This window comes from Teichococcus wenyumeiae (genome assembly GCF_003696345.1).
In the GTDB taxonomy this organism is placed as follows: Bacteria; Pseudomonadota; Alphaproteobacteria; order Acetobacterales; family Acetobacteraceae; genus Pseudoroseomonas; species Pseudoroseomonas wenyumeiae.
The window spans coordinates 164,909-219,784 of the sequence record NZ_RFLX01000001.1 but is presented as its reverse complement, the minus strand read 5'-3'; the positions used below and the strand labels follow the sequence as shown (position 1 = coordinate 219,784).

The 54,876-nt window shown below is 70.0% G+C and carries 51 protein-coding genes (1 of these 51 running past the window's edge); 28 read left to right on the top strand and 23 right to left on the bottom strand.

From position 1 onward, the window contains the following. On the bottom strand, window positions 1-463 hold the 5' portion of the coding sequence (locus tag EBE87_RS01045) for a LysR family transcriptional regulator (RefSeq protein WP_120638612.1). It extends 425 nt beyond the left edge of the window; only the first 463 of its 888 coding nucleotides appear in the window; it begins with the start codon at window positions 461-463; the stop codon falls past the left edge of the window. An 87-nt stretch (window positions 464-550) separates the two neighbouring features. On the opposite strand from EBE87_RS01045, the gene EBE87_RS01040 reads away from it, so the two are divergent. The 9 genes from EBE87_RS01040 to hemW all read left to right on the top strand — a co-directional run bounded on the left by EBE87_RS01040 (window position 551) and on the right by hemW (window position 9,834). Beyond that, a complete protein-coding gene (locus EBE87_RS01040) occupies window positions 551-1,126 on the top strand; it encodes an NAD(P)H-dependent oxidoreductase (protein WP_120638621.1) in 576 nt (191 codons plus the stop codon). Window positions 1,127-1,178: 52 nt separating this feature from the next. Further along, the gene (locus tag EBE87_RS01035) at window positions 1,179-2,078 is read left to right on the top strand and encodes a lysophospholipid acyltransferase family protein (protein ID WP_120638611.1); all 900 of its coding nucleotides are present in this window, start codon (window positions 1,179-1,181) and stop codon (window positions 2,076-2,078) included. 230 nt (window positions 2,079-2,308) lie between these two features. After that, window positions 2,309-3,685: a tRNA (N6-isopentenyl adenosine(37)-C2)-methylthiotransferase MiaB gene (gene miaB, locus EBE87_RS01030; RefSeq protein WP_120638620.1), complete on the top strand. Its 1,377-nt coding sequence runs from the start codon at window positions 2,309-2,311 to the stop codon at window positions 3,683-3,685. A gap of 62 nt (window positions 3,686-3,747) precedes the next feature. Beyond that, the gene (locus tag EBE87_RS01025; protein WP_233553238.1) at window positions 3,748-4,812 is read left to right on the top strand and encodes a PhoH family protein; all 1,065 of its coding nucleotides are present in this window, start codon (window positions 3,748-3,750) and stop codon (window positions 4,810-4,812) included. Continuing rightward, window positions 4,809-5,345, top strand: a complete 537-nt coding sequence (gene ybeY, locus EBE87_RS01020) for an rRNA maturation RNase YbeY (protein ID WP_233553237.1) — start codon at window positions 4,809-4,811, stop codon at window positions 5,343-5,345. The genes EBE87_RS01025 and ybeY overlap by 4 nt, the downstream gene beginning before the upstream one ends. Next, window positions 5,342-6,238 (top strand): hemolysin family protein, encoded by an 897-nt coding sequence (locus EBE87_RS01015; protein WP_120638610.1) that lies wholly within the window; start codon window positions 5,342-5,344, stop codon window positions 6,236-6,238. The genes ybeY and EBE87_RS01015 overlap by 4 nt, the downstream gene beginning before the upstream one ends. Window positions 6,239-6,486: 248 nt before the next feature. Continuing rightward, entirely contained in the window at window positions 6,487-8,019 is a 1,533-nt protein-coding gene (lnt, locus tag EBE87_RS01010) for an apolipoprotein N-acyltransferase (protein ID WP_233553236.1), read from the top strand. 131 nt (window positions 8,020-8,150) lie between these two features. Next, entirely contained in the window at window positions 8,151-8,615 is a 465-nt protein-coding gene (locus EBE87_RS01005) for a helix-turn-helix domain-containing protein (protein ID WP_120638608.1), read from the top strand. A gap of 46 nt (window positions 8,616-8,661) precedes the next feature. Continuing rightward, window positions 8,662-9,834, top strand: a complete 1,173-nt coding sequence (gene hemW / locus EBE87_RS01000; RefSeq protein ID WP_120638607.1) for a radical SAM family heme chaperone HemW — start codon at window positions 8,662-8,664, stop codon at window positions 9,832-9,834. 64 nt (window positions 9,835-9,898) lie between these two features. On the opposite strand, the gene EBE87_RS00995 is transcribed toward hemW, so the two are convergent. The 3 genes from EBE87_RS00995 to EBE87_RS00985 all read right to left on the bottom strand — a co-directional run bounded on the left by EBE87_RS00995 (window position 9,899) and on the right by EBE87_RS00985 (window position 13,446). Continuing rightward, window positions 9,899-11,014: a glycosyltransferase family protein gene (locus tag EBE87_RS00995; protein WP_120638606.1), complete on the bottom strand. Its 1,116-nt coding sequence runs from the start codon at window positions 11,012-11,014 to the stop codon at window positions 9,899-9,901. Window positions 11,015-11,209: 195 nt separating this feature from the next. After that, the gene (locus tag EBE87_RS00990) at window positions 11,210-12,346 is read right to left on the bottom strand and encodes a DUF4336 domain-containing protein (RefSeq protein ID WP_199707407.1); all 1,137 of its coding nucleotides are present in this window, start codon (window positions 12,344-12,346) and stop codon (window positions 11,210-11,212) included. Window positions 12,347-12,435: 89 nt separating this feature from the next. Next, window positions 12,436-13,446, bottom strand: coding sequence for an alpha/beta fold hydrolase (locus EBE87_RS00985; protein WP_120638605.1), 1,011 nt, complete (start codon window positions 13,444-13,446; stop codon window positions 12,436-12,438). Window positions 13,447-13,628: 182 nt separating this feature from the next. Here EBE87_RS00985 and EBE87_RS00980 point away from each other — a divergent pair, with 182 nt between their 5' ends. Next, window positions 13,629-15,173, top strand: a complete 1,545-nt coding sequence (locus EBE87_RS00980) for a cation:proton antiporter (protein ID WP_120638604.1) — start codon at window positions 13,629-13,631, stop codon at window positions 15,171-15,173. 138 nt (window positions 15,174-15,311) lie between these two features. Next, window positions 15,312-16,145: an aspartate dehydrogenase gene (locus EBE87_RS00975; RefSeq protein WP_233553235.1), complete on the top strand. Its 834-nt coding sequence runs from the start codon at window positions 15,312-15,314 to the stop codon at window positions 16,143-16,145. Between the two features lie 3 nt (window positions 16,146-16,148). On the opposite strand, the gene EBE87_RS00970 is transcribed toward EBE87_RS00975, so the two are convergent. Beyond that, a complete protein-coding gene (locus EBE87_RS00970) occupies window positions 16,149-16,634 on the bottom strand; it encodes a hypothetical protein (RefSeq protein WP_120638603.1) in 486 nt (161 codons plus the stop codon). A 232-nt stretch (window positions 16,635-16,866) separates the two neighbouring features. Between EBE87_RS00970 and EBE87_RS00965 the strand changes: the two genes are divergently transcribed. Further along, window positions 16,867-17,388, top strand: a complete 522-nt coding sequence (locus EBE87_RS00965) for a Mut7-C RNAse domain-containing protein (RefSeq protein ID WP_120638602.1) — start codon at window positions 16,867-16,869, stop codon at window positions 17,386-17,388. An 82-nt stretch (window positions 17,389-17,470) separates the two neighbouring features. Here EBE87_RS00965 and EBE87_RS00960 read toward each other — a convergent pair whose 3' ends face one another. Next, window positions 17,471-19,045, bottom strand: a complete 1,575-nt coding sequence (locus tag EBE87_RS00960) for an alpha-amylase family glycosyl hydrolase (protein ID WP_120638601.1) — start codon at window positions 19,043-19,045, stop codon at window positions 17,471-17,473. 79 nt (window positions 19,046-19,124) lie between these two features. On the opposite strand from EBE87_RS00960, the gene EBE87_RS00955 reads away from it, so the two are divergent. After that, window positions 19,125-20,789 carry an alpha-amylase family protein gene (locus EBE87_RS00955; protein WP_120638600.1) on the top strand — a complete coding sequence of 555 codons (1,665 nt, stop codon included), beginning with the start codon at window positions 19,125-19,127 and terminating at the stop codon, window positions 20,787-20,789. 36 nt (window positions 20,790-20,825) lie between these two features. Here the strand turns inward: EBE87_RS00955 and EBE87_RS00950 are convergent, their stop codons facing one another. After that, window positions 20,826-21,239: a DoxX family protein gene (locus EBE87_RS00950; RefSeq protein WP_120638599.1), complete on the bottom strand. Its 414-nt coding sequence runs from the start codon at window positions 21,237-21,239 to the stop codon at window positions 20,826-20,828. Window positions 21,240-21,407: 168 nt separating this feature from the next. Between EBE87_RS00950 and EBE87_RS00945 the strand changes: the two genes are divergently transcribed. From EBE87_RS00945 to EBE87_RS00935, 3 genes are read left to right on the top strand one after another with little or no spacing between them, the layout of a single operon-like run. Beyond that, window positions 21,408-22,514: an acyl-CoA dehydrogenase family protein gene (locus EBE87_RS00945; RefSeq protein ID WP_122139825.1), complete on the top strand. Its 1,107-nt coding sequence runs from the start codon at window positions 21,408-21,410 to the stop codon at window positions 22,512-22,514. Then, complete coding sequence (locus EBE87_RS00940; RefSeq protein ID WP_233560005.1) at window positions 22,508-23,254, top strand: PIG-L deacetylase family protein; 747 nt, start codon at window positions 22,508-22,510, stop codon at window positions 23,252-23,254. Before EBE87_RS00945 ends, EBE87_RS00940 begins: the two co-directional genes overlap by 7 nt. Next, a complete protein-coding gene (locus tag EBE87_RS00935) occupies window positions 23,251-23,835 on the top strand; it encodes a class I SAM-dependent DNA methyltransferase (protein ID WP_120641294.1) in 585 nt (194 codons plus the stop codon). The genes EBE87_RS00940 and EBE87_RS00935 overlap by 4 nt, the downstream gene beginning before the upstream one ends. Here the strand turns inward: EBE87_RS00935 and EBE87_RS00930 are convergent. Next, complete coding sequence (locus tag EBE87_RS00930) at window positions 23,750-24,928, bottom strand: glycosyltransferase (RefSeq protein ID WP_122139824.1); 1,179 nt, start codon at window positions 24,926-24,928, stop codon at window positions 23,750-23,752. The genes EBE87_RS00935 and EBE87_RS00930 overlap by 86 nt on opposite strands. A gap of 189 nt (window positions 24,929-25,117) precedes the next feature. Between EBE87_RS00930 and EBE87_RS00925 the strand changes: the two genes are divergently transcribed. Beyond that, complete coding sequence (locus tag EBE87_RS00925; RefSeq protein WP_120640975.1) at window positions 25,118-26,410, top strand: Gfo/Idh/MocA family protein; 1,293 nt, start codon at window positions 25,118-25,120, stop codon at window positions 26,408-26,410. 595 nt (window positions 26,411-27,005) lie between these two features. Here EBE87_RS00925 and EBE87_RS28580 read toward each other — a convergent pair. From EBE87_RS28580 to EBE87_RS00915, 3 genes are all read right to left on the bottom strand, one after another. Next, window positions 27,006-27,404: a hypothetical protein gene (locus EBE87_RS28580; RefSeq protein ID WP_147426241.1), complete on the bottom strand. Its 399-nt coding sequence runs from the start codon at window positions 27,402-27,404 to the stop codon at window positions 27,006-27,008. 170 nt (window positions 27,405-27,574) lie between these two features. Continuing rightward, entirely contained in the window at window positions 27,575-28,573 is a 999-nt protein-coding gene (locus EBE87_RS00920) for a TAXI family TRAP transporter solute-binding subunit (RefSeq protein ID WP_120640976.1), read from the bottom strand. Between the two features lie 10 nt (window positions 28,574-28,583). Further along, window positions 28,584-31,136: a hypothetical protein gene (locus EBE87_RS00915; RefSeq protein ID WP_122139823.1), complete on the bottom strand. Its 2,553-nt coding sequence runs from the start codon at window positions 31,134-31,136 to the stop codon at window positions 28,584-28,586. Between the two features lie 434 nt (window positions 31,137-31,570). Between EBE87_RS00915 and EBE87_RS00910 the strand changes: the two genes are divergently transcribed. Both EBE87_RS00910 and EBE87_RS00905 read left to right on the top strand, forming a co-directional pair. Beyond that, window positions 31,571-33,157, top strand: a complete 1,587-nt coding sequence (locus EBE87_RS00910; protein ID WP_120637760.1) for an ABC transporter substrate-binding protein — start codon at window positions 31,571-31,573, stop codon at window positions 33,155-33,157. A 5-nt stretch (window positions 33,158-33,162) separates the two neighbouring features. Further along, window positions 33,163-34,062 carry an NAD(P)-dependent oxidoreductase gene (locus tag EBE87_RS00905; protein ID WP_233553141.1) on the top strand — a complete coding sequence of 300 codons (900 nt, stop codon included), beginning with the start codon at window positions 33,163-33,165 and terminating at the stop codon, window positions 34,060-34,062. A gap of 211 nt (window positions 34,063-34,273) precedes the next feature. Here EBE87_RS00905 and EBE87_RS00900 read toward each other — a convergent pair whose 3' ends face one another. Then, window positions 34,274-35,041, bottom strand: a complete 768-nt coding sequence (locus EBE87_RS00900; RefSeq protein ID WP_120637761.1) for an IclR family transcriptional regulator — start codon at window positions 35,039-35,041, stop codon at window positions 34,274-34,276. Between the two features lie 120 nt (window positions 35,042-35,161). Here EBE87_RS00900 and EBE87_RS00895 point away from each other — a divergent pair, with 120 nt between their 5' ends. Continuing rightward, complete coding sequence (locus EBE87_RS00895) at window positions 35,162-35,839, top strand: RraA family protein (protein ID WP_120637762.1); 678 nt, start codon at window positions 35,162-35,164, stop codon at window positions 35,837-35,839. A 3-nt stretch (window positions 35,840-35,842) separates the two neighbouring features. Here the strand turns inward: EBE87_RS00895 and EBE87_RS00890 are convergent, their stop codons facing one another. The 3 genes from EBE87_RS00890 to EBE87_RS00880 are packed head-to-tail and all read right to left on the bottom strand — an operon-like array spanning window position 35,843 to window position 38,136. After that, window positions 35,843-36,790, bottom strand: coding sequence for an aliphatic sulfonate ABC transporter substrate-binding protein (locus EBE87_RS00890; RefSeq protein ID WP_120637763.1), 948 nt, complete (start codon window positions 36,788-36,790; stop codon window positions 35,843-35,845). Between the two features lie 18 nt (window positions 36,791-36,808). Next, window positions 36,809-37,516, bottom strand: a complete 708-nt coding sequence (locus EBE87_RS00885; RefSeq protein WP_120637764.1) for an ABC transporter ATP-binding protein — start codon at window positions 37,514-37,516, stop codon at window positions 36,809-36,811. Continuing rightward, the gene (locus EBE87_RS00880; RefSeq protein ID WP_233560003.1) at window positions 37,513-38,136 is read right to left on the bottom strand and encodes an ABC transporter permease; all 624 of its coding nucleotides are present in this window, start codon (window positions 38,134-38,136) and stop codon (window positions 37,513-37,515) included. Before EBE87_RS00880 ends, EBE87_RS00885 begins: the two co-directional genes overlap by 4 nt. Before the next feature lie 43 nt (window positions 38,137-38,179). Between EBE87_RS00880 and EBE87_RS29600 the strand changes: the two genes are divergently transcribed. Continuing rightward, window positions 38,180-38,353 carry a hypothetical protein gene (locus tag EBE87_RS29600; protein WP_233553143.1) on the top strand — a complete coding sequence of 58 codons (174 nt, stop codon included), beginning with the start codon at window positions 38,180-38,182 and terminating at the stop codon, window positions 38,351-38,353. Between the two features lie 51 nt (window positions 38,354-38,404). Here EBE87_RS29600 and EBE87_RS00875 read toward each other — a convergent pair whose 3' ends face one another. The 3 genes from EBE87_RS00875 to EBE87_RS00865 form a co-directional block, all read right to left on the bottom strand. Next, entirely contained in the window at window positions 38,405-39,730 is a 1,326-nt protein-coding gene (locus EBE87_RS00875) for an LLM class flavin-dependent oxidoreductase (RefSeq protein WP_120637766.1), read from the bottom strand. Window positions 39,731-39,940: 210 nt separating this feature from the next. Beyond that, the gene (locus EBE87_RS00870; protein WP_120637767.1) at window positions 39,941-41,557 is read right to left on the bottom strand and encodes an AMP-binding protein; all 1,617 of its coding nucleotides are present in this window, start codon (window positions 41,555-41,557) and stop codon (window positions 39,941-39,943) included. A 191-nt stretch (window positions 41,558-41,748) separates the two neighbouring features. Next, entirely contained in the window at window positions 41,749-42,675 is a 927-nt protein-coding gene (locus tag EBE87_RS00865) for a lipid kinase (protein ID WP_120637768.1), read from the bottom strand. A gap of 104 nt (window positions 42,676-42,779) precedes the next feature. On the opposite strand from EBE87_RS00865, the gene EBE87_RS00860 reads away from it, so the two are divergent. From EBE87_RS00860 to EBE87_RS00840, 5 genes are all read left to right on the top strand, one after another. Further along, complete coding sequence (locus tag EBE87_RS00860) at window positions 42,780-43,532, top strand: phosphatase PAP2 family protein (protein ID WP_120637769.1); 753 nt, start codon at window positions 42,780-42,782, stop codon at window positions 43,530-43,532. A gap of 102 nt (window positions 43,533-43,634) precedes the next feature. Beyond that, window positions 43,635-44,351 (top strand): GntR family transcriptional regulator, encoded by a 717-nt coding sequence (locus tag EBE87_RS00855; protein ID WP_233560001.1) that lies wholly within the window; start codon window positions 43,635-43,637, stop codon window positions 44,349-44,351. Beyond that, window positions 44,348-45,835, top strand: coding sequence for a mannitol dehydrogenase family protein (locus EBE87_RS00850; RefSeq protein WP_122139822.1), 1,488 nt, complete (start codon window positions 44,348-44,350; stop codon window positions 45,833-45,835). Before EBE87_RS00855 ends, EBE87_RS00850 begins: the two co-directional genes overlap by 4 nt. Before the next feature lie 23 nt (window positions 45,836-45,858). Then, the gene (gene uxuA / locus EBE87_RS00845) at window positions 45,859-47,064 is read left to right on the top strand and encodes a mannonate dehydratase (protein ID WP_120637772.1); all 1,206 of its coding nucleotides are present in this window, start codon (window positions 45,859-45,861) and stop codon (window positions 47,062-47,064) included. A 35-nt stretch (window positions 47,065-47,099) separates the two neighbouring features. Then, window positions 47,100-47,825, top strand: a complete 726-nt coding sequence (locus tag EBE87_RS00840) for a DUF72 domain-containing protein (RefSeq protein WP_120637773.1) — start codon at window positions 47,100-47,102, stop codon at window positions 47,823-47,825. Here the strand turns inward: EBE87_RS00840 and EBE87_RS00835 are convergent. Beyond that, on the bottom strand, window positions 47,815-48,720 hold the full coding sequence (locus tag EBE87_RS00835; RefSeq protein ID WP_233559999.1) for a LysR family transcriptional regulator: 906 nt from the start codon (window positions 48,718-48,720) through the stop codon (window positions 47,815-47,817). The genes EBE87_RS00840 and EBE87_RS00835 overlap by 11 nt on opposite strands. A gap of 79 nt (window positions 48,721-48,799) precedes the next feature. On the opposite strand from EBE87_RS00835, the gene EBE87_RS00830 reads away from it, so the two are divergent. Together EBE87_RS00830 and EBE87_RS00825 are read left to right on the top strand one after the other, a co-directional pair. Next, a complete protein-coding gene (locus EBE87_RS00830) occupies window positions 48,800-49,888 on the top strand; it encodes a 4-oxalomesaconate tautomerase (protein WP_120637775.1) in 1,089 nt (362 codons plus the stop codon). A 37-nt stretch (window positions 49,889-49,925) separates the two neighbouring features. Further along, on the top strand, window positions 49,926-50,903 hold the full coding sequence (locus tag EBE87_RS00825; protein WP_233553144.1) for a Bug family tripartite tricarboxylate transporter substrate binding protein: 978 nt from the start codon (window positions 49,926-49,928) through the stop codon (window positions 50,901-50,903). A 290-nt stretch (window positions 50,904-51,193) separates the two neighbouring features. Here EBE87_RS00825 and EBE87_RS00820 read toward each other — a convergent pair whose 3' ends face one another. The 4 genes from EBE87_RS00820 to EBE87_RS00805 are packed head-to-tail and all read right to left on the bottom strand — an operon-like array spanning window position 51,194 to window position 54,745. Then, the gene (locus EBE87_RS00820; RefSeq protein ID WP_120637777.1) at window positions 51,194-52,036 is read right to left on the bottom strand and encodes a metal ABC transporter permease; all 843 of its coding nucleotides are present in this window, start codon (window positions 52,034-52,036) and stop codon (window positions 51,194-51,196) included. Further along, window positions 52,033-52,881, bottom strand: a complete 849-nt coding sequence (locus tag EBE87_RS00815; RefSeq protein ID WP_302466797.1) for a metal ABC transporter permease — start codon at window positions 52,879-52,881, stop codon at window positions 52,033-52,035. The genes EBE87_RS00820 and EBE87_RS00815 overlap by 4 nt, the downstream gene beginning before the upstream one ends. A gap of 3 nt (window positions 52,882-52,884) precedes the next feature. Beyond that, window positions 52,885-53,808: a metal ABC transporter ATP-binding protein gene (locus tag EBE87_RS00810; RefSeq protein WP_120637778.1), complete on the bottom strand. Its 924-nt coding sequence runs from the start codon at window positions 53,806-53,808 to the stop codon at window positions 52,885-52,887. 1 nt (window position 53,809) lies between these two features. Continuing rightward, entirely contained in the window at window positions 53,810-54,745 is a 936-nt protein-coding gene (locus EBE87_RS00805; protein WP_120637779.1) for a metal ABC transporter substrate-binding protein, read from the bottom strand. Window positions 54,746-54,876: the final 131 nt, after the last annotated feature.

Here is a 54,876-nt window from a genome sequence, read left to right as displayed (position 1 = left end):
GAAAGACCGAGACGGCAAGGTCGGCACTGCCGCGCTCCAGCGCCTCCAGCGCCGCCGCCGCGCTCAGCCAGGGCAGCAGCACCAGGGTGAGGCCCGGCGCGCTGCGGGCCAGGGCGGCATGCAGCGCCGGGGCGGCGAGGGTGGCGGGGTGGTCGGCCATCACCAGCCGCACCGTCTGTTGCAGGGCGGAGAGGGGCGGGGTGGGCGCCTCCAGCACCGCCGCCATGTCTTCCAGCACCTGCCGCAGCGGCTGGCGCAGGGCCTCGGCCTTCGGGGTCAGGCGCATGCGGCTGCCGGCGCGTTCCAGCAAGGGGTCCTGGAACAGGTGGCGGCAGCGGTCGAGCGCGCTGGAGGTGGCGGGCTGCGACAGGTTCAACCGCGCGGCGGCACGGGAGACATGCGCCTCCTGCAGCAATGCATCCAGTATCACCAGCAGGTTCAGGTCGACGCCACGTAAATTCATGGCATGGATAAAAGGCTATACGGAGCATCCATTGGAAGGATGATCTGGCGCTCACCACCCTCAGGCCATCGCATCGCGGAGGCCACCATGCCCGAGACCCTGATCCTGCTCTTCCATCCGGAGCCCGCCCGCTCCCGCGCCAATGCCGCGCTGGCCCGTGCCGCCGCGGTCCTGCCGGGGGTGGAGGTGGTGCAGATGCAGCCGCTCTATCCCGGCGGCGCCATCGACGTGCCGGCGGAGGTGGCGCGGCTGCTGCGCGCCCGGCGGCTGGTGCTGCAATTCCCCGTGCAGTGGTACGCGCCGCCGCCGCTGTTGCAGCAGTGGCAGGATACCGTGCTGACCCGGATGTTCTACGAGGCCCCGGACACCGAGGGCCGGCGGATGCAGGGCAGGCCGCTGCTGGTGGCCGCCACCGCCGGCAATGTGCCGGAAGCCTATGGGCCCGGCGGCATCAACCTCTTCCCGCTGGAGGAATTGCTGCGGCCCTTGCAGGCCACCGCCAGCCGCTGCGCCCTGGCGTGGTCCCCGCCCTTCCTGCTCCACGCCGCCAACCGGCTGGATGAGGCGGGGCTGGCCGAGGCTGGCGGGCGCTATGCCGCGCGCCTGCGCCGCTGGCAGGCGGAGACGGCCGCCGGAGACGGGCGGCCGGCGCTGGCCGGCTGAGGTCGCGCGGATATCGTTTGTCCCTTCGCAAAGCCTCCGGTATCGCTGAGGCATGACGGCCAACCAGACCGCCCTCGACCCTTTGACCGGCCGCCGCCCGCTGCTGGTCGGCCCGCCCGATGCCTCGCCGCTCTCGCGCGGCAGCCGGCTGCGGGCAGCCGGGCGGCTGCTGCTGGTGGCGCTCTGGACGCTGCTCTGCATTCCCGTCCAGACGGTGCTGGTGCTGCTGCCGGGGCGCGGCAAGGTCTGGTTCGGCGGGCTCTACCACCGCGTGCTCTGCCGCATCATCGGCCTGAAGGTGCGGGTGGTGGGGCAGCGGGCGGACCAGGGCCCGGCCGGGCGGGGGCGCACGGTGCTGTTCCTGTCCAACCATTCCTCCTGGCTCGACATCCCGGTGCTGGGCGGCGTGTTGCAGGCGCCCTTCGTGTCCAAGGCCGAGGTGGGCCAGTGGCCCGGCATCAGCATCGTCGCCAGGCTGGGCCGCACCGTCTATGTCAGCCGCGCCCGTGGCCGCACCGGCGAGGAAGCCGGGGAGATGCGCCAGCGCCTCGCCGCCGGCGACAGCCTCGTGCTCTTCCCCGAGGGCACCAGCAGCGACGGCACCCGCGTGCTGCCCTTCCGCTCCTCCTTCCTGGCGGTGGCCGAGGCGGCGGCGGCGGTGCAGCCGGTCAGCATCGTCTATGACCGCATCGGCGGGCTGCCGACAACACGGCGGGACCGGCCGATCTTCGCCTGGTACGGCGACATGGAGATCGGCAGCCATTTCTGGCGGCTGGCGCGCGGCCCCGGCGGGCAGGTGACGGTGGTGCTGCATGAGCCGCTGGACCCCCGCGCCTATCCCAACCGCAAGATGCTGACGGCGGCGGTGGAGCGGGTGGTGGTGGAAGGTGCGGCGGCGCTGCGCCAGGGCCGCCCCGCCAAGCCGCTGCCGGCCCTGATGAAAGGCCGGTGAAGCCGGTTTAAACCGCCGGTTTACCTTGACCAGCGGCAGCCTCATCCACAACTCTGATGCTTGATGGACCGGCCCGATTCGACGCTCGGGCGGCGGTCTCCGGGGGCAGGCTTCGCTTGACCTCGGCCACCGCGCGCCGCACATCGGCCCTCGCCGCCGCCCGGATGACGGGTGGCGCCGGCGCAGGGACCGTGCCGGGTGTTGCTGCCGCGCCAGGGTTTTCCGAGAACATGACCGATACTGCCGTGCCGCCCCGTAAGCGGCTCTTTATCCGTACCTGGGGTTGCCAGATGAACGTCTATGACAGCGGCCGCATGGCCGATGTCCTGGCGCCGCTTGGCTATGGCCCCGCCGAAACGCCGGAGGAGGCCGACATGGTCATCCTCAACACCTGCCATATCCGCGAGAAGGCGGCCGAGAAGGTCTTCTCCGACCTCGGCCGGCTGCGGGTGATGAAGGAGGCCAAAGCCGAGGCCGGGCAGAAGATGGTGCTCGCCGTCGCCGGCTGCGTGGCGCAGGCGGAGGGCAAGGAGATCACCGCCCGCGCCCCCTGGGTCGATATCGTGCTGGGGCCGCAGACCTATCACCGCCTGCCGGAGATGGTGGCGCGCGCCTCCCGTGCCGCCGGCGCGCAGATCGACACCGACTTCCCGGTGGAACAGAAGTTCGACCACCTGCCGGAGCCCGCGGCCAGCCAGGGGCCGGTCGCCTTCCTCACCATCCAGGAGGGCTGCGACAAGTTCTGTTCCTTCTGCGTGGTGCCCTATACGCGCGGCGCCGAGTTCAGCCGCCCCGTGGCCGCCATCCTGGCGGAAGCGAAGGCGCTGGTGGCCGGCGGCGCGCGGGAGATCGCGCTGCTGGGCCAGAACGTGAATGCCTGGCATGGCGAGGCGCCGGACGGTTCCACGTGGAACCTGACGCGGCTGCTCTATGCCCTGGCCGAGCTCGCGGACCTGCCGCGCATCCGCTACACCACCAGCCATCCGCGCGACATGGACGAGGGGCTAATCCGCGCCCATGGCGCCATTCCGCAGCTGATGCCCTTCCTGCACCTGCCGGTGCAGAGCGGCTCCGACCGCGTGCTGGCTGCCATGAACCGGGGCCACAAGGCCGACCTGTTCCTGCGCATCTGCGACGAGCTGCGGGAAGCGCGGCCGGACATGGCGCTCTCCTCCGACTTCATCGTGGGCCATCCCGGCGAGACGGCCGAGGACCATGCCGCCACCATGAAGCTGGTGGAGCGGGTGGGCTTTGCTCTGGCCTATTCCTTTAAGTATTCGCAGCGCCCCGGCACCCCCGCCGCCGGCCAGCCCTTCCAGGTGGCCGAGGATGTGAAGGATGCCCGGCTGCAGGAACTCCAGGCCCTGCTGCGCCAGCAGCAGGACGGCTTCAACGAGGATTGCGTGGGCCGGGAATGCGAGGTGCTCTTCACCAATCCCGGCCGCCATCCGGGGCAGGTGATGGGGCGCACGCCCTGGCTGCAACCCCTGCATGCGGAGGCGCCTTTGTCCCTGATCGGGACCACGGCGCGGGTCCGCGTCACGGTGCGGCATCCCAATTCCCTCCGCGCCACCCTGCTGGATCAGAAGGAGCTTGCCCTCGCTTGAGCCTCTCCCGCACCGCCCCGATCGCGCTTCGCGCAAACCCCCGCAGCATGGACCGGCCATTGATGGGTGATACTGTTTCCGCCGCTCGCACCGTCACGCTGCAGTTCGATGACAACGCGCTCCTGCCGCTGCTCTACGGAGAGCACGACCGGCATCTCGCGCAGATCGAGCAGCGCGCCGGCGTGCGCCTGGCCAGCCGGGGCAACCGGCTGACCATCACCGGCTCCAACGAAGCATCCGGGGTGGCGGAGGCGGCGTTGCGCGCATTGTGGAAGCGGCTGGAGCGCGGCGACCCCATCGGCATCGCCGAGGTCGAGGCGGCGCTGCGCCTTTCCGAAGGCGCCGCCCGCGCGGCCCAGCCCGAGAGCGCCGAGCCCCGGCTGCCGCTCTCCGACCTGCCGGCCATCCGCACCCGCAAGGGCGCCATCGCGCCGCGCAGCCCGGCTCAGGCCGGCTACATGGACATGCTGCACCGGCATGACATGGTCTTCGGCATCGGCCCCGCCGGCACCGGCAAGACCTATCTCGCCGTGGCGCAGGGCGTGGCACTGCTGATGGCGGGGCGGGTGGACCGCATCGTGCTCTCCCGCCCCGCCGTCGAGGCCGGCGAGCGCCTGGGCTTCCTGCCCGGCGACATGAAGGAGAAGGTGGACCCCTATCTCCGCCCCCTTTACGACGCGCTGCACGACATGATGCCGGCCGATCAGGTGCAGCGGCGCATCGTCTCCGGCGAGATCGAGATCGCGCCGCTGGCCTTCATGCGCGGCCGCACGCTGGCCCATTGCTTCGCCATCCTGGACGAGGCGCAGAACACCACGCCCGCTCAAATAAAAATGTTCCTGACCCGGATGGGCGAGGGGACGCGGATGGTGGTGACCGGCGACCCCTCCCAGGTCGACCTGCCCGCCGGGCAGAAATCCGGGCTGGTGGAGGCGCTGGGCGTGCTGGGCGGGGTGCAGGGCATCGGCGTCACCCGCTTCGCCGAGCAGGACGTGGTGCGGCATCCGCTGGTGGCGCGCATCGTTGCCGCTTATAACAGGGCCGATGAGCAGGGCGGGACCAGCCAGAGGGCCGGCCGCGTGGTGCGCCGTGGTGGGGATGGCCCCTCGCGGCAGGAAGGAGAATGATGGAACCGGGAAGTAGATCGCCCGGCCGCACTGTCGCGGTCGGGCCTACCGAGGACGAGGCTTCGGAGCATTACCCTGGGCCGGAGGTCGAGGTGATCGTCGCGGCGCCGGGCTGGCGCGCGGCGGTGCCTCGGGTCGAGGATCTGGCGCGCCGCGCGGCCCAGGCCGCCTGGGCCGAGGCCGGGTTGGAGGCCGAGGGCGCCTTTACCGTCCTGCTGGCCGATGATGCCGCCGTGAAACGGCTCAACACCGACCACCGCGGCAAGGTGAAGCCCACCAACGTGCTGTCCTTTCCCGGTGAGATGCCCGGGCACCTCGGCGATATCGCGCTGGCACTCGGCGTGGTGCGGCGGGAAGCGCGTGCCAACAAGCGCCGCGTGGCCGCGCATCTGGCGCATCTGGTGGCGCATGGCACGCTGCACCTGGCGGGGCATGACCATTTGCAGGCCGGCGAGGCCCGGCGCATGGAGCAGGCGGAGGCGCGCATCATGCGCCGCCTGAACATGCCCAATCCCTGGCGGGGAATGACATGAGCGGCACCGAACCCCGCGACGGCTTGCTGGCGCGGCTGCAAAGCCTGCTGCGCAAGAAGAGCAACGACAGCGTGCGCGGCCAGGTGGAAGCCCTGGTCGAGGGCCGCGAATACCATGGCGGGGAGAATGGCGCCGCCCTGATCCCCGAGCTGGACGCGCAGGAACGCGCCCTGCTGACCAATGTGCTGAAGCTGCGCGGCAAGACCGCCGCCGATGTCATGGTGCCCCGCGCCGATATCGTGGCCATGCCCGAGGACCTGACGCTGGAACAGGCCATCCGCCTGATCCAGCGCGAGGGCCACAGCCGCTTCCCGGTCTACCGGGAGCAGCTGGATGAGGTCGTGGGCATGGTCCACATCAAGGACGTCTTCGCCAGCGTTGGCCGGGAGGCGCCCTTCTCCATGGCCGCCGTGCTGCGCCGGCCGCTCTTTGTCGTGCCGTCCATCCCGGTGCTGGACCTGCTGCTGCAGATGCGGCAGGCGCGCATGCACCTGGCCCTGGTGGTGGACGAATACGGCGGCATCGACGGCCTCGTGACCATCGAGGACCTGGTCGAGACCATTGTCGGCGATATCTCGGACGAGCATGACGAGGACCGCCCGCCGCAGATCGTCGAGCGGCCGGACGGGCTCATCGACCTCGATGCCCGCACGCCCATCGAGCTCTTCGAGGAACGCCTGGGCACGGTGCTGACCGAGGACGAGCGGGACCAGGATATCGACACCGTGGGCGGGCTGGTCTTCACCCTGGCGGGCCGTGTGCCGGCCAAGGGGGAACTGGTCTCGCATTCCTCCGGCCTGGAATTCCGGGTGCTGGAGGCGGACCCGCGCCGTATCCGCAGGCTGCGGGTGCGGCGGCCTGGGGTGACGGCGGCGAAAGCCGCGGCGGAGTAAAGGCTGGGGCGCGCTGCCCCAGGCCCCGCCGGGGTGGAAAGTCCACCCCGGACCCCGCTTCGAGTATTTTTCGGGCCTAAGGCCGGATGCGGCGCCTGTCGCCATGCTGTTTGATTCTGAAGATGCGCGGGCTGTAACCGGCCGCGCGGCCGCCATGGAACAGGTGGCGGCGCCCCTCAGCCCCGGCTTGCCGTCCCGAACGCCAGACCCCATCAAGACAGCCGACATTAGGATTGGCGCCTGATCTCGTGATCCGTTCTCCTTTGCCGGCGCTGCGGCGCCTGACGGGCCGCCGTGCCCTCCTGGCTGCCTTCGGGCTGGGCCTGTTGTCCGCATTGGCCTTGCCGCCGCTGTACTTGGTGCCGGTCCTGCTGCTGGCGGTGCCGGGGCTGCTGGCCCTGCTGGATGGGGCGGGAAGCTGGAAGCGCGCGGGCGTGCTCGGCTTCGCCTGGGGCATGGGCCACCACATGGCTGGTTTGTACTGGATCAGCCATGCCCTGCTGACCGACCCCTGGCGCTGGGGCTGGCTGGTGCCGGTCGCGGTGCCGGGGCTGGCGGTGCCGCTGGCGCTGTATGTCGCGCTGGCCGCCATCCTGGCCTGGCTGGCGCCGCCCGGCTGGCGGCGCTGGCTGGCCCTGGCGGGCGCCTGGACGCTGGCGGAGATGCTGCGCGGCCTGCTCTTCACCGGCTTTCCCTGGAACCTCATGGGCACCGTCTGGGCCTTCGATGCCCTGCCCTTGCAGGGGGCGGCACTGGTGGGGGTGCATGGGCTTTCGCTGGCCACCATGCTGCTGGCCGGTCTGCCGGTGCTGGGGTGGCGGCGGGCGGTGGCGGGGGGCACTGCGGCACTGCTGGCGCTGGGCGGCCTCGGCGCCTGGCGGCTGGCGCAGCCGGAGCCCGTGGTGCCGGGCGTGAACCTGCTGCTGGTGCAGGGCAATGTGCAGCAGGAGGCCAAGTGGCGGGAGGACCAGCGCTGGCCGATCTTCCGCCGCTACCTGGACCTGACGCGGGAGGGTGCCGCCAAGGCACCGGCCGGGGTGCCCCTGGTGGTGATCTGGCCGGAGACCGCCAGCCCCTTCCTGCTGCCCAACGACCCCGAGGCGCGGCGCTACGCCGCCGAGACCCTGCCCCCGGGAGGGGTGCTGCTGGCGGGTTCGGTGCGGGCGGAATGGAGCCCCGAAGGGCGGGCCAGCACGGTGTTCAACAGCCTCTCGGCCGTGGGGCAGGATGCGGCGTTGCTGGGCGTCTACGACAAGACGCACTTGGTGCCCTTTGGGGAATATATGCCGTTGCGCGGGCTGATCCCGATCCGGGTGGTGCAGGGGGGACTCGACTTCTCCTCCGGCCCCGGGCCGGTGGCGATGACGGTGCCGGGCCTGCCGCCCTTCAGCCCGCTGATCTGCTACGAGGTCATCTTCCCCGGCGCGGTGGCGCCGAGCACGCGGCCGCAATGGCTGCTGAACGTCACCAACGATGCCTGGTTCGGCTATTCCGCCGGCCCCTTCCAGCATCTGGCGGCGGCGCGGCTGCGCGCGGTGGAGGAGGGGCTGCCCATGGCCCGCGCGGCGCAGACCGGCGTGTCGGTGGTTCTCGACGCACACGGCAGAGTTGCGGCCAAGCTGGGGCTCGGCCATATGGGCAGCATCCTGGCGCCGCTGCCCGCCGCGCTGCCGCCCACGCTCTATTCCCGCCTCGGTGCCTGGGTACCAGGGCTTCTGGCCATGGCGGCTTTTGTGGCGCCCTTCCTTCTGGTGCGGCAGAAGGCAAAGGTGACGGCCTAGCTTGTCTCATTAAGTGGAAATTCTTGAAAGAGTTGACGCAACCCTTATTCAACCTTAAGAGGTAACAGGGTATGGGGTTGCCGACTCGTTGCTGGTCTGTGCAACCGGTCGATGTTGAAGGTGCACGAAACATGGCCAATGCCGAGGCTGCCGAGCGTACCGAAAAGGAACATCGGCCCAGCCCTATCGATACCCATGTCGGCAGCCGCGTGCGGCTGCGCCGGACCCTGCTGGGCCTCAGCCAGGAAAAGCTGGGCGAGGCTCTGGGCCTGACCTTCCAGCAGGTGCAGAAATACGAGCGCGGCGTGAACCGCATCGGCGCCAGCCGGCTGTTCGACCTGTCCCGCGTGCTGGATGTGCCGATCGGCTTCTTCTTCGACGACATGCCCGGCACCAACAACGGCAGCAGCGGTGGCAACAGCATGATGCGCCCGCGCCTGGCCGGCGGCTTCGCCGAGCAGCAGGAAGGCTTCGAGGACGACACGCTGCACAAGCGTGAGACGCTGGAGCTGGTGCGCGCCTATTACCGCATCAACGAGCCCGCCGTGCGCAAGCGCGTCTTCGACCTGATCAAGAGCCTGGCGCCGGTCGAGTAAGGCCAAGCTCGACTCCGTGGCCTGGCGGTCCTAGATCGCCGGTTCCATGACCGAACCTCTCGCCCTTTACGTGCATTGGCCCTTCTGCGCGGCCAAGTGCCCGTATTGCGACTTCAACAGCCATGTGCGCGAGAGCGTCGACACCGCCCGCTTCGGCGCCGCCCTGCGGCGGGAGCTGGCGCGGGAGGCCGCGCGGCTGGAAGCCGATGCCCCCGGGGTGCGGCGGAAGCTGGCCTCGATCTTCTTCGGTGGCGGCACGCCCAGCCTGATGCCGCCGCAGGTGGTGGCCGATGTCATCGCCGATGCCACGCGGCTCTTCGACCCCACGCCCGATATCGAGATCACGCTGGAAGCCAACCCCACCAGTGTGGAGGCGGCGAAACTGGCGGAATTCCGTGCCGCCGGCGTCAACCGCGCCAGCCTGGGCGTGCAGGCGCTGGATGACAGCCAGCTTGCCTTCCTGGGCCGCAAGCATGATGCCGCCCAGGCCATCGTGGCGCTGGAAGCGGCGCGCGAGCTGTTCCCGCGCCTGTCCTTCGACCTGATCTATGCCCGCCCCGGGCAGCAGGAAGCCGAATGGCGGGCGGAACTGCGGCGGGCCCTGGCGCTGGCCGCCGACCATCTCTCGCTCTACCAGCTCACCATCGAGCCCGGCACGCGCTTCGCCACCGAGCACGCGCGCGGCGCCTTCGCGCTGCCGGAGGATGACGACGCCGCCACGCTGTATTTCGCCACGGGCGAGGAGGCCGCGCGCTTCGGGCTGGAGCCCTACGAGGTCTCCAACTACGCCAAGCCGGGCGCGGAGAGCCGCCACAACCTCGCCTACTGGCGCTATGGCGATTACATCGGCATAGGCGCCGGGGCGCATCAGCGGCTGATGCTGGGCGGCGCCTTGCATGCCGCCCGCCGCCACCGTGGCCCCGAGGCCTGGCTGGCGCGTGTCGAGGCCGATGGCCATGCGGTGACGCATGAGGAAACGCTCTCCACCCAGGACCGCGCGCGGGAAGCCCTGCTGATGGGCCTGCGCCTGTCCGAGGGCATCGACCCCGAGCGCCTGCTTGCCCGCACGGGCCTGTCGCTGGAACAGGCGGTGGACCCCGCCATGCTGACCGCCTGCCTGGAGGAGGATTACCTGCGCTGGCTGCCCAACGGGCGCCTCGCCGCCACCTGGGAAGGCCGGCTGCGGCTGGACCTGATGCTGCCCGCCCTGCTGCGCTGACCGCGTCCGCGCCAACTCGAAGAAAAAGAAGTGGGTCCGGGAGAATTTCTTCTCCCGGCCTTTCTTATTCCGGGTTCCGCCCGCGATATTCCTGGCTGTTGAGAATATCCCGCCGCAGTTCCCGCAGCGTCCGGCGCCCCACATTGCCGGCATAGGCATCCTCGCCTTCCGGCACGCGGTCCAGCAGCAGGCGGTAGAGATCCGTGACATCCTCCCGGCTCACCAGCCGGTCGGCTTCCGCATGGCGCTCGGCATAGCGGCGCAGGAAGGCGTCGAAGTCGTGGCGGCGGATGTGGCGGTAATGGCCTTGCTGTGCATGCAGCAGGGACTTCGCCTGCGCCTCGGTCAGTTCCGGGATGGCGATGTCGGTGCGGGTGATCAGCGGAATGCGGTCAAAGCCCATCTCGCGAAAGCGCCCCGGATTGAAGGAGGCGCCCTTCTCGCCGATGTAGCGGCCGAAGCAGAGGTCCGGCATCACCCGGATCATCCCCAGCGCCGCCGCCGCCACCGATTTCAGCGCGTCCTGGGAGGAATGCGGCACCGCCATCTCCTGCCGCTCCAGGAAGCGGAAGATCGCGAAATGGTCGCGGTGCTGGTAGTCGTGCCGGGACAGGATGGCGAAATAGGGCTTCAGCCAGGCCTCGATGCGCTGCCAGGCCTCCCGCCGCAGCCCGAAGCCCCAGTGGTGGTCCAGCCAGACCATCTCCGGCGCCTCCGGGTTGGAGGGGCGGCGGTGCTCGCCATAGGCGGCGAAATAGGCGACTTCCGGGCGGTGAGCGACCGCTTCCTTCACCCGCTCCAGCGTCAGCAGATAGGCGGGGCCGAGTTCCAGGTCGTCCTCGAAGAAATAGCCGAGATCGGCTTCCAGCGTCTCGAAGACCAGGGTCTCGCCTCGGCGGATGTTCATGGCGATGCCGAGGTTCCGCGGGCTGGCCAGCACCTGCCCGCGCGGAAAGATATCGCGGAAGACGGCGATGCTTTCCGCCAGCATGGCATCGCTGGCGTAGCGCAGCCCGGAGCGGGGAGAGACGGCGCCGTCCTGCACCAGATAGATCCGCCGCTCGTTCAGCAACACGCCCTGCTGCGCCCGCAGGGATTCGCAGAAGCGGCGCAGGTAATGCGGGCGGTCGAAGGCGAAGATGACGATGGGCGTCGTGATGGCGCGTGGCGTCTCGTCCATGCGGGTCCTCGTGGTGCCTGCGCCCGGGGTAAGGCCTGGGGCGTGCACTGACAAGGCGGCGCCGGAAAAGGCGGAGGGAATGAATTCCCCCGGACCCCATCTTCCTTTTGGCTTTATCCAGCGCCCGCTGGTGGCAGGAGCGCCCTTAACTCAAAGAAAAAAGAAGGGGTTTAGGGGAATTCATCCCCCTAACCTTTATCCTCGCAATAGCCAGCGCAGAGAACGTCGCAGCGCCGATGTGCCATTGCGCTCGAACCACCGGCCATGCGCGAAGATCACGCGCTCCGGCTGCAAGGTCAGCAGATGTTCGGCGGCGCGCAGGGCGTCCTGCTGCCGCATCCGCACCACGGCGCGCAGGTAGGGTGGCGGCATGCCGTCCGGCGCCGTCATGCCAAACAACCGCAGCAGGGGGCGCAGCAGCGGCGGCACTTTGGGCTCCTCCAGGTTCATGACGATGTCAGTCAGCAGCAGGCTGCGGCTGGGCTGGTGGAACAGGGCTGTCTCGTGGAAGCCGAGGCCGCCGGGTACCACCACCAGCTCGATGGCGCCGCCCCATTCGGCGGGGGCGGTGCCGGTCAGGTCGTGGTCCAGCCGCAGCCCGGCGCGGCGCACCTGCCGGCGCTGGCGCAGGCCGGGGGCGGCCCAGGTGGTGGCCTCGGGGCAGGCAGCCTGCCAGTCCCGCAGGAAGAGCCAATGGGCGATGTTTGGCGCCACGAGGTGGCGGATGGGGCCGATGTCCTCCAGTTGCCGCTTCAGAGCATGGCTGAAGCGGGTGGGGGAATGCAGCAGCAGCCCGCCATCGGGCAGGCGGAGCACGGTCATGCGCGCCCCGATCACCATGCCCACCGTGCCGGGCAACTGGCTGTCCACGATGAAGACGCCCTCGGCCACGGGCTTCGGCGTGTCCAGCGGCGGGTAGCTGGTGTTCTCGGCCCAGCGGGAATCGGGGTCCAGCAGCCGGCCCAGCGGGCCGAAGCCCTGGCCGGGGCCGCGGCGCGGGTGGGCGCTGCTGGCCGAGACCACCGCCAGTTCCGCCAGCCCGATACCAAGCAGCGCGGCGCGGACCTTCGGTGGCTGGTCGCGCATCATCAGCCCGGCGGCGCAGATGGCGGCGCCGCCCAGCGCGTCCAGCATCAGGTGCTGCTGCATGCTGATGCCGGGGCGGGCGCCGCCTTCGTAATCCGTCAGCACCGAATAGCTGGCATGAAAGGCGCTGGCGGTGCCGAGCACCTTGCGCACCGGCGGCGGCACGGCGCGGGAGGAAGCCGCCCCGGCCAGGGCCAGCGATACCGCGTAGTCGATGATGCCATGCAGCCGGGTGGAGATTCGCATCGCGGGCCCTCGTAGCTGGAACGGTCAGCAGGCAACGTGGCAGCGGCGCGATGGATGCCGGGCGCCGGGCGACGTGAAGGGGCGGCGGGCTATTCCAGCCAGCGGCGGACCTGCTGCTTCAGGAAGGCGGCGTCCTCCGGATTGGCGGCGGGATTGCCGGCGCGGTGGCCCCAGATGCTGGGGATGGGCCGTAGCTCGGCATGGCGCAGGTGGGGCAGCTCGGCCTCGTTGTCGGCCACGCGGAAATACAGGTCGGTGCCGCCGGGCAGCAGCAGCACGCGGGCCTCGATGGCACCCAGGGCCTTGGCTAGGTCGCCGCCGTAGCGCGGGTCGCGGCTGATGTCGCCGGCATCCCAGGTGCGGAGCTGCCAGTAGAGATCGGCGGCGGCGCGGCGGGCGTAGCGTTCCTCCCAGTTGGTGCGGAGATAGGTGTCGAGGTCCGGCGCGCCCTCGGCGAGGTGCAGGCCGGCGCGGTACCAGTCCTGCGTCATGGCCCAGCCGGCATAGATGCGGCCGAAGGCGCGCAGCGCGGCGGCGGGCTGCGCGCTGAAGCGGCCTTCGCCCAGATGCTCGGGCGCGGCTTCCAGGATGGCCATCAGGCCGCGCAGGAAGACCTGGTTATGCACGGCAGTGCGGGCGCTGCCGCAGTTCACCACGATGCGGGAAACGGCCTGGGGAAACAGTGCCGCCCAGTGATAGGCCTGCTGCGCGCCCATGGACCAGCCATAGACGGCATGCAGGTGCTCGATGCCCCAGAGCTCGCGCAGCAGGCGGCGCTGGGCATGCACATTGTCCCAGGCGGTGACCAGCCCCGGCCATTCCGGCGTGTTGGAGGGGGAGGAGGAAAGACCGTTGGTGAACATGTCGATCTGCACGACGAACCAGCGGCCGGGGTCCAGCACGCCCTCGGGCCCGATCAGCCATTCCAGGTCCGGGTGCTGCGCGCCGTAGCTGGTGGGGTAGAGCACGGCGTTGTCCCGCGCGGCGGAAAGGGTGCCGTGGGTCTTCCAGCCCAGCACGGCCCCTGGCAGCACGGCGCCGGATTGCAGTGGCAGGTCGCCCAGGGCGAAGCGGCCGCTTTCGGTGGGCCAGCCGGTCATGTCCGCGCCCCTTTCGGCTGAAGGTGGGATGGGGCGGGGGGCTCGGTCTGCGGGCTCATGCCCGCATCACCGGACGGAAGGGCGCCGCCGTCAAGCAGGCCAGCCACAAAGCCGCTGTTTCCCTGGGGCCCCAGCCGCGTTCTCCGCACCGGGGCCGGAAGCCACCAGAGGAATCGCGCGCCATGCTGCTCTTCGAAAGCCTGCTGGGCCTGCTGCTGGTGGCGGTGGTGCTGCTCTGGGTCTCCCGCCACCTGCCCGTGCCTTACCCGACGCTGCTGGCGCTGGCGGGGGTGCTGGTGGCGTTGCTGCCCTTTGCCCCGGCGGTGGAGATCGAGCCACATCTGGCCCTGGTGCTCTTCATCGCGCCCGCGCTGCTGGATGCGGGCTACGACACCTCGCCGCGCGACCTGCGGCGGCACTGGGTCTCGCTGCTCTCCCTCGCCGTGCTGGCGGTGCTGGCGACGGCGCTGGCGGTGGCGCTGGCGGGCTGGGCCTGGGCGGGGCTGCCCTTCGCGGCGGCGCTGACGCTGGGCGCCATCGTGGCGCCGCCGGATGCCGCCGCCTCCACGGCCGTGCTCAACCGCATCGGCCTGCCGCGCCGCTCCATGCTGGTGCTGCAGGGCGAGAGCCTGCTGAACGACGCCACGGCGTTGCTGATCTTCGGTGCGGCCTCGGCCTGGGCCAGTGCCGGCGGCACCTCTGGCCTGGGGCTGCTGGAACTGGCGCTGGCGGCGCCGGGCGGGGTGCTGCTGGGGCTGGCCATCGCCTGGCCCTATCTGCGCCTGCGGCCGAATTTCGCCGGCACGCTCAGCGCCACGGTGCTGGAATTCACCACCACCTTCGGTGCCTGGCTGCTGGCGGACCGGCTGCATGTCTCCCCGGTGCTGACGGTGGTGACCTTCGCCATGGCCATCGCGCGCGGCATCTCGGAGCAGCAGCCGGCGCGCGACCGCGTGCAGTCCTTGGCGGTCTGGAGCCTGGCGGTCTTCGTACTCAACGTGCTGGCCTTCCTGCTGATGGGGCTGCAGGCGCGCTCCATCCTGGGCAAGCTGGAGCCGGGCGAATTCTGGCCGGCTTTGAGCGTCGCGGCGCTGGTGCTGGTGGTGGTGATCCTGGTGCGCATCGCCTGGGTGATGCTCTCCCGCTTGGCGGCGGGGGTGAGCATGGCGGAGACGCATGGAATGCCGGCGGTGCCGCCCTGGCGGGTTTCCTTCCTGGTCTCCTGGTGCGGCATGCGCGGGCTGCTGACGCTGGCCACCGCCTTCGCCCTGCCGCAGGACTTTCCCGCCCGCGACGTGATCGTGCTTTCCGCCTTCAGCGTGGTGCTGGGCACGCTGGTGCTGCAGGGGGCGACCATCACGCCGCTGATGCGGCTGCTGGGCATCAATTCCGACCGCACGCTGAACGAGGAACTGGCCGAGGCACGCCAGGCGCTGGATTCCGTCGCCATAGAGGCGGCGGGGCGGGAGGAGCCCGAGCTGGCCCGGGCGCTGCGGCTGCGCTACGCGCATGCGAAGAAGGCGGCGGCCTCACCGGAGGACCCGCTGGGTTCCAGCGACTATGACCAGGCCACCCTGCGGGTGGTGCAGGCGCAGCGGCATTGCCTGCACGCGATGCGCCAGTCCGGCCGCGTCGCCGACGATGTCTACCGCCGGCTGGAGGAAGAGCTGGACTGGGCCGAGCTGGATGCCCGCCCGCACCAGGACAACGAGCTGCGCGAAGCCTGAGCCGGGCGGCCAATGGCTTGGCCGGGCGGCGAGGGGTGCCTAAGCTCCCTGCCACTTCCGCGGACGGGATATGCACATGGTTTCACCGGGCGCCCTGACGGCTTCCACCGGCCTGCCGGCCATTGCGGCGGAGAGGGCATGCTGATGCGTCGCCTCGGCATCATCGGTGCCGGCGGCATGGCGGAAACGCTGCTGCAAGCATTGGCGGAGGGCCTGCCGGCACCGCTGGAGGCCGTGGTGATCCTGGCCTCCGCCCGTTCGGCGGAAAAGGCGCGGCGCCTGCTGGAGCGCTTCGGGGAAAAGCTGGCCCGGCAAAGGCTGGTGGACACGGAACGGGCCGCCTTTCTCGCCACCCGGCCCGATGTGGTGGCCGAATGCGCCGGCCATGGCGCGGTGCGCGAGCATGGCGCGGCGGTGCTGGAGGCCGGTGCGGAACTGATCGTGATCTCGACCGGCGCCCTGGCGGATGATGCCCTGCGGGTGGCGCTGGAGGAGGCCGCCGCGCGCGGCGGCACGCGGCTGGTGCTGCCGCCGGGGGCGGTGGGCGGCATCGATGTGCTGGGCGCGGCCAGGCTCTCGGGCCTGGAAGAGGTGACCTATACCGGCCGCAAGCCGCCGCTGGCCTGGAAGGGCACCCCGGCCGAGGCGCTGCTGGACCTTGGCGCCCTGACCGAGGCCACCGTGTTCTTCGACGGCACGGCGCGGGAAGCGGCGCTGCGATACCCGCAGAATGCCAATGTGGCCGCCACCGTGGCCCTGGCCGGCGCCGGCTTCGACGCGACGCGCGTGCGGCTGGTGGCGGACCCCGGCATCACGCGCAACCTGCATGAGGTCAGCGTGCGCTCGGCGGCGGCGGAATTCTCCATCCGGCTGGAAGGGCGGCCTTCCGCCGCCAATCCCAAGACCTCGCTGACCGCTGGCTACAGCCTGGCGCGCGAGGTGCTGAACCGCGCGCGCCCTCTGGTGGTCTAGGCCTTACTGGCCCACCGCCTTGGCATAGGTGGCACGGGCGGCCAGGGTGTTGCGCGTCGGGCTGCGCGGCTTGCGCTTGGCCGGGCGGCCCTGCGCCGTCAGCTTCACCGCCGGGCCCTCCCGCAGCAGGCGCAGCAACTGCTCCGCCGCCCCGGTGAGCGCGGCCTGTCCCGCCTCGGTCAGCGTGGCGGTGCCGGGGGCGAAATCCACCCGGGTTTCCTGGAAGCTGGGCTTGCCAGGGCCGAAGCCGTTCACGCGCATCACCCGCTGCAACAGCAGCAGCGTATTGGAGGTGCTGAAGGGCATGCCGGTGGAGACATCCACCGTCCAGGAACCCAGCTTGGCCCAGAGCGCCCAGCCCTGGGTTTCGCGCATCTCCAGCCCCGCCGGCTGTAACGTCACCGCCGCGTCCCGCAAGGCCTGCAGCACCACCGCCCGGCGCTCGTACCAGAGGGCGCGCAGATCCTCAGAAGGAAAATATTCCGACATCTGACACCTTGTGGGGGCGACCGCGCCGGCAGCTCGGCAGTTCAGGAATATCCAGTTTTCTGCTGAAGGCTTCGCTGCCGCTTGGTGTCGGAGCCACGCCTCTGTTCCCGCCTCGCCCTGTGGCGGGTACAGGATGTATATAGGAATCGTTCCCTCGAACTCAAGGCAAAAAGAGAACAGAGGGTGAACTTATGGGGCTGCGTTATCAGCGGCACTGGAAGGAGCCCACCGCATGACAGGCAGCGCCCAGGCGCTTCAGCAAGCCACCGGCACCGCCCGACTGCTCTGCGACGAGATGCTGGCCGGATTGGCCGCCATGCTGCGGGCGGCGGGGCATGACACCGCCCTGGCCGCGCCCGGAACACCCGATGCGGAGCTGGCGACCTTATGCCGCGCCGAAGGCCGTGTGCTGCTGTCCCGCGACAAGCGGCTGGTGGCCGCCGTGCCCGGTGCCCTTCTGCTGCTCGAGGAAGCGATGGATGCCCAGGCCCGGCAACTGGCCGTGCAACTGGGGCTGGACTGGGGCCATGCGCCCTTCACCCGCTGCATGCGCGACAACACGCCGCTGCGCCCGGCAGAGGGGACAGATATGGCGCGCATCCCGCCCCGTGCCCGTCTGCTCCCGGGGCCTTTCCGGGCCTGCCCCTGCTGCGGGAGGGTCTATTGGCCGGGCAGCCATGTCCGGCGCATGGACGAACGCCTGCGCCGCTGGCGGATGGCGACGGAGAAGGCCGCTGGGACGAAGTCTCCCTAGGCTCGGCCTTCCCCTCGGCACACGCCCATAAACGCGAAGAAAAAAGAAGGGGGCCCGGGGGAATTCATTCCCCCGGCCTTTCTCAGGGCAGTTCCAGCACCACCCCTTCATCCCCCGCCAGGGACAGCATGCCCCCCGCCGGCTCCGCCGCCACCGGCCTGGTGGAGAGCAGTACCCGACCCCCTTCCGGTACCGGCACGGCGCAGGGCGTGTGGCCCATGTTGAGCAGCACCTGCAGCCGCTGCCCTGCGTGGCTGCGGGTGAAGGAGAGCAGGGTGCCCCGTGCCGTCACCTTGCCGACGGCGCCAACCACCAGGGCCGGGTTGCTCCGCCGCAGCGCGATCAATTGCCGGTAGAGCGCCAGCATGGAACCCGGCTGCCCCGCCTGCGCCGCGACATTCACCTCCGTGCTGCCGGTGGGCAGCCAGGGCGTGCCGGTGGTGAAGCCGCCGTTCGGCGAGGCGTCCCAGAGCATCGGCGTGCGTTCCGGGTCGCGGCCGACGCCGATGCCGGGCTGGTTCTTCTCCGCCGGGTCCTGCACCAGATGCGGCGGGATGGGCACATCGGTCATGCCGATCTCGTCGCCGTAATAGACCGTGGGGGTGCCGCGCAGCGTCAGCAGCAGCATGGCGGCCACGCGGGCCTGGGCCGGGCCCACCCGCGTCGCGATGCGGGACTGGTCGTGGTTGCCCAGCACCCAGTTGGGCCAGGCATCGGGCGGCAGCGCGGCCTCGTAGTCCTGGATGATGCGGGCGACCTCGGCGGCGTTCCAGGGTGCGCGGATCAGCAGGAAGTTGAAGGGCAGGTGGGCGCCGCTGTTCTCGTGGCCGTAGTAGGTGACCAGCCGTTCCACCGGCAGGTAGATCTCGCCGATCAGCAGGCGCTGCTCGTAGGCTTCCAGCACCTGGCGCATCTCGGCAATGATGCCGTGCACCTCCGGCTGGTCGGCGGTGTAGCGGTCCAGCAGCCGGTCGTGCTCGGACTGGCCAGGGGTCCAGCCGGGGTTGGGCGGGTTGTCGCGGAACTGGTCGTCCTTGATCAGCAGCCAGATGACATCGACGCGGAAGCCGTCGACGCCACGGTCCAGCCAGAAGCGCAGCACGTCCAGCATGGCGGCGCGCACGGCCGGGTTGCGCCAGTTGAGGTCCGGCTGCTCCTTCAGGAAGGAATGCAGGTAGTACTGGCCGGTGGCCTCGTCCCATTCCCAGGCGCTGCCGCCGAAATGGCTGATCCAGTTGGTGGGCGGGCCGCCATCGGGCGCCGCGTCGCGCCAGATGTACCAGTCGCGCCTGGCGCTGGTGCGGCTGCTGCGGCTTTCCTGGAACCAGGGGTGCCGGTCGGAACTGTGGTTCGGCACGAAGTCCAGGATGACGCGCAGGCCCCGTTCATGCGCCGCCGCCACCAGGGCATCGAAATCCTCCAGATTGCCGAAGATCGGGTCTACGCCGCAGTAATCGGCCACGTCATAGCCGAAATCCGCCATGGGAGAGGGCTGGATGGGGGAGAGCCACAGCGCATCGACGCCCAGTTCCACCAGATGGTCCAGCCGGGCGGCGATGCCGCGCAGGTCGCCCACCCCGTCGCCGTTGCTGTCCTGGAAGGAGCGGGGATAGACCTGATACACCACGCCCCGCTGCCACCATGCCAGCTCATCCATGCCGAAACCCTTTTGCCTGTGTGCCGCTTATTGAACGCGGCCGTGGCAGTCCGGTTCCGGCCCCCCTGGGAAGGCGGCGATGATCAAGGACCTCTGGTACAAGAACGCCATCGTCTACTGCCTTTCCGTGGGCACCTACATGGATTCCAACGGCGACGGCGTCGGCGATTTCGAGGGGCTGGCGCGGCGGCTGGATTACATCCAGGGGCTTGGCGCCACCACCATCTGGCTGATGCCCTTCCAGCCCTCGCCAGGGCGCGACAACGGCTATGACGTCAGCGACTATTACAATGTCGATCCGCGCTACGGCACGCTGGGCGATTTCGTGGAATTCACCCATGGCTGCCACCAGCGCGGCATCCGCGTCATCATCGACCTGGTGGTGAACCATACCTCGGACCAGCATCCCTGGTTCCAGGAAGCGCGGCAGGACCCGAAGTCGAAGTACCGGGACTGGTATGTCTGGGCGGACCGCAAGCCGGCCAATGCGGGCGACGGCATCGTCTTTCCCGGCGTGCAGGATTCCACCTGGACGCGGGATGCGGTGGCCAAGAAGTACTATTTCCACCGCTTCTACGAATTCCAGCCGGACCTCAACACCGCCAACCCGCATGTGCAGGCCGAGATCCTGAAGATCATGGGCTTCTGGCTGCAGCTCGGTGTCTCGGGCTTCCGGATGGATGCCGTGCCCTTCGTGATCGCGAAGAAGGGCGCGGAAGTGGAGAAGCCGCAGGAGCAGTTCGACATGCTCCGCACCTTCCGCGAGTTCCTGCAATGGCGGAAGGGCGATGCCATCATTCTGGCGGAAGCCAATATCCTGCCCAAGGACGACATGGCGTATTTCGGCGAGGACGGCGACCGGATGCACATGATGTTCAACTTCCAGGTCAACCAGTCGCTGTTCTACGCCCTGGCCAGCGCCGATACCGGGCCCTTGACCAAGGCGCTGAAGGCCACCAAACCGCGCCCGGCCACCGGGCAATGGGGCCAGTTCCTGCGCAACCATGACGAGCTGGACCTGGGGCGCCTGAGCGAGAAGCAGCGCCAGGCGGTCTTCGCCGCCTTCGGGCCGGACAAGTCGATGCAGCTCTATGACCGCGGCATCCGCCGTCGCCTGGCGCCCATGCTGCAGGGGGACCGGCGGCGGCTGGAACTGGCCTATAGCCTGATGATGACGCTGCCCGGCACGCCGGTGCTGCGCTACGGCGACGAGATCGGCATGGGCGACGACCTGTCGCTGCCCGAGCGCGAATGCGCCCGCACGCCGATGCAATGGTCGGACGAGCCCGAGGCCGGCTTCACCAGAAGCGGCGTGCCGCACAAGCCGGTCATCGCCAGCGGGCCCTATGGCTACGAGCATGTCAATGTCGCCCGCCAGCGCCGCGACCCGCAGTCGATGCTGAACTGGATGGAGCGCATCATCCGCATGCGCAAGGAAGTGCCCGAGATCGGCTGGGGCGACTTCGAGGTGGTGGACACCGGCCGGCCCGATGTGCTGGCCCTGCGCTACGACTGGCGGGAGAATTCGGTGCTGGTGGTGCACAACCTCTCCGCCGAGGCCTGCGAGGTGGCGATCGACCCCGGCGCCGCCGGCGCGCATGACGGGCTGCTGGTCAACCTGCTCTCGGACGACCACAGCCGGCCGGAGGACAGCGGCAGGCACAGCATTCTGCTGGAACCCTATGGCTACCGCTGGTTCCGCGTCGGCGGGCTGGATTACCTGCTCCGCCGCAGCGAGATCTAGCGCGGGGCGGCCATGGCGGCCGCCCCGGCAGGTGCTTCAGACGCGGCGGCCCGTGCCGCGGCGGCGGAGGTGGTCCAGGCTCCAGGTGCCGCCGCCGGCCACCGAGAAATACAGGAACACGAAGCAGAAGAGGATGGCGGCATCGCCGCCGTTCAGCACCGGGAAGACGTTCCGCGGCGCATGCGCCCAGAAATAGGCGAAGGCCATCTGGCCCGAGAGCACGAAGGCCACCGGGCGGGTGAAGAGCCCCAGCACCAGCAGGATTCCGCCCACGACCTCCAGCACGGCGGCGAACCAGAGGAGCGTCAGGAAGGCTGGTGCCGGATTGGCCGAGGCCGGGAAGCCGAAGAGCTTCTGCGTGCCGTGCTCCATGAACAGCAGCGCGGCGACGATGCGCAGCACGCTGAGCACGCGCGGCGCCCATTCGGCGGCCAGGGACTGGGTCTTCATCGGGTGACATCTCCTTGAGCCGGCGGGCCGGCGCCGCCGGTGGCGGTGCCTCGGCCCTGCCCTTCACCTGGGGCCGATCTTAGGAGATGCGAGCGGCCTTGCCACCGTGGTCTTCGCAACTCAGGCGACGCCGCCGGGGTTGCTCCTGTCTGGCAGATTGGCCCTCAGATGCTCGACAGACCCTTCCACCCTTTTTCACACAGCCTGCACGCCGCCACGCGGGTGGCCGCGCTGGCCCGGCAGGGCGGTGCCCGGCTGGACCAGGACGGCGCCTTCCCCGCGGCGGAGGTCGCGGCCCTGGCCGAGGCCGGGCTGCTGGCGGCGCCCTTGCCGCCGGACCTCGGCGGTGCCGGGCTGGGGCAGGGGCCGGAAGGCGCGGCGGCCCTGGCGGAAGTGCTGATGCGCATCGGCGCCGGCAGCCTGCCGCTGGGCCGCCTCTACGAAGGGCATGTGAACGCGCTGGGGCTGGTGCTGGCCTATGGCGATGTGGCGCAGCGCGAGGACGCGGCGGCGGATGCGCGGCAGGGCAGCCTCTTCGGCGTCTGGAACACCGATGATCGGCAGCAGCCGCTGCGGCTGGAAGGCGCGCTGCTGCGCGGCCGCAAGATCCTGGCTTCCGGCGCCGGCTGGGTGGAGCGGCCCCTGGTCACGGTCGCCACGCCGGAAGGGCCGCTGATGCTGCTGCCCGTGCTGGCGAAGGGAGAGCGCGCCGACCTCGCAAGCTGGACGGCGCAGGGCATGCGGGCCTCGGCCACCGGCGCGGTGGATTTCGACGGGCTGCCGGCCCCGCCGGCAGTGCGGATCGGCCAGCCCGGCGACTATCACCGCCAGCCGCTGTTTTCCGGCGGTGCCTGGCGCTTCCTGGCGGTGCAGACCGGGGGCGGGGCGGAAATCTTCGCCCTGCTCTGCCAGCACCTGCGGCAACTGGGACGGGATGCCGACCCGCATCAGCGCGCCCGGGTGGGCCAGGCCGCCGCCGCGCTGGAGGGCGCCCGGCTCCGGGTGGAACGCGCCGCCCGCCATCTGGCCGAGGATTCACTGCGGCCCGAGGCGGTGGTGGCCTATGTCGACCTGACGCGTGGCGCGGTGGAAGCCGCGCTGCTGGAGATCCTGGAGCATGCCCAGCGCTCGGTGGGGCTGGCCGGCTTCATGCGGCCGCATCCGCTGGAGCGCGTGACGCGCGACCTCGCCACCTACCTGCGCCAGCCGGCGCCGGACCGGGCGCTGGAGATGGGCGCCGCCTTCGTGCTGGAGCAGGAAGCCTGGCCGTGGTGACCACGGCGGCGGAGTTCTTCGCCCAGGCCGATGCGCTGCCCTTCGCGCCGTTGGAGCAGGTCCTCGCGCCCGGCGGGCTGGTGGTGCTGGCGCCGCACCCGGATGACGAGAGCCTGGGCTGCGGCGGGTTGCTCGCCGCCGCGGCGCAGGCCGGGCGGGCGGTGGCGGTAGTCTTTGTCAGCGATGGCGGCGCCTCCCACCCCCGCTCCCGCCGCTACCCGCGCCTCGCCCTGCGCCGGTTGCGGGAAGCGGAGGCGCTGGCCGCCCTCGCGGCACTCGGCCTGCCCGCCGCCATCGCCCGCTTCCTGGCGCTGCCGGATGCCGCCGTGCCCGGCGCCGGCGCGGATTTCGAGGCCGCCGTGCAGGCCATCCTGGACGCCGCCAGGGCCGTCGCGGCCGGCACCCTGCTGGCCACCTGGGGCCAGGACCCGCATTGCGACCATGAGGCCACCGATGCCATGGCGGCGGAGGCGGCGCGGCGGCAGCCGGGGCTGCGTCGCCTGGCCTATCCCGTCTGGGGTCACCGCCTGCCGCCCGGCACGCCCATCCAAGGCGGCCCACCCCGTGGCACCCGGCTCGATGTCTCGGCACATCTGCCGGCCAAGCGGCGCGCCATCGCCGCGCACCGGTCCCAGACCACGCGGCTGATCGACGACGACCCGGAAGGCTTCGTGCTGGATGCCGCCATGCTGGCGCGCTTCGATCGTCCCTTCGAGATCTTCCTGGAGTCAGCGGCATGAACCGTGCGCTGCAATCCCTGTCGGCCAGCTATTTCGAGGCGCTCTATGCCGCCGACCCCGACCCCTGGAAGTTCCGCAGCAGCTCCTATGAGGCCGCCAAGTACGAGGCCACCCTCGCTGCCCTGCCACGCGCCCGCTATGGCAGCGTGCTGGAGATCGGTTGTTCCATCGGCGTGCTGACGCGGATGCTGGCGCCGCGCTGCGACAGGCTGCTGGCGCTGGACGGCTCGGCCCGCGCCCTGGCCGATGCTCGCCGCCATTGCGCCGGGCTGGCGCAGGTGAGTTTCGCGCAGCGCGAGATCCCGCGCCAATGGCCGCGCGGCCGGCACGACCTGATCCTGTTTTCCGAAGTGCTCTACTACCTCGATGAAGAGGACCTCGCCCGCACCGCCACCCTGGCGCTGCGTGCCCTGCGCCCCGGCGGGGAGGTGCTGCTGGTGCATTGGACCGGCACCACCGATTACCCCCTTTCGGGCGATGCAGCGGTGGAAGGCTTCATGGCGGCGGCGGGGTCGGCGCTGGTCCCGGTGATGCAGAGCCGCACGGACCGCTACCGGCTGGACCTGCTGCGGCTGGCCTGAGCCCCGCCAGCAGCCGCCGCGCCGCCGCGATCTCACCGGGCAGCGCCGCCGGCAGCAGCGGCACCGGGCGCAGCAGCGGGCTCGCGGCCTCCGCCATCTGCCACAGCGCCCCGAAGGGCGAGGCCTTGATCTGCCGCATGACATCCGGCGGCAGCAGCAGGCTGGCGGCCCAGCGTGCCGCGCCGGCCTCGTCGCCCGCCGCGTGCAGGCGGCGCAGCGTGGCGCGGGCCCGCCACCGCATCGCCGCCACCTCAAGCGGTTCCAGCAGGCTGTCGCAGGGCAGGCCGGGCTGACCCGCCCGGAGGCGCAGGGTATCGGCGGCACCGCCCGTGGCACGGCCCTCGGTGCGGCAGGAGGTCACCGCCCGCACCCCGGGCGCATGGCGGACGCGGACATCCACTGCGCGCAGTGCCGCCAGCAGGGCGCGGTCCTCCCCCACCGGCAGGCGCGGCAGGCCCCCGGCGCGGCGATAGGCCGGCAGCCGCACCGCCAGGCTGGCGCCGGATGCCATGCGGTGCCGGGGCCAGCCATCGCCGCGCACCGGGTCGAGCCGCGCCTCCAGCTCCGCCAGCAGGGCGGCATAGCTGTCTTCCTGCGCCATGCGCTGGCGCAGGGCGGCGGGGAGGCAGGCGGTCTCGGCAGGGTCGTAATCCACCCGCCCGGCCACGGCATCGGCGCCGCTCCGCAATTCGGCGCGGGTCGCGGCCAGCCAGTCCGGCGCCACCTGGCTGTCGGCATCGGTGGTCAGCAGCAGGCCATCCGGCTGCGCCTCCCGCTCCAGCAAGGCCGCGGCGGCATCCATGGCGCGGCCGCGCGCTTCCCCGGCATGGGCCTGGCCGGGCGGCAGCACCGCATGCCGCAGCACCAGCCGGAACGGCGCGCCGGCGGCATGGGCGCGTGCCACGGCCTCCGTCGCATCGGTGCAGCCGTTCAGCAGCAGCAGCACCGTCAGCGTCGCTGCATCCCGCTGCGCCGCCAATGCATCCAGGCAGGCGCCGATGCGCGCGGCCTCGTTGCGGGCCGGGATGGCCACCACCGCCTTGTCGCCAGGCGAAGGTGTTCGGGAGGCGATCTGGGGAAACAAGACGGTCATGCCGTTGCGGAAACATCCCGCGGCGCCGTTTGTTGCGCTCCAGCTTTTGCTGGTGCCGCATACGGTTCTGTCATCCCCCGCCGCGATGCCTCATGCCGTCAATTCTTTGTTCGGCCGCCGAAGCTCATCCAAACGCGCCGCCAGGGCGTTTCAGCCGGTACTCACCTTGCATCCACGGGATCGTTCCAGATGACCCATCGGCTTGATCTGCTGAACCGCCGCGGGGTCCTGGCCCTCAGCGGCGCCGCCGGGCTGGCCATGGCGCCAAGAGCCCAGGCGCAGAGCTTCCCGCCTCCCAGCCCGGTGGATGCCGGGCGGGTGGAGAATGGTAAGGTGGTCTTCGACCCCTGGCGCTCCCCGGCCGATACGCCTTCCTCGCCGCCGCCCGCGCCGCTGCCGCCGGGGGAGCGGGTGGGCTTCGCCATCGTGGGCCTCGGCCGGCTGGCACTCGAGGAAATCCTGCCGGCCTTCGGGGAGAGCAAGAAGGCCAGGCCGGTCGCGCTGGTCTCCGGCTCACCGGAGAAGATGAAGACGGTGGCCGCGCAATACGGCATCGATCCCGCCAACTGCTACGACTACGCGAATTTCGACCGCATTCGCGACAATCCGGCGGTGAAGGCGGTCTACATCGTGCTGCCCAATGGCATGCACCGCGAATATGTCGAGCGCGCCGCGCGTGCCGGCAAGCATGTGCTCTGCGAGAAGCCCATGGCCACCAGCAGCGCCGATGCCCAGGCCATGGTGGATGCCTGCGCTGCCGCTAGCGTGAAGCTGATGATCGCCTACCGCATCCAGTACGAGGCCTATAACCTGCGGCTGGCCAGCCTGGTGCGGCAGCAGACCTTCGGGCGCCTGGTGGGGATGAGCGCCATCAATGTGCAGACGGTGGCGGAGAATGGCGCGCAGCAGTGGCGCCACAAGCGCGCGCTCTCGGGCGGCGGGTCGCTGCCGGATATCGGGCTCTACTGCCTGAACACCGCGCGTTTCCTGACTGGCGAGGAACCGGTGGAGATCTTCGCCACGCAATACAGCCCGCCTAACGACCCGCGCTATGCGGAGGTGGAGGAAACGCTCTCCTTCACCTTGCGCTTCCCGTCCAATGTTCTGGTGAACTGCTTCACCAGCTATGGCGCGCGGGACGACAAGTGCCAGCGGCTGAACTTCGAGAAGGCCACGGTGGATATGCCGAATGCCTATCTCTACGAGGGCCAGCGCATGACTGTGATCCAGCGCCAGGGCGATGCCACCGGGCAGACCGAGCTGGTGCTGCAGCAGCCTAACCAGTTCACCGAGGAGCTGGACCACATGGCGGAATGCGTCATCGGCGGCCAGCGCCCACGCACGCCGGGCGAGGAGGGCGTTCAGGATCACAAGCTGATGGAAGCAATCTACCGCGCTGCCGAATCAGGCCAGCCGGTGCGGCTGCCGCCGGTGGAAAAGCCTGATGCCTTCCGTGGCCCACCGCCCGGTGCCAAGCCATAGGCTGAGAGCCTGGTCAGGCTGTTGATCGATGATGATCTTCCGATGCGCTGCGTCTTTGAAGGCGCAGGCATGAGAAGACCAGCATGGCTGCACAACTGGGCTTGAACGGGGCCTGCCCAGGCGTACCGCCTTCGATGGCCAGCGGATCATCAGCGGCATCCTGCATGTGCTGCGCTCAAGCCGCCGCTAGCGCGACTTACTGTTCACGCACAGGCCGGCGGCTACCATCTCCAACTGCCGGAGCACCCAGAGTATCTGAAGCGCCTCTTCAATCGCCCGGCGGCAGCCAGAAACGCCCTGGACAAGACTGCGCTTGCAACACGCGCTGAAGGCGCGGCGCCGAGATTGTTATTCCCGTCCCCGCGCCCATCGCAAACCCGGCTCACGCAACCGTCGCGCCTGACCTTGTCGCGGTCTCATCGGGCGCATGTCCGGACGCACGGAAAGTTGGCGCCGCATCGGCACGCGCTATGACCGCTTCGATCGAAGCTTTCTCTCCGGCCTCGCACTTCCGCCGCCGGCCGCTGACCAATGGAACTGTCAGCCTGCGGCAGGCACTTTGATGACGCTAGCCGCCGTGACCTTTCCGCCAAGTTCAACGGAACGGGAGCAGCGGCTGGTTGCCGACATTCACGCCCCGCTCGGCATCCTGTTCACTCATGCGGTTCAGGTTGCTCGTCGTGTCAGGCTGGTTGGTTGGAGAATTCTCCCCCATCTGCGCACGACGAAGGCTTTCCGCGTTGAGGCGCGCCGTCTCGTCGTTGTCCCAGGCCGGGTTATTCGGGTTATTCGGGACATACGGGAGATTCGAGTTATTGGAACTCTGCTGACGCGAGCCTCGATGTTGCCTCTGCTGTACATATTCAAGGTCTGAAGGGCCTTGACGTGAAATGCCCACGGGGGCCTGGGCTGCTTGCGCCGCGGGTGTGCCGAAGGCAAGTCCAGTCGCCATGAGGCTCAAGCTGGACATCAGAATTCGAAGCTGCATCTTCATGCTCCTTCTTGCTCGTGTAGCTAGTAAGATACTTCCTCCCGCAATGGTTGCGTTAAAGAAATTAAAGTAATCTGCGCGGCAGGAATTGCCTGTCCACTACTACCACTATCACAACCGCATGCTTCTGGCTGAACCGGCCAGAACCCGGTTCAGGATGCGGCCAGATCGCTTCAGCGGGGCCGTGCCGCTTCGGCCACGGAAGAAGCGGGAGCCACGTTGAAGCGCGTCCAGCCCGGCACCTGTGCCGAGAGATTCACCTCCCGCCATTTCGGATGCCGTGGTGGGCGCAGGAAGGTATCGAACTTGGCGTAAAGCGCATCGATGAAGGTGGCGACCTTGCGGTAGCGCTCGGTGCCCGGCTGCCAGGCATAGGCGGCCATCACCGCGCCCACGGCAATGGTCTCCACCTTCTGGCCCGCCGGGATCAGTGCGGGATACTGCTCGGTCCCGAGTTCCGCCGGCAGATAGGTCTCCAGCAGGGCCGGATTCAGCGGCAGCGGCAGGAAATGCAACCCGGAATCGGTGGGTATGGAGGAGAAGAGCCGCGCCGGCTTGCCGGCCACATACATCAGGGCCGAGATCTCGCCCCGCCGGAGCTTCTCCAACGCAAGGTCCTGCGTGTCGTTCACCATCTGCGGCTGCACGCCCAGTGCCTCGAAGACCAGGGAGGCGGTCATGGCGGTGCCGCTGCCACGCAGGTCCACATTCACCGCGCGGCCGTTCAGGTCCTCCACCTTGGTGATGTCGCGGGCGGCGAGGAGATGCACTTCCTCGTCATAGAGCTTGGCGATGTACTGGATCAGCTGGTCGCTGCCGGGAAACAGCCGCTGCCGCCGCACATAGGCCAGGGCGTCGGATTGCACGATGCCGATATCGATGCCGCGCACGAACATGATGTCCGAGATGTTCTGCACCGAGCCGCGGCCCAGGATGGGCAGCACGCGCAGCTTGTCGCCATCGTCCAGCACCGCCGCGAGATCGGCGGCGATGCGGATATAGGTGCCGTCGGCTCCGCCCGAGATGACGCCCACGGTGCCCGCATTCGCCCGCGCCGTCATGGCCGCGAGGCCAGGAGGGGTCTGCGCGCTGGCGCCGCGCAGCGCGGGCAGGGCCAGCGCCCCTGCCAGCAACAGGCCGCGGCGTGTTGGCCGGATTGCGTTCATGGTCATTCCTCCCCTCCTACTCGGCGCCGAGCCGCCGCAGCAGCGCCGGTGCCTCACCATCCCCCAGTGCCGCCGCCTTCCGGTACCAGGTCACGGCGGCGGTGCGGTCGGGGCGGATGCCGCGTGCATTGAGGCCGGACAGGAAGGCGGGGTCATAGGTCTTGCCCAGGGCCAGCGCGGCACCGCCGCTGCCGCCCACCGCCGCGCGCTCATAGAGCAGCCGGGCGGCGGAAAGGTCCCCCAGCGCCAGCATGGCATCGCCACGCCGCATCATCGCGGCGAGCAGCTCGGGTGCCATGGCTGGCGCGGCCTGTTGCACGGCCGGGCTGGCGGCGGCTGGCGGGCGTTCCGCAGAGCGGGCCGCCTCCCGCGCCGGGGCTGCGGTGGCCACCGACGGCACCGGTTGCGTCGCCTTGGGCGGTTCGGCGGCGGGCGGCACAACACCCGGCGATGCCACCGGCTCCAGCGCCGGGGCCGCCAGTCGCGGCGGCGCGGCGGGAGAGGGCGCAGGCTCCGCTGGGATAGCGGCTCCGGGAGCCGGGGCAGGCGGCGCAACAGTCTCAGCGGTTGTGGAGGCCTGCGGGACAGGTGCGGAGGGGGTGGCGGCCCCGGGAACAGGGGCAGGCGTCACAACAGCTTCAGCAGCCGCGGGAGGCTGTGGAGCAGGTGCGGGCGAGGCGGCTGCGGGAGCCGGAACGGGCGCCACAACAGTCTCAGCGGTGGTGGGAGGCTGCGCGGCGGGCCTGGGCAAGGCGTCGGCCGGAGCCGGGCTGGGCGCCACAACAGCATCAGCGGCCGTCGAAGGCTGTGGCGCAGGCTCCGGCGAAGCGTCAGCCGGAGTCGGGCTGGGTATCGCAACAGCGCCGGCCGCTGTGGAAGCCTGCGGGACAGGCTCCGGCACGGCATCGGCCGGAGCTGGAACAGGCGCCACAACGGCATCCGCGATCGCGGGGGCAGGGGGCTGCGGAGCAGGCGCGGGCGGAGCTGCGACCGGAGCGGGGCTGGTTGCCGCAACAGCTTCAGCGGCCGCGGGAGGCTGTGAGGCAGGCTCGGATGGGGTGACAGCGTCCGGCACCGCGAGGCCAGGCACCACGGCGGGAAGCCGTGCCGCAGCTTCCTCCTGGGCAGGCTCCGGTGCGCGATTCGGCGTGGCAGCGGCAGGCGCCCCGGCGGCAACGATGCTGTCGGCGCCGGCCGCCTCTGCCAGGGCGGCTTCCAGCGGCGGCGCTTCGGTTTCGGAAGGCGCTGCCTCGCCCAGATCGCCGGGAAGCATGGCGGACAATGGCGGGGCCGTGGCTTCGTGATCCTCAGCCGACGCCGGGCTGGTGGCAGCCACCGGCTCCGGCACGGCCAAAGGCGCCGCTTGGGGCGCGGGCGGCGCGGCGGCGGGATCGGCGGCACTGGCCAACAGGACCGGCTCGGCGGAAGCCAGCATCAATGGCGTGGCAGGGGTAGCCATCGGCGGCAGATCCGTCGCTGCCACGACCAAGCCAACGGCTTCGGCCGAAGGCACGGCCAGGAAGGATATGGGCGAGGATTCGGCACCGATCAGGGGCACCGGCCGTGCCTCGCTGCGCTGGCTGCGCATCGCGACGGCCGGCAGCGGGGGCAGGGCCGGCGGGCTGGGCAAGGTGGCGTCCGGCTCCGGCCAGCTCCGCTGCGGCTCTGCTCGCGCGGGTTCCACGGCGGCGGATACCCTGCCGCCTTCATCCTGCCGCTGGACCAATGGCGGCGTCAGCGCGACAGAGCGGGGGAGCGGCAGGGCCGCTGCCGCCGTGGTGGCGGCCACGGCCTGCCGTGGCGTGGCCTCGGGCACCACTGGCCTGTCGCGGCCCAGCAGCCCGGCCAGCTGGCGTTCGGTCTGGCCGGGCTGCTGCGGTGCGAGCTGGTCCAGCAACACCGCCCCGCTGGCCGTCATGGCCAACAGACCCAGCGCCGCCGAGCCCACGCCGCCGAGGCTGAAACCGCGGGTCCGTGAAGGGCGCGGCAGGGAGTCGGGAAGCAGGGGGTCAGGCAGCAGGGGATCGGGAAAAGGTGCCTCGACCATGCGGTACGGCGCGTGGTCAGGCAGCGGGCTGGGCGAAGCGGCATCGGCTGGCTTCGAAGGCGTGCGTCCTTGGTCCGCCGCTGCCCGCGATGCGCTGGCGGGCGCGGGCGCTTTCACGCGTCGGCGGGGAGCGGCGGTCGCAGCCGCTGCCGGCTTTGGCTGTCCGGTCCGGGCTGAAGGCAGAAGGGCCTCCAGCGCCGGCATCCAGTCGTCATCCTGCAATTCCATCGGCCGCTTGCGGCGGAAGGCGGAGTCGAGCGTTACGGAAAGGCGCCAAAGATCCTGCTCCGTGAGGGAGCAGTAGATGATCGGCAGGTGGCCGGGAAAGCGACGCTCGAACCGCGCGGCCCGCAGGCGGCGGCGCAGGCGCACCACGGGATCTGGCACCGTATCCGGCGCCGCATCGAGCAGCACCACGCCCACATCCTGGTGCAACAGGATGAACCGCGGGTCCGGCGCGCCGTCGCCCAGCGAGTGCCCTTGCAGCGCGCGCCAGCCCAGATCGGAAAAGACTTCATGCACGGTTGGATTGAATTCCGTGCAAGAAGCGGGGGAGGTGTTTACGTGAGATGCAATGTTTTTCAAGTTTCCAGCGCCCCGAAGCGCCTTAAAATTACTTCTCAGGTAGCCTATTCCAGGGTTTCGTTGCTTGATGCATCCAAAGCTGGTCAGTGACTTCACATTGGCGCGACATTTCAATTTCGAACATGGCGGGCAGTGCCAACCCGGCGCGGGCGGCCGGCAAGCCGTGATCCGACGAGTACCGCCAGGGTTTCCGCCTCCTTCCCCATGAATATCGGCACGCGCCGTCGGCGCTGGCCCTGGGCCGTGCCATGGCGGGCGGCTTGACAGGGGAAAGCGGAGCCTCGCAAGGTAAAACGCAACGGCATTTCGAAAATGCCCTGTGCAATGCTCCCCATCGAAGGGGCAGCAGAGGGCGAGGGGGAGAAACGTTCATGTTGCGTCGCCATTTCCTGGCCGGGGCTTCCGCCGCGGCCATTGCGCCTCTGGCCATGCCCCGCCTCGCGTGGGCCCAAAGGGAAAGCGTGCTGCGCTTCGTGCCCTTCGTGGACCTTTCGCTGCTGGACCCGGTGGCCACCACCGCCACGCCGACACGCAACCACGCCTTCCTGATCTTCGACACGCTCTATGGCCTGGACAGCAACTTCCAGCCGCAGCCGCAGATGGTGGAAGGCCATGTTGTGGAGGATGACGGCCGCCGCTGGCTGCTGACGCTGCGCGACGGCCTGCGCTTCCATGACGGCAGCGCCGTGACGGCGAAGGATTGCGTCGCCAGCATCAAGCGCTGGGCATCCCGCGATTCCTTCGGCCAGGCGCTGATGGTCGCGACGGACGAGCTTTCGGCGCGCGACGACAAGACCATCGTCTTCCGCCTCAACAAGCCTTTCCCGCTGCTGCCGGCGGCGCTGGCGAAAGCCTCGCCCAGCATGTGCGCCATCATGCCGGAGCGGCTGGCGGTAACGGATGCGGCCAAGCAGGTGACGGAGATGGTGGGCTCCGGCCCCTTCCGCTTCCTGGACAAGGAGCACATGGCCGGTGCCCGTGCCGCCTATGCGCGCTTCGAGGGCTATGTGCCGCGCCAGGGCGGCGCGCCCGGCGGCACCGCCGGGCCGAAGGTGGCGCATTTCGAGCGGGTCGAATGGACCGTGATGCCGGATGTCTCGGCCGCCTCCTCCGCCCTGCAGGCGGGCGAGGTGGACTGGTGGGAAACGCCTTCCCCTGACTTGGCGCCGATGCTGAAGCGAGACCGCAACCTGCGGGTGGAGGTGAAGGACCGCCAGGGCCTGACGCCCATCCTGCGCTTCAACTGCATCCAGCCGCCTTTCGACAATGTGGCGCTGCGCCGCGCCGTGCTGGCCGCCGTCGACCAGGCGGAATTCATGCAGGCCTATAGCAGCGACCCCGAAACCTGGCATGTCAAGCTGGGCATGTTCTGCCCCGGCACGCCCATGGCCAGCGATGCTGGCCTGGACAAGCTCTTTGGCAAGACGAATATCGAGGCCGCGCGCAAGGCCGTGGCCGAAGCCGGCTACAAGGGCGAGAAGGTGGCCTTCATGCTGCCGATGGACCATCCCGTCAGCGCGCCGATCGGGCAGGTGGGCATCGATCTCTTCAAGCGCATCGGCCTGAATGTGGATGTGCAGGCGGTAGACAGCGGCACGCTCTTCCAGCGTCGCAATTCGCGGGAGCCGGTGGAGAAGGGCGGCTGGAGCGTGTTCCCCTCCATGGTCTCCGGCCTCAACATCCTCGACCCGGCGGTGACCAGCGTGGCACGCGGCAACGGGCTGAAGGGCTGGTACGGCTGGCCCGAGAGCCCCGAGGGCGAGCGCCTGCGCGACGCCTGGTTGGAAGAGCGCGACCCCGCCAGGCAGAAGCAACTGGCGGAGCAGATCCAACTCCAGGCCTGGCAGGATGCCACCTTCATTCCCACCGGGCAGATCTTCCAGCCCATGGCCTGGCGCCGCAGCATCGACGGCGTGCTCGATGGCTTCGTGAAATTCTGGAACGTTCGGCGGGTATGATGACAATGCGGCAGATCAAGGTTGGCCTGATCGGCTATGGCGAAATCGGCAGCACGCTGGGTGCCGGCCTGCGCGCGCAGGGGCTGGAGCAGGTCTCGAGCTTCGACATCGGCGCCTTCGAGGGTCCCTATGCCGCGCTGATCCAGGGCCGCGCGGAAGCCGCGGGCGTGCCGCTGCTGCGCTCGGCGGCCGAACTGGCGGAGCGGGCCGATATCATCATCGGCGTGACGCCCGGCTCCGCCTCGGTGGAGAGTGCCGCGAACTTCGCGCCGCATCTGACGGCGCGGCATCTGTTCATCGACATCGCTTCCGCCACGCCGAAGGTGAAGCAGGCCATGGCCGCGAAGCTGGAGGGCACCGGCGCGCTGCTCGCCGATGGGTCCATCGTCGGCACGCCGCGCGACGGGCTGGCGCTGCCCATTCTGGCCAGCGGCGCGGCGGCCGAGGCGGTGCGGGACGCGCTGGTGCCCTGGGGCATGAAGATCGAAGCCGTGGGGCCGGAACTCGGCACGGCATCGGCCATCAAGATCCTGCGCTCGGTGCTGATCAAGGGCATCGAGGCACTGGTGGACGAGATGATGCTGGGCGCCCGCCGCTACGGGCTGGATGAGGCAGTGCTGCAATCGGCCGCCAAGACGCTGATGTCGCGTCCCTTCCCGGATTTCGCCGGCAACCTGATCACCACCGGCGTCATCCACGCCCGCCGCCGCGCCGAGGAAGCCGCCATGGCCGCCGATGCGCTGGCCGATGTCGGCATCGAACCCATCATGACCCGTTCCACCGCCGAGCGGCTGCGCTGGGTGGAGGCCCTGGGGCTGAAGGAGCACTTCGGCGGGCGTATTCCGGCGAATTATCAGGAGGCGCTGGAAGCCATCGAGGCGCGGATGGCGCCAGCAGAGGTTTGAAGAAAGGCTGGGGGAATGAACGCCCCCATTAAACGTATACGTTTGATGACTTCTTTTGTTTTCGAGTTTTCAGATGTGCCGGAGGGCTTGGCTCTCAGGCCACTGCGGGCTCAGCCCCGCATGCCTTTCATTGAAAACATCACAGCGACCTTGCCGCCTGATTCGGCCTGAAGCTCCAACTCGAAAAAGGAAGATGGGGGTTCAGGGGAATTCATTCCCCCGACCTTTTCCTCCGGCCCGCACCGCGCAGCGCCGGCGCAGGCATCGGCCGCAGCGGTGGCTGCCCGCCCAGGCTGCGCGTCAGCCCTGCGGCTGCATCTCTCAAGGTTTTTGTGGCGGCGCGGGCGACCTTGGGCGTCAGGCGGGTGATGGGGCCGGTGATGCTCAGCGCCCCGGCGAAATGGTCTTCCGGCCCGAAGACGGGCATGGCGAGGCCGGCGGCGTGCGGGTCATGGACGCCGGCGGTGTAGAGGGGGAAGTCCAGCGCATCGGCCTCGGGCGGCAGGGGCGTGGTGGTGAAGATGCGCAGCACCTGGGCGATGGCGGACATGTCCATCGGCAGCAGGTCGCCCTGGCGCACATGCAGGCGCAGCCGGTGCGGCGAATCGACGCGGAAGAGGCATTGCCGTGCCTCACCCTGGCGGATGTAGAAGGCGGCGCTTTCGCTGGTGGCGGCGACCAGTTCTTCCAGCACTGGCATCACATGCGCTTCCAGGCGGAAGGACTGCTGGTAGACCATGCCGAGGCGCAGCAGCTCCGCACCCAGGCGGTAGCCGCCCTCGGTGCGGGAGAGGTAGCCGGCGGCTTCGAGCGAGACGGCGATGCGCATGATGGTGCTTTTCACCAGCCCCGTGCGTGCCGAGAGTTCGGCGAGGGAGACGGCGCCATCGCCTTTGCGGAAGGCGCTGAGCAGGGCCAGCGTGCGCTCGGCGGAGGCGACGCCTTCCATCGCGGGCGTGGCCCTGGGCTTGGATGTCATGACGCGCAGGTCTACCGCCCCGCCGGGCTGGCCGGCAAGCGGTGGCCGGATTCTGAAATGCCGTTGCGTTCCATGCCGGGTTGCGGGAGCCTGGGCGCGGAACATGAGGGAGGGCCGCCGGTGGCCATTGGATTCAGGATTCTGCCGCGTGCGCGGCAGGTGGGCGCGGAATGGGTGGAGCGCTTCCGCAGCCTTCCCGTGGCCAATGTCAGTGACGTGATGGCGCGCATGACGGCGGGCGGGCCGCGGCTGCGGCCGATGCATCGCGGCGGCCAGATGGCCGGCCCGGCGCTGACGGTGAAGACCCGTCCCGGCGACAACCTGATGATTCACAAGGCCCTGGCCCTGGCGGCGCCGGGCGACGTGATCGTGGTGGATGCCGGTGGCGACCTGACCAATGCGCTGATCGGCGAGCTGATGCTGGCGCAGATGGTGAAGAAGCGCCTGGGCGGCATCGTGATCCATGGCGCCATCCGCGACAGCGCCGCCATCGCCGCGCAGGACTTTCCGGTCTTCGCGGCGGGCGTGACGCATCGCGGCCCCTACAAGGATGGTCCGGGCGAGATCAATGTGCCGGTGGCCTTCGACGGCATGGTGATCGCACCTGGAGACCTGGTGCTGGGCGATGACGACGGGCTGCTCTGCGTGCCCTTCGGGGAGGTGGAGGCCATCCATGCCGCCGCCGCCGCCAAGCAGGCGGCGGAGGTGAAGCAGGCGGCGGATATTGAGGCCGGCACCTATTCCGCCCCTTGGGTGGACGAGACGCTGCGCCGCCTGGGCTGCGAGGGGCTGGACTGAGTTCTAGCCCAGCTTCACCACGCCGGCCGCGATATCCGGCCGGCGTGGCACGATCCTGCTGGAGACGTACCAGTCGGCGATCTGCTCGATCTGCGCCACATCGGCGTCGGTGACGCCGCGCGTCGGCACGGCGTTGTTCTCGCCGATGGCAGGGGCGAGGCCAGGGGGCAGGCTCATCGCCTCGGCCCAGATGCGGCCGGCTTCGTTCTTGTTGTTCTGGGCCCAGCGGTTGTCGTCCAGGCAGGTATCGAAGACCGCCTGCAGCAGCGGGCGCTTCTTTTCCACGAAGTCCCGGCTGGCCATCAGCGTCACGGCATTGTCGGAGCCGATGGCAGCGCCATCCGCCAGCACGCGCGCGCCATAGCTTTTCACGCCGATGACGACGAAGGGGTCCCAGGTGGCCCAGGCATCGACATGGCCCTGGGTGAAGGCGGCGCCGCTGTCGCTGGGGCTGAGATAGACGCGCTTCACGGCCGAGGCATCCACGCCATTCTTTTCCAGCGCGCGCATCAGCAGGTATTCGCCGGTGCCGCCGCGATTCACCGCGACGCTTTTGCCCGCGAGGTCGGCCAGGCTGCGGATGGGGGAATCCTGCTTCACCAGGATGCCTTCACCACCCGCCGCGATCTTCTGGTAGGCGAAGATCACCATGGGGATGCGCGCCGCCAGCGCCGCGATGCAGGCGGTGGAGGACCCGGCGGTGATGTCGATGCTGCCGGCATTCAGCGCCTCCAGCGCCGGGGCGGCGGCGGGGAAGGGGCCAGCCCATTCCAGCTTCGCGCCTTGCGCCGCCAGTGCCTTTTCCAGCGTGCCGCGGGCGCGGCCTGTGGTGAGGTCGTTGGGCGCGCGCAGCCAGCCGATGCGCACGGTCTCGCCTTCCGCTGCGCGGGCGGGGGCCAGGGCGGGAAGCAGCAGGGCGGCGCTCAGCTTGCCCAGGGTGCGGCGTTGCATCGTTCGGTTCTTCCCGGCTCAGTGTGTCAGGGCCTGCTCCACGCCGAGGCGGGCGAGCAATCCGGCTTCCAGCGCCGCCAGCATGAGGTCGCCATGCCGGCGCGGATGCGCGGCGGAAACCGCCGTCTGGTGGGTGATCTGGCCGCTTTCCAGGATCAGCACGCGGTCGGCCAGCAGCACGGCCTCCCGCACGTCATGCGTCACCAGCAGGATGGCGGGGCGGTGGGCGCGCCAGAGATCGCCCACCAGGGCATGCATGCGGATGCGCGTCAGCGCGTCCAGCGCGGCGAAGGGCTCGTCCAGCAGCAGCAATTCGGGCTGGCGTACCAGGGCGCGGGCCAGGGCGGCGCGCTGCGCCTCGCCGCCCGAGAGCGTGATGGGCCAGGCATCGGCGCGGGCGGCCAGCCCGACCTCGGCCAGGGCGGCGCGGGCGGCCTGTTCGGCATCATCCCGCCGCAGGCCGAGGGCCACATTCTGCGCCACCGTCTTCCAGGGCATCAGCCGCGGTTCCTGAAAGACCACGGCCCGGCGCTGCGGCAGCCGCGCCACGCCGGCGGGCACCGCATCCAGCCCCGCCAGCACCCGCAGCAGGGTGGACTTGCCGGAGCCGCTGCGGCCCAGCAGCGCCACGAATTCTCCGGGGGCGATCGAAAGCTCCAGCCGGTCCAGCACCACGCGGCGGCCGAAGGCGCGGGTCAGGCCATGGACCTCCAGCACCGGGCTCATGCCGCCACCACCGGCCGGCGCCAGCGCAGCCCGCGCGCTTCCAGCAGCCGCACCAGCCCATCCGTCGCCAGCCCCATGGCGGCATAGACCAGCAGGCAAACCACGATCACATCGGTCTGCAGAAAGTCCCGCGCATTGGTGATCAGCGCGCCCAGCCCGCTGCTGGCATTGATCTGCTCCCCCACCACCAAGGACAGCCAGGCGATGCTGAGCCCGTAGCGTACCCCCACCAGCAGGGAAGGCAGGGCGCCGGGCAGGATGATGTGGCGGACCCGCTCCAGCCGCGTCAGGCCCAGGGTGCGGCCGGCTTCCACCAGCTTCAGGTCCACGCCCCGGATGCCGGCATGCAGCGTCAGGTAGATGGGAAAGAGGGCACCCAGGGCGACAAGGCCGACCTTGGGCGCCTCGCCAATGCCGAACCACAGGATGAAGAGCGGCAGCAGCCCCAGGAAGGGCATGGCCTTCAGCATCTGCAAGGGCGGGTCCACCAGCACCTCCCCGATGCGGGACAGACCGGAGATCACCGCCAGCGCCACGCCCAGCACCAGCGCGATGCCGAAGCCCGCCGCCACGCGCAGGAAGGAGACCAACAGGCCGCGCAGCAGATCGCCCGAGCGCACCAACTCCCATGCCGTCGCGGCGATCTGCGTGGGAGAGGCCAGGATGCGCTCCGGCAGCACCCCGCTGGCGCTGGCCGCCTGCCAGAGCAGCAGCAGCGCCAGGGGCGAGAGCAGCCGCGCCCAGCCGCCCCAGGCCGCGCGCGGGGCGGTGGTCTCGGCGGCGGGGGCGGGGCTTTCGGCGGTCTCGGACAGTGTCAGGCCTTCCTGGCGGAGATGACGGGCTCCTGCCCCTCACTTCGCGCGGGACGGCGGGCGTGGCAAGGCCGCCTCAGGCCGGGAAGAAGCGGTTGGCCGGGCGCGGCAGGCCCAGGTTCTCCCGCAGGGTGGTGCCCTCGTATTCGCGGCGGAAGATGCCGCGCCGTTGCAAGGCCGGCACCACCTTCTCCACGAAATCGTCCAGCCCGCCCGGCACGTGGGAGAACATGATGTTGAAGCCGTCGCAGGCTTCCGCCTCCAGCCATTGCTGCATCTGGTCCGCGATGCTCTCGGCGGTGCCCACCATGGCGGAACCGGGATAGCCGCCCAGCCGCTGCGCCAGTTGCCGCACCGTCAGCTTCTCGCGCTCCGCCAGGGCGATCACCCGTTCCCGGCTGCTCTTGCTGGCATTGCTGGGCGGGATTTCCGGCAGCGACCCATCGGGGTCGAAGCCCGAGGCGTCATGCCCCAGCGCGATGGAGAGCGAGGCCAGGCCGCTTTCGTAATACACCAGGCTGTCCAGCGTGGCCCGCTTGGTGCGCGCATCCTCCTCCGTCTCGCCGATCACCACGAAGCAGCCGGGCAGGATCTTCAGGTGCGAGGGCTCGCGCCCCAGCGCCGCCATGCGGGACTTCACGTCGCGGTAGAAGCTCCGGCCATCCTCCAGCGTCGGCGTCGCCGCGAAGATCACCTCCGCCGTCTCCGCCGCCAGTTGCCGCCCGGCCTCCGAGGCGCCGGCCTGCACGATCACCGGCCAGCCCTGCACCGGCCGCGCCACGTTCAGCGGCCCGCGCACCTGGAAGAACTCGCCCTTGTGGTCCAGCACATGCAGCTTGGCGGGGTCGAAGAACAAGCCGCTCTCCACGTCACGCGTGAAGGCATCGTCGGCCCAACTGTCCCAAAGCCCGGTGACGACATCGAAGAACTCGCGGCCACGGCGGTAGCGCTCGCCATGCTCCATCTGCTCCGTCTGGCCGAAGTTCAGCGCCGCATCGGGGTTGGAGGTGGTGACGATGTTCCACCCCGCGCGCCCGCCGCTGAGATGGTCCAGTGAGGCGAATTTGCGGGCGATGTGATAGGGGTCGTTGAAGGTGGTCGAGGCCGTGGCGATCAGCCCGATATGCTCCGTCACCGCCGCCAGCGCCGGCAGCAGCGTCAGCGGGTCAAAGGAGGTGACGGTGTGGGAGCGCTTCAGCGCCTCCATCGGCATGTTCAGCAACGCCAGATGGTCCGCCATGAAGAAGGCGTCGAACTTCCCGCGCTCCAGCGTCTGCGCGAAGCGCTTCAGGTGCGCGAAGTTGAAGTTGGCGTCAGGAAAAGCGCCGGGATAACGCCAGGCGCCGGTATGGATGGTGGTGGGGCGCATGAAGGCGCCAAGATGCAACTGCCTTGCGGCCATGGGATCTGTCCCCTTCGGTCGAGGGAAATCTTTGGCCCAGGCCAAGCCGAGGCAAGGCCAGGGGAATGAATTCCCCTGGAACCCCTTCTTTTTTCTTCGAGTTCATGGATAAAAGGTCACGAAAACGCCGGCCTCAGTCGCCCGACGCACCCGAAACTGGGAAAAAGAAAGAAGGGGGCCTGGGGGAATTCATTCCCCCAGCCTTGCTTCCTAAACCGCTTCCCGCACCGTTGCGCGCAGCTTGGCTTTCTGCAGCTTGCCGGTGGAGGTCTTGGGCACCTCGCCGAACACGATGCGCTTGGGTGCCTTATAGCCGGCGATCTTGGTGCGGGTGAAGGCGATCAGCTCGGCCTCGGTGGCCTCGGTATCCGGACGCAGCTCGACGAAGGCGCAGGGCACTTCGCCCCATTTCTCGTCCGGCATGGCGATCACGGCGACAACGGCCACGGCGGGGTGGCGGTAGAGCGCTTCCTCCACCTCGATGGAGGAAATATTCTCGCCGCCGGAGATGATGATGTCCTTGGCGCGGTCCTTCACCTGCACATAGCCGTCCGGGTATTTGACGCCCAGGTCGCCGGTGCGGAACCAGCCGCCGGCCAGCGCCTTTTCCGTTGCCGCCGGGTCCTTCAGGTAGCCTTTGGCGACCATGTTGCCGCGCATCACCACCTCGCCCATCGTGGTGCCGTCGGCGGGGACGGGGGCGTCATCGGGGCCGAAGACATCCAGTGCCTCCAGCGTCACGTAGCGCAGGCCCTGGCGGGCCATCAGGGCGGCGCGGGTGGGGCCGTCCTTGGCGTCGTCCTCGGGCTTCCATTCATTGACCACGGCGGGGCCATAGCATTCGGTCAGGCCATAGATATGGACAACGGTGATGCCGGCATCGGCGGCCTTGGCCAGCACGGCCTCGGGCGGCGGGGCGCCGGCCACCATGAAGCGCAGCGGGCCAGGCAGGGCGGGGCGGTTCGGCGTGTCCAGCAGGGTGGAGAGCACGATGGGCGCGCCACACATATGCGTCACGCCATGGGTGGTGATGGCCTCCCACATCGCGGGGCCACGCACCGCGCGCAGGCAGACATTGGTGCCGGACAGCGCCGCCACCACCCAGGGAAAGCACCAGCCGTTGCAATGGAACATCGGCAGGGTCCAGAGATAGGTCGGTGGCCCCGCCATCTGGCAGGCCAGGATATCCCCGATAGCCGAGAGATGCGCGCCGCGGTGGTGATAGACCACGCCCTTCGGCCGCCCGGTGGTGCCGGAGGTATAGTTCAGCGCGATGGCGTCCCATTCATCGGCCGGCAGGGGCCAGGCGAAGTCCGCGTCGCCGGAGGCCAGCACCGTCTCGTAATCCTCGCCGCCCAGGGTGTGGGGGAAGGGGGCCTCGGGGTCGTTGACCTCGATCACCGGCGGCTTGTTGCTGGTGAGTGCCAGGGCGGCTTCCAGCAGCGGCAGCAGCTCGCGGTCCGCGATCACCAGCTTGGCCTCGCCGTGGTCGAGGATATAGGCGATCGTCTCGGCATCCAGGCGGATGTTGATGGCGCCCAGCACGGCGCCCGACATCGGCACGCCGGTGTGGCATTCCACCATGGCCGGCGTATTGGGCAGCAGCACCGCCACGGTGTCGCCGCGCCCGATGCCGCGCTGGTTAAGCGCGGAGGCCAGTTGCACGCAGCGGTCGCGGTGCTGCTTCCAGGTCCAGCGCTGCGCGCCATGGACCACCGCCACGCGGTCCGGGAAGGCGGCTGCGCTGCGCTCGGTAAACAGCAGCGGCGTCAGCGGCACATGGTTGGCCGGGGTGCGCGGCAGGGCGTCGTAGTCGCGCGCGGTCATCAGCGTCGCGCCCCGGTCTGCTGGCGGGCGGCGCGGCGCCCGGCGTGAAGGGCCGGGCCGTCGATCTGATGCGGCATTCTTGTGTATTCTCCCTGGCTTGGTGCCGGCCGGTGCGGCCGGGCGGTGCTTTTCCCGCAAGTCTGTCACGGGGCAGGGCGCCGGCGCCAGCCCCACACGCAACCGTCAGCCGCTCAGCCCGGCGGCGCTGGCGGCGCGAAGACGCTGACACATTTGGGCAGCAGCCGGAACATGGCGGGCGTGGTGGCGGTCAGCTCGCCATCCGTGTTCACCGGCATCGGCCGCCGGGTGGCGACGGCGCAGGACAGGGCGGGAAAGGCACGCACGTCGTGCCATTGCCCCTGCGTGCCGCGCCGCAGGTAAGGCAGCAGCGCCAGCAGCCGCCACCAATGGTCGACCTCCAGGCTGTAGATATCCAGCTTGCCGTCGTCCGGCGCGGCGTCGCTTTCCACCGTCATGCCGCCGCCATAGTGGCGGCCGTTGCCCACCGAGATCTGCACCGTGCGCACCTTGCGCACCCGCCCGTCCTGCGTGATCCAGGCGGTGAAGGGGCGGATGCGGCGCAGCAGCCGGAAGGCGGCGATGGCATAGCCCAGCTTGCCCCAGCGCTTCTTGGCCTCCGACCGCAATTCCCCCGCCAGCTCGGCGCTGAAGCCGATGGAGGCGACATTGAAGAAGGGCTTGCCGTTCACCTCGCCCAGGTCGATGCGCCGCAGATGGCCGTCGGCGATGACCCGCGCCGCATCCACCAGGTCCGGCCCGATGCCGAGGGAGCGCGCGAGGTCATTGGCGGTGCCGAGCGGCAGGATGCCGAAGGGCAGGCCGGTCTCCAGCAGCGCCGGCGCGGCGGCGTTCAGCGTGCCGTCGCCACCGCCCAGCACCACGGCGGAAAAGCCTTCCCCGGCGCGGGCGCGGATCGCCTCGGCGGTGGTCTGGCCGGGGGGGCAGCGATGTTCCTCCACCGCGATGCCGCGGATGCGCAGGACGGCGAGCGCCTCGTCCAGCGCCGCGCCGCCGTTACGGGCTTGGCGGTTGACCAGCAGCAGCAGGCGGCGCGGCGGGGTGGTCGCGGGGGGGAGTGGCAGGGGGGCGGTCTCCATGGGCCGTCATCCGGCGGAACCGAAACGCTCCAGCCGCCCGGCGGATGCGGCAACCCCTGCCGGGCTGTCGCGTCTTGCCCAGGAAAGTGAAGGAAAAAGCAGCCATGGCATTCCTCGGTTGGCGCCTGCGCGGCCTGGCCAGGGCCATGCCCCGCGGCAAGCTGCACTGGCGGCAGTTTTCCTGGGCGCAGTTCGTGCTGCTGGCGGCGGTCTTCGCCTGCGCCGGCGGCCTCTTCGCCTTTGTGCGCCTGATCGGCGAGGTGGGGGAAGGCGATACCCATGGCTTCGACCAGGCGATGCTGATGGCGCTGCGCAACCCGGCCGACCCCGCCGACCCGCTGGGGCCCTTCTGGCTGGAGATCATGTTCCGCGACTTCACCTCGCTGGGCAGCCACGCGGTGCTGGCGCTGATCTGCGTCCTGGCCTCGGGCTACCTGCTGCTGCAGCGCAAGCTGCTCTCGGCCGGGATGCTGTTGGTGTCCTTCGGCGGCGGAGCGGCGCTGAACAGCCTGCTGAAGCTGGGCTTCAACCGCCCGCGCCCCGACCTGGTGGCGCATCTGGTGGAAACCCATACCGCCAGCTTTCCCAGCGGCCATGCCATGCTCTCCGCCGTCTGCTACCTGACGCTGGGCACGCTGCTGGCGGGGGTGGCGCGGCGGCGGCGGGACAAGGTCTATATCCTCGGCACCGCCGTGGCCCTGATGGTGCTGGTGGGCTTCAGCCGCGTCTATCTGGGCGTGCACTGGCCCACCGACGTGCTGGCGGGCTGGTGCCTGGGCGCCGCCTGGGCCATGGGGTGCTGGCTGGCCCTGCGCGGCATCCTGCTCTGGCGCAGCCGCCGGGCGGCCCGGGTGTAATTCGCGGGGGTAGATGGATGGCCTTGCAAGCTGGGATCCGTCATGTATGGTAGTATGCAAACCGGCGGTAAGCCGGTCCCATCTGCCGGAGGACGTGTCACAGTGAGCCTGCAAGAGGTTCTGGAACCCCTTGACCCCATGGAGCAGGCGGGCCCCGTCGGGCTGACCATCGCCGCCCTGCTGCGCCGCAAGATCGTGACCAACCGCCTGACGCCGGGGCAGACGCTGCCGGAAAGCGAGGTCGCCGCCCTGCTCGGCGTCAGTCGGCAGCCGGTGCGGGAAGCCCTGATCCGCCTGTCCGAAGCCGGCCTAGTGCGCATCCTGCCACAGCGCGGCACGCTGGTGACACGCATTTCCGTGGCCGGCGTCAATGGTGGCCGCCTGGTGCGGGACGCGGTGGAACGCGCCGTGGTGCGCCGTGCCGCGATGGCCGAGGCCGCGCCTGGCGCCCTGGACGCCATGCACCGCATCATCGATGCCCAGGAAGCCGCCCTGGCGCGGGAAGACCACCCCGCCTTCCTGGCACTGGACGATGAGCTGCACGGCAGCTTCGCCGCCCTGATGGGCCACCCCGCCGCCTGGACCGCCCTGGCCCAGGTCAAGCTGCAGATGGACCGGGTGCGCTACCTCAGCATCCCCGATGCCACGCCCAGCCAGCTGCTGATCGCGCAGCACCGCGCCATTGTCGCCGCCATCGCCCGGCACGACCCCGATGCGGCGGAGGAGGCGATGCGCCAGCACCTGTCCGAGGTGCTCTCCGCCCTGCCGAAGCTTTGCGAACGCTTCCCCGACCATTTCGAGACGAAAGAGGCTCCATGACCGCCGCCGCCTCCCCCCGGCTCAGCGCCGCCAGCCTGGACAGCCTGCCCGCCGGAACGCGCCGCCCCGGCTATGACCGCGCGGCACAGGGCATCGGCATCGTGCATCTGGGCCTCGGCGCTTTCCACCGCGCGCATCAGGCCGTCTATACCGACGACCGCCTGGAGGCCGGCGAGACCGGCTGGGGCATCTGCGGCCTCAGCCTGCGCTCCCCCGCCGTGCGGGAGGCGCTGGCGCCGCAGGACGGGCTCTACACCGTGTTGACGCGCGGCCCCGGCGGCGACGAGGCGCGCATCATCGGCAGCGTGCTGGAAGCCCTGACGGTGCCGGAGCAGCCGGACCTTGCCCTGGCCCGGCTGGCCGACCCCGCCACCCGCGTCATCAGCCTGACGGTAACGGAAAAGGCCTATTGCCGGGACAGCAGCGGCGCGCTGGACGAGCGGCACCCGGATATCCGCCACGACCTGGAAGGCCAGGGCACCCCGCGCAGCGTGCCCGGCCTGCTGGCCGCCGCCCTGCGCCGCCGCGCCGGGACGGGCGCCGGCGCCGTGACGCTGATGACCTGCGACAACCTGCCCGACAATGGCCGGACGCTGGAGCGGGTGCTTCGGCGCTTCGTGGAACTGCGCGACCCCTCCCTGGCCGGCTGGATGGCGGAGAACGTGTCCTTCCCCGCCACCATGGTGGACCGCATCGTCCCCGCCACCACCGATGCCGACCGCGCCGCCATCGCCGCCCTGGGCTACGAGGATGCCTGGCCCATCGTGGCCGAGCCCTTTTCCCAATGGGTGATCGAGGACCGTTTTATTCGCGGCCGCCCGGAATGGGAGAAGGCCGGGGCGCTGATGGTCGAGGACGTGCATGCCTATGAGCTGATGAAGCTGCGCTGCCTGAACGGCGCGCATTCCTCGCTGGCCTATCTCGGCAGCCTCGCCGGCATCGAGACCGTCTCGGAAGCCATGGCCGAGCCGCTGCTGGCCGATTTCCTGAAGGTGCTGTGGGTGCGGGACGTCATCCCCACCCTGCCGCCGGTGCCGGGCATCGACCTGCCGGGCTACACGGCGCAACTGGAGGACCGCTTCCGCAACCCCGCCATCCGCCACCGGCTGCTGCAGATCGCCATGGACGGCTCCCAGAAGCTGCCGCAGCGCCTGCTGCGCCCCGCCGCCGAGCGGCTGGCGCAGGGCGAGGTGCCGCGGCGCATCGCCCTGGCCGTCGCCGCCTGGATGCTCTTCCTGCTGGGCGAGGACGAGACCGGCGGCAGCCACAGGATCGACGACCCGATTGGCGAGAAGCTTTCCGCCATCGCGCGCGGCGCCGGGCGAGATGCGGCGGCGCTGTCGCAGGCGCTCTTCGCGCTGCCGGAGGTCTTCGACCCTGCCTTGGCGGCGCATGAGGGCTTCCGCGCGGCGGTGCGGGAGGCCCTGGCGCTGCTGCTGCGGGACGGCGTGCGCGGCGCCCTGCGTGCCACCCTGGCGGCCTGAGTTTTCACGCAAGGAGAAGAACGATGGAACAGACCTGGCGCTGGTTCGGCCCCGATGACAGCGTGACCCTGGAGCATGTGAAGCAGGCGGGCGCCACCGGCATCGTCTCCGCCCTGCACCACATGAACCAGGGCCGCGCCTGGCCCGAGGACGAGGTGCTGAAGCGCAAGAAGATCATCGAGGATGCCGGGCTGCGCTGGTCCGTGGTCGAGAGCATCGCGGTGCACGAGGACATCAAGACCCGCACGGGCGACTTCCGGAACCTGATCGACCAGTACAAGGGTTCCATCCGCGCCGTGGCGCGGGCGGGCGTGAAGACCATCTGCTACAACTTCATGGCCATCACGGACTGGACGCGCACCGATCTGCATTACCGCCTGCCCACCGGCGGGCTGGCGCTGCGCTTCGACTGGACCGACATCGCCACCTACGACCTCTTCATCCTGCGCCGTCCGGGTGCCGAGGCCGATCACCCCGAGGCCCGCCGCAAGGCCGCCGAGGCGCGCTTCGCCACCATGTCGGACAGCGACAAGGCGAACCTTGAGAAGCTGATGATCGACTGGCTGCCGGCCCGCGAATTCGTCTATGACCGCGCCGGCTTCCAGAAGATGCTGGATATTTACAAGGATATGGGCACCGAGGGCCTGCGCGACCACATGATCCAGTTCGTGCGCGAGGTGGCCGAGACCGCCGCCGAGGAAGGCGCCCGGATCTGCATCCACCCCGACGATCCGTCCTTCCCGATCTTCGGCATGCCGCGCGTCATGTCCACCGCCGCCGATGCCCGCGCGTTGCTGGAAGCCGTGCCGAACCCCGCCAGCGGCCTGACCTATTGCACCGGCGCCTTCGGCAGCAACCGCGACAACGACATGCCGGCGATGGCCAGGGAATTCGGCCCGCGCATCCATTTCGCGCATCTGCGCAACGTGACGATCGAGGATGACGGCTCCTTCTACGAGGCCGACCATCTCGATGGCAGCACCGATATGCTGGCCTGCGTCGCCGCCCTGATGGCGGAGGAAGACCGCCGCCGCGCCGAGGGCCGCGAGGATGCCGAGATCCCGATGCGCCCCGACCACGGCCACCTGCTGGTGGACGATATCGAGAGCGTGAAGAAGGGCGCCAAGATCAACCCCGGCTATTCCTGCATCGGCCGTCTGAAGGGCCTGGCCGAGCTGCGCGGCGTGATGCGCACCGTGGAAGCCTTCCGCCACGGCAAGCTGAGCTGAAGCCGGAAGCATGGTGGCGGCGTTATGCCGCCACCATGCAGCGCCACCCCATCCGCATCGGCACCGCCGGCTGGAGCATCCCGGCCGCCCATGCGGCCCATTTCCCGCCCGAGGGCAGCCATCTGGCGCGCTATGCCGCCCGGCTGCCGGCGGCCGAGATCAATTCCTCCTTCTACCGCCCGCACCGGCCCGCGACCTATGCCCGCTGGGCCGAGACCGTGCCCGAGGATTTCCGCCTCGCCGTGAAGGTGCCGAAGGAGATCACGCACGCGCTGCAACTGGTGGGGGCCGAGGCGCCGCTGGAACGCTTTCTGGGGGAGGTGCGGTCGCTGGGCCCGAAGCTCGGCCCGCTGCTGCTGCAATTGCCGCCCAGCCTGGAATTCCGGCCCGAGGTGCTCAACGGCTTTCTCGACACGCTGCGAGCGCGCTTCGATGGCCCTTTGGTCTGCGAGCCACGCCATCCTTCCTGGTTCACCGGGGAAGCCGATGCGCTGCTGGCCACGCGCGGCATCCCGCGCGTGGCGGCCGACCCGCCGCCGGCACCCGGCGCCGCCCGCCCTGGCGGGGCCGCTACCCTTCGCTACTGGCGGCTGCATGGCTCGCCGCGCCGCTATTACTCGCCCTATGTGCCGGAGCGTCTGGACCGCCTGGCGGCGCTGCTGCGCGAGGCGGATGCGGAAAGCTGGGTGATCTTCGACAACACCGCCGAATTCCACGCCGCCGGCGATGCGCTGTCCCTGATGGCGCGGCTCATGCCCTGACCATGCGGTGCTCCAGCAGGTCCAGCAGCGCGCGCGCCGCCGGGCCGGGCACCGCGCCGCGCCGCAGCACCACGCCGGTCGCGCGCTCGATCTTCGGGTCGGTCAGCGGCCGTGCCACCAGCACCGGGTGCGGGTCGCGCGGCAGCGCCAGGCGCGGCACCACCGCGACGCCCAGCCCGGCCTCCACCAGCCCCAGGCTGGTGGAAAGGTGCTCCGCCTCATAGCGCCAGTTGGGCTGGATGCCGCGCGGCAGCAGCGCACGGTCCAGGATCAGCCGGTTGCCGGAGCGGCGGGAGACACCCACCAGAGTCTCGTTCTGCAGATCCGCCCAGCGCAGGCTGCGCTTCTTCGCCAATGGGTGATCGCGGCGGCAGGCGAGCACAAAGGGGTCGCGCCGCAGCGGGCGGAATTCCACTTCCGGATGCACCGCGCCTTCCATGCCGATGCCGAATTCGACGCCGCCCGTGGCCACCGCATCCGTCACGCCATCGGCTGAAAGATCCATGACGCGCACGCGGACATTGGGAAAGCGCCGCGCGAAATCCGCCAGAGTCGCCGGCAGGAAGTAATAGGCGGCGGTGGGGATGCAGGCGATGGTCACCAGCCCGCGCCGCCGCGCCGCCGTTTCCCGAATGCCCAGCAGGCTTTCCTCCAGCTCATCCAGCAGCCGCCGCGCGCGCGGCAGGAACTCGCGCCCCGTCTGCGTCAGCGCCACGCGGCGGGTGGAACGTGCCAGCAGCGCCACGCCCAGCTCGTCCTCCAGCGCCGAGAGGCGCCGGGAAACGGCGGGCAGGGACAGGTGCAGCGTTTCCGTCGCGCGTGTGAGGCTCTGCGCCTCCGCGACGGCGACAAAGGTGCGGAGCTGGTCGAGGTCGATGGCCATACTTGTGTCCAACGCAAGAATACCTCCGATCTTTGCACTTCAGTATCGGTGTGATCCAGCGCAGAACGGGGCCAACAACACGGAAACGGCCATGCAAATCCGCATCCCCTGTGTCCTGATGCGCGGCGGCACCAGCCGCGGCCCTTACTTCCTGGCGGCCCATCTTCCGGCCGAGCCCGCGGCGCGCGATGCGATGCTGCTCGCCGCCCTCGGCTCCCCGCATCCCTTGCAGATCGACGGCATCGGCGGTGGCAACAGCCTGACCAGCAAGGTGGCCATCGTCGGCCCCTCGGCCGAGCCCGAGGTGGATGTGGAATACCTCTTCGCCCAGGTCTCCACCGACCGGGGCGTGGTCGATACCAGGCCCAACTGCGGCAACATGCTGGCCGGCGTCGGCCCCTTCGCCATCGAATCCGGGCTGGTGACGCCGCAGCATCCCGAGACCCTGGTGCGCATCCGCAACCGCAACACCGGCGCGCTGGTGGATGCGGTGGTGCAGACCCCGGGCGGGCAGGTCACCTATGACGGCGAGGCCAGCATCCCCGGCGTGCCCGGTACCGCCGCGCCCATCGCGCTGCGCTTCCGCCATGTCGCCGGCAGCAAGACCGGCGCGCTCTTCCCCACCGGCCATAGGGTGGAGGAGATCGACGGCATTCCCGTCACGCTGATCGACGGCGCCATGCCGATGATGCTGGTGGAGGCCACCCGTCTCGGCACCGAGGCGACGCTGGCGCCGGCGGCCATCGAGGCCAATCCGGTGCTGATGGCGCGGATCGAGGCGCTGCGGCTGGAAGCCGGCCGCCGCATGGGCCTGGGCGATGTTTCTTCGAGTGTCATTCCCAAGCCGGCGCTGCTGGGGCCAGGCACGGATGGTGCCACGGTCACCGCCCGCTACCTGACGCCGCATGCGGTGCACAGCGCCATGGCGGTGACGGGGGGCATCACCCTGGCCATCGCCACGCGGCTGCCGGGCACGGTGGCGGCGCCGCTGGCGGCGGATGCGGGCGAGGATGTCCGCATCGCGCATCCGGCTGGCACGCTTTCCATCGGCCTCTCGCTGGAAGGCGACACGGTGCACTGGGCCAGCGTGCTGCGCACCGCCCGCCGCATTTTCGAGGGCCACCTGCTGCTGCCGCGCCCGGCCTCGCCGGCTGCCGCGCTGCCGCTGGCGGCCGAATAATCCCGTGTTGGTTCAAGCAAGCAAGGAAATGTCCGCCATGAAGCGTCGCCACCTGTTGCAGATGCTGGCCGCGGCCCCGCTGCTCTCCGCCCCCACCGTGCTGCGCGCGCAGGAGAACTGGCCGCAGCGGCCGATACGCCTGCTGCTGGCCTATGCGCCCGGCGGCGGCACCGACAATGTCGCCCGCGTGCTGGCGGCGCGGCTGCAGGCCCTGCTGGGCCAGCCCGTGGTGGTCGAGAACAAGCCCGGTGCCGGCGGCAATCTCGCCACCGAGGCCGTGGCCGGTGCCAAGCCCGATGGCTACACGCTGCTGATGGGCAACCAGGGGCCGATGACGGTCAACCAGTCGCTCTTCCCCAATATGCGGGTGGACCCGTTGGCGGCGCTGGACCCGGTGGCGCTGGTGGCCGATGCGCCGCTGGTGGCGGTGGCCGGCCCCGGCACCAAGGCGCGCAACCTGAAGGACCTGCTGGAGGAAGCGCGCAAGCTGGACGGCCAGCTCAGCTATGCCTCGGCCTCCAATGGCTCGGCCAGCCATCTGGCGGCGGCGCTGATGTTCCAGATGGCGGGCATCGAGGCGCAGCATCTGCCCTTCCGCGGCGCGGGCCCCGCGCTGAACGACGTGGTGGCCGGCCATATCCCCTTCATGGTCACCACGCTGCCCTCCGTCGCCGGGCTGATCCAGGGTGAACTGGTGCGGCCGCTGGCGGTGACGGGCCATGCGCGCATCGCCGCCCTGCCGGATGTGCCGACGGTGGCCGAGGCCGCGCTGCCGGACTACAATGCCTCCGCCTGGTACGGCATCCTGGCGCCCAAGGGCACGCCGGAGCCGATCCGCGCCAAGCTGGCCACCGCCATCGCCGATAGCCTGACCACGCCGGATGTCGAGAAGCGCTTGCAGGAAGAAGGCGCCGTGCCCTCCCGCATGGGTGGCGAGGCCTTTGGCAAGTTCATGGGTGCCGAGCGGACGCGCTGGGCCAAGCTGGTCAGCGACGCCAAGATCGTCGTGGATTGAGGCCAGCAGCCGGAAGATGGGCCAAGGGGGCGCCGCCCCCTTGGAACCCCCGCTGGGGTGACAGTGTCACCCCAGACCCCGCCATTCCTTTGCGGTGGCATGGCGGTTCCGCCGAGGGACATGGACCCTTGGCGACTGCGGTTTCAGCCCATGTGGCTTTTGGATTATCGCGGCTTTCGGCAGGCACCTGCCTTCAGCCTGAAGCCGCCGCAAAAACTTGAAGCGGGGTCCGGGGTGGTCTCACCACCCCGGTGGGGGCCAGGGGGCAGCGCCCCCTGTCCCGGCCGCAGTCAAAGCGCGGCCTTCCGCCGCGCCGCCAGCAGCCCATGCGATGGCGCCGCCACCAGCGCCACGGCAAAGAACAGCGACAGCACCACCACGATGCAGCCGGCCGGCGAGGCATTGAGGTGATAGCTGGCCATGATCCCCAGCAGGTTCGCCGCCACCGCCGAGGCCACGGCGATACCCGCCATCCGCCCGAAGCGGTCCGCCAGCAGATAGCCGATGCAGCCCGGCGTGATCAGCAGCGCCACCACCAGGATCACCCCCACCGCCTGCACCCCCGCCACCACGGCACCGGAAAGCAGCGCCAGGAACAGCAGCCGCAGCCAGCGCACCGGCAGGCCGATGCCGCCGGCATGGGTGGCGTCGAAGGCCCAGAGCAGTAGGTCCCGCCCTTGCAGGGCGAGGGCCAGCAGCACCAGCCCGCCGGCCAGCAGCGCCTGGATCATGTCGTCGCGCTCGATACCCAGGATATTGCCGAAGAGGATGTGCGTGACATGCGCATCGGTGGTCAGGAAGGCCAGCAGCACCAGGCCGGCGGCGAACATGCCGGTGAAGACCACGCCCAGCGCCGCATCCTCCTTCACCCGGCTGTGGGTTTGCACGAAGCCGGCGCCCAGCGCGCAGGCCATGCCGGCCAGGAAGGCGCCCGCCGCCAGCGGCGCGCCGAGGGCGGAGGCGATCACCACCCCCGGCAGCACGGCATGGGAGACGGCATCCCCCAGCAGCGACCAGCCCTTCAGCACTACGAAGCAGGACAGCAGGGCGCAGGCGGCGGCCACCACGGCGCCGACACCCATGGCCTCCAGCATGAAGGCATGGGTGAAGGGGGCGATGAGGGTCTCGATCATGCCGGCTCCTGCATGGCGGTGCGGCGGGCGCGGCGGGCGGCCAGCAACCCGTGGCGCGGGGCGGCGACCAGTGCCACCAGGAAGACCAGCGCCTGCAGGCTGACAATGACGCCGCCGGTGGAGCCATCCAGGAAATAGCTGATCCAGGCACCCAGAAAGGCGGTGACGGCGCCGATGGCGGTGGCGATGCCCATCATGCGCCCGAAGCGGTCGCTGAGCAGATAGGCGGTGGCGCCCGGGGCCACCAGCATGGCGATGACCAGCACCGCGCCCACCGCCACCATGGCCGCCACCGCTACGGCAGCGACGCTGCCCAGCAGCAGCGTCTGCAACAGCCGCGTATCCAGCCCGATGGCCCGTGCATGCGTGGCGTCGAAGGCCCAGAGCATCATGTCCCGCCCGCGCAGCGCCAGCACCAGCAGCACCCCACCGGCGACGATCAGCATCTGCACCACATCCTCCGGCGCGATGCCCAGCACATTGCCGAAGATGATGGTGCGGAGCCGGATATTGCTGGGCCAGAGCGTCAGCAGCACAAGCCCCACGCCGAAGAAGGCGGTGAAGACGACGCCGATGGCCGCATCCTCCCGGATACGGCTGTTGCGACGGATGAAGCCCATGACCCAGGCGGCCAGCAGGCCGGAAGCGAAGGCGCCCAGTGCGAAGGGCAGGCCCAGGATCCAGGCCAGCGCCACCCCCGGCACCACGGCATGGGAAAGCGCATCCCCCAGCAGCGACCAGCCCTTCAGCGCCACGAAGCAGGACAGCAGCCCGCAGACCGCGCCGATCAGCGCCGAGACCAGCATGGCCTGGCGCATGTACTCATAGGCGAAGGGCTCCAGCACCGCTCAGCCCTCCAGCGCCTGCAGGCGGCCGAGCACCTGCCCATCCGCCCCCAGGACCAGCGATTGCCCGTCCGGCCCCGGGGCCAGCGTCACGCCGCCCGAGGCCTGCGGCTGCGTGCTGCCGCCGAAGGCACGGGCGAGGTTGGCGGTGGTGAAGGTGGTCTCGGTCGGGCCGGCGGCCAGCACGGTGCCCTTCACCAGCGCCACGCTGTCGCAGAAGAGCGGCACGCTGCCGAGGTCATGGGTGGAGACCAGGATGATCCGCCCTTCCTCCCGCAATTCCCGCAGCAGCTGCATGATCTGCTCCTGCGTGGTGACATCGACGCCGCCGAAGGGCTCGTCCAGCAGGATCAGCCGCCCATCCTGCGCCAGGGCGCGGGCCAGGAAGACTCGCTTCTTCTGCCCGCCGGAAAGCTGGCCGATCTGCCGGTCCGCGAAATCCTGCATGCCGACGCGCAGCAGCGCCTGCTCCACTGCCGCGCGGTCGGCGGCGCGGGGGATGCGCAGGCGGTTCATGTAGCCATAGCGGCCCATCATCACGACATCGCTGACCGAGACAGGAAAGTCCCAGTCCACTTCCTCGCTTTGCGGCACATAGGCGACGCGGTTCAGCTTCTGCGCCTGCCGCACCGCCATGCCGCCGATCCGCACCGTGCCCGCCGCCGGCCGCACCATGCCCATGATGGCCTTGAACAGCGTGGACTTGCCGGCGCCATTGACCCCCAGCAGCCCGCAGATGGTGGGTGCCCCCAACCGCAGGCTGGCCTCGCGCAGCGCCACATGGCCATTGGGATAGGCGACGCTGACGCCCTCCACCGCCAGGTCCGTCACCGCCGCGGCGGCGGGAATGGCGGGGGCGGTTCCCAGCCAGCCGCGCCAGGAAGCAGGCGGCGCGGCGGCGGGGCAGGCGAGGGAGCCATCGGCCATGTCAGCGTCCTTCGGTGAAGCCGGCCAGGATGGTGGCGGCATTGTTTTCGAGCAGGCGCAGGAAGGTGGGCGCCTCGCCATCGGCGGCGGTCAGGCTATCCACATGCAGCACGCCGGCGAAGCGCGAGCCGGCCTCCCGCGCCACCTGCCGCATGGCGCGGTCGCTCACCGTGCTTTCGCAGAACAGCGCCGGGATGCGCTGCTGGCGCACGGTATCCACGGCGCGGCGGATCTGGCGCGGGGTGCCCTCTTCCTCGGCATTGATGGGCCAGAGGTAGAGCTCACGCAGCCCATAATCCCGCGTCAGGTAGGAGAAGGCGCCCTCGCAGCTCACCAGCCAGCGCTGCGCCTCGGGGATCGAGGCAAGCTTCTGCCGGATCGGCGCATCCAGGGCGCGGAGCTGGTCGGCATAACGGGTGGCATTGGCGGCATAGACCGCCGCATTGGTGGGGTCCGCCGCCGACAGGGCCTTGCGGATATTTTCCACGTAAACCACCGCATTGGCCGGCGACATCCAGGCATGCGGATTGGCACGGCCGGCATAGGGGCCCTCGGTGATCTCCACCGGCGCAATGCCCTCGGTCAGCACGGCCGAGGGCACATTCTTCACGCGCTGGAAGAAGCGCTCGAACCAGCGCTCCAGCCCCATGCCGTTCCACAGCACCAGGTCGGCCGACTGGGCCTTCACCACATCCTGCGGCGTCGGCTCGTAGTCATGGATCTCGGCGCCGGGGCGGGTGATGGATTCCACCACCGCTGCCTCGCCCGCCACGTTCTGCGCCATGTCCTGCAGGATGGTGAAGGTGGTGACGACGCGCAGCGGACGGGGCGCCGCCTGGGGCGCCTGGCCTTGCGCCCAGGCCGGCGCGGCCGCCAGCAGGGTGGCGCCAAGCAGGGCCGGCAAGGCAAGGCGGCGGGGCAGGCGCGCGGTGAACATCAAACTTCCTCCTGTGCGTCGTTCATGCATCTCTGGCGCCATGATAAGCATGTAGCTTAGGCTACATTCAAGAGCCTAAGCCGTATTTTCACCGTTGGTTGCACCATCTGCCACGCTGCGGCATCTTGCGG

Bases quoted from the DNA above. Each gene is read 5' to 3' on its own strand.
- EBE87_RS00970 (WP_120638603.1), bottom strand. From the start codon at position 16,634: ATGTCGGAATATTTTCCTTCTGAGGATCTGCGCGCCCTCTGGTACGAG.
- EBE87_RS00990 (WP_199707407.1), bottom strand. From the start codon at position 12,346: ATGCGAATCTCCACCCGGCTGCATGGCATCATCGACTACGCGGTATCG.
- EBE87_RS00960 (WP_120638601.1), bottom strand. From the start codon at position 19,045: ATGGATGAGCTGGCATGGTGGCAGCGGGGCGTGGTGTATCAGGTCTAT.
- EBE87_RS00890 (WP_120637763.1), bottom strand. From the start codon at position 36,790: ATGCAACGCCGCACCCTGGGCAAGCTGAGCGCCGCCCTGCTGCTTCCC.
- EBE87_RS00995 (WP_120638606.1), bottom strand. From the start codon at position 11,014: ATGGACGAGACGCCACGCGCCATCACGACGCCCATCGTCATCTTCGCC.
- EBE87_RS01025 (WP_233553238.1), top strand. From the start codon at position 3,748: ATGGGTGATACTGTTTCCGCCGCTCGCACCGTCACGCTGCAGTTCGAT.
- EBE87_RS00910 (WP_120637760.1), top strand. From the start codon at position 31,571: ATGTTGCGTCGCCATTTCCTGGCCGGGGCTTCCGCCGCGGCCATTGCG.
- EBE87_RS00965 (WP_120638602.1), top strand. From the start codon at position 16,867: ATGACAGGCAGCGCCCAGGCGCTTCAGCAAGCCACCGGCACCGCCCGA.
- EBE87_RS29600 (WP_233553143.1), top strand. From the start codon at position 38,180: ATGCGCTCCGGCAGCACCCCGCTGGCGCTGGCCGCCTGCCAGAGCAGC.
- EBE87_RS00885 (WP_120637764.1), bottom strand. From the start codon at position 37,516: ATGAGCCCGGTGCTGGAGGTCCATGGCCTGACCCGCGCCTTCGGCCGC.
- EBE87_RS00865 (WP_120637768.1), bottom strand. From the start codon at position 42,675: ATGGAGACCGCCCCCCTGCCACTCCCCCCCGCGACCACCCCGCCGCGC.
- uxuA (WP_120637772.1), top strand. From the start codon at position 45,859: ATGGAACAGACCTGGCGCTGGTTCGGCCCCGATGACAGCGTGACCCTG.
- EBE87_RS00875 (WP_120637766.1), bottom strand. From the start codon at position 39,730: ATGGCCGCAAGGCAGTTGCATCTTGGCGCCTTCATGCGCCCCACCACC.
- EBE87_RS00870 (WP_120637767.1), bottom strand. From the start codon at position 41,557: ATGACCGCGCGCGACTACGACGCCCTGCCGCGCACCCCGGCCAACCAT.
- EBE87_RS00900 (WP_120637761.1), bottom strand. From the start codon at position 35,041: ATGACATCCAAGCCCAGGGCCACGCCCGCGATGGAAGGCGTCGCCTCC.
- EBE87_RS00840 (WP_120637773.1), top strand. From the start codon at position 47,100: ATGCAGCGCCACCCCATCCGCATCGGCACCGCCGGCTGGAGCATCCCG.
- EBE87_RS00935 (WP_120641294.1), top strand. From the start codon at position 23,251: ATGAACCGTGCGCTGCAATCCCTGTCGGCCAGCTATTTCGAGGCGCTC.
- EBE87_RS01015 (WP_120638610.1), top strand. From the start codon at position 5,342: ATGAGCGGCACCGAACCCCGCGACGGCTTGCTGGCGCGGCTGCAAAGC.
- EBE87_RS00820 (WP_120637777.1), bottom strand. From the start codon at position 52,036: ATGATCGAGACCCTCATCGCCCCCTTCACCCATGCCTTCATGCTGGAG.
- EBE87_RS00810 (WP_120637778.1), bottom strand. From the start codon at position 53,808: ATGGCCGATGGCTCCCTCGCCTGCCCCGCCGCCGCGCCGCCTGCTTCC.
- EBE87_RS01005 (WP_120638608.1), top strand. From the start codon at position 8,151: ATGGCCAATGCCGAGGCTGCCGAGCGTACCGAAAAGGAACATCGGCCC.
- EBE87_RS00985 (WP_120638605.1), bottom strand. From the start codon at position 13,446: ATGACCGGCTGGCCCACCGAAAGCGGCCGCTTCGCCCTGGGCGACCTG.
- EBE87_RS28580 (WP_147426241.1), bottom strand. From the start codon at position 27,404: ATGAAGATGCAGCTTCGAATTCTGATGTCCAGCTTGAGCCTCATGGCG.
- EBE87_RS01040 (WP_120638621.1), top strand. From the start codon at position 551: ATGCCCGAGACCCTGATCCTGCTCTTCCATCCGGAGCCCGCCCGCTCC.
- EBE87_RS00850 (WP_122139822.1), top strand. From the start codon at position 44,348: ATGACCGCCGCCGCCTCCCCCCGGCTCAGCGCCGCCAGCCTGGACAGC.
- EBE87_RS00920 (WP_120640976.1), bottom strand. From the start codon at position 28,573: ATGACCATGAACGCAATCCGGCCAACACGCCGCGGCCTGTTGCTGGCA.
- EBE87_RS00980 (WP_120638604.1), top strand. From the start codon at position 13,629: ATGCTGCTCTTCGAAAGCCTGCTGGGCCTGCTGCTGGTGGCGGTGGTG.
- EBE87_RS00975 (WP_233553235.1), top strand. From the start codon at position 15,312: ATGCTGATGCGTCGCCTCGGCATCATCGGTGCCGGCGGCATGGCGGAA.
- EBE87_RS00945 (WP_122139825.1), top strand. From the start codon at position 21,408: ATGCTCGACAGACCCTTCCACCCTTTTTCACACAGCCTGCACGCCGCC.
- EBE87_RS00860 (WP_120637769.1), top strand. From the start codon at position 42,780: ATGGCATTCCTCGGTTGGCGCCTGCGCGGCCTGGCCAGGGCCATGCCC.
- EBE87_RS00950 (WP_120638599.1), bottom strand. From the start codon at position 21,239: ATGAAGACCCAGTCCCTGGCCGCCGAATGGGCGCCGCGCGTGCTCAGC.
- EBE87_RS00805 (WP_120637779.1), bottom strand. From the start codon at position 54,745: ATGTTCACCGCGCGCCTGCCCCGCCGCCTTGCCTTGCCGGCCCTGCTT.
- hemW (WP_120638607.1), top strand. From the start codon at position 8,662: ATGACCGAACCTCTCGCCCTTTACGTGCATTGGCCCTTCTGCGCGGCC.
- EBE87_RS00830 (WP_120637775.1), top strand. From the start codon at position 48,800: ATGCAAATCCGCATCCCCTGTGTCCTGATGCGCGGCGGCACCAGCCGC.
- miaB (WP_120638620.1), top strand. From the start codon at position 2,309: ATGACCGATACTGCCGTGCCGCCCCGTAAGCGGCTCTTTATCCGTACC.
- EBE87_RS00955 (WP_120638600.1), top strand. From the start codon at position 19,125: ATGATCAAGGACCTCTGGTACAAGAACGCCATCGTCTACTGCCTTTCC.
- EBE87_RS01035 (WP_120638611.1), top strand. From the start codon at position 1,179: ATGACGGCCAACCAGACCGCCCTCGACCCTTTGACCGGCCGCCGCCCG.
- EBE87_RS00825 (WP_233553144.1), top strand. From the start codon at position 49,926: ATGAAGCGTCGCCACCTGTTGCAGATGCTGGCCGCGGCCCCGCTGCTC.
- EBE87_RS00905 (WP_233553141.1), top strand. From the start codon at position 33,163: ATGCGGCAGATCAAGGTTGGCCTGATCGGCTATGGCGAAATCGGCAGC.
- ybeY (WP_233553237.1), top strand. From the start codon at position 4,809: ATGATGGAACCGGGAAGTAGATCGCCCGGCCGCACTGTCGCGGTCGGG.
- EBE87_RS00930 (WP_122139824.1), bottom strand. From the start codon at position 24,928: ATGACCGTCTTGTTTCCCCAGATCGCCTCCCGAACACCTTCGCCTGGC.
- EBE87_RS00925 (WP_120640975.1), top strand. From the start codon at position 25,118: ATGACCCATCGGCTTGATCTGCTGAACCGCCGCGGGGTCCTGGCCCTC.